A 45,010-nucleotide genomic window follows, 5' to 3' on the forward strand; every position below is an offset into this window, starting at 1 on the left:
CGGGTGGTTCTGACGAACAGTTTTGTCCCCAGTGCCGTCTCCAGCTTTTCAATTCTGCGACTCAACGCCGACTGGGAAAGGCAGATAGACTCCGCCGCAAGACGGAAATTGCCGTATTCCAGTAAAGCGCGGAAGGCGTAGAGATCGTTGAGGTCAAAATTGACGGGCATACTGACGGGATCCTTAAGCACGGTAGGGTAAGAAGAGATTTATCATAGCCGCGTACGACATACTTCACAAAATGAAGGGGATACCCCTAAAGCGCTATCAACCTTACGGCACATAGTGATAGTTTATGCGGGCTGGATTCCTCTTAAACAGGCTGCCAGTCTGCATGCCGCCGAAGAGGAGTGTCATACTGCTTAACAGAGTATGTTGGCATGCTAACAGCCCCTGACCTTTCCATTTTGTTCACGTGCGAGTAACGAGCAAAGCGATGATTAAGTGGCCCTGGAAAACGAACGAAGCTGGTCGAAATATGGCGCTGCCCTGGGATGAGGCTCTGGCGATCCCCGTGCTGGCTAATCTCTTGCCTGAAGAGCAATCAAAGCTGATTCAGCTGGCCGAGCGTTTCTTACAGCAAAAACGGCTGGTGCCGCTACAGGGCTTCGAACTGGATCCGCTTAAAAATTCGCGCATCGCCCTGCTCTTCTGCTTACCGGTACTGGAGCTGGGTATCGAATGGCTGGATGGCTTCCACGAAGTGCTGATCTACCCGGCGCCGTTTATCGTCGATGATGAGTGGGAGGATGACATCGGGCTGGTGCACAACCAGCGTATGGTGCAGTCCGGGCAGAGCTGGCAGCAAGGGCCGATCATCCTCAACTGGCTGGATATTCAGGACTCGTTCGATGCCTCGGGCTTCAACCTGATCATTCACGAAGTAGCGCATAAGCTGGATACCCGCAACGGCGATCGCGCCAGCGGCGTGCCGCTGATCCCGCTGCGTGAAGTCGCGGGATGGGAACACGACCTGCACGCGGCGATGGAAAACATTCAGGATGAGATAGACCTGGTGGGTGAAAGCGCGGCCAGCATTGATGCCTATGCCGCGACCGATCCCGCCGAGTGCTTTGCGGTGCTGTCCGAGTATTTCTTTAGCGCACCTGAGCTTTTCGCCCCACGCTTCCCGGCGCTGTGGCAGCGTTTCTGCCAGTTTTACCAGCAGGATCCGCTCCAGCGTCTGCGGCAAAGTGAGGACGCAGCCAGCACCTCCTCTCATCCGTTCCACTAATGTTCAGCAGGGGTACGATCGGTCGATCGTACCCACACGCTCACCGCGAGAAACAGCAGCGCCATTCCCCATGCGGCAGTAATCAAAAACTGCTCACCGTAAAAGCGCGTCACCACGGGTACCAGCAGCGCACTGGCCCCGTACCCCAGCGTATGGCTGGTGGCGATCACCCCTGCGCCTTTGCCCGTCGTCAGCCGATCGTTGAGCAAAAGCTGGTATCCCGGCGTGGCCATGGCGGCACCCAGCGAGGTGATGACAATGCCCACGTAGAACAGGGCTAAACTGGCGAGACACATCAGCCCAAGCCCCGCCACCATCAAGACCGCGGCAATCAAGAGTAAAACCCTTGGGCTAAAATGCTGCGGGCGTACCACCAGAAACTGCGCCGCCAGGGTCGCCAGCGCGGCCAGGCTCAGCAGCAGGGCGACATGATGGCTGATTTGCACGGCATCGCCATTAAATAACGGATGAAGATGCGGCGATAAACCAAGCTGCATCAGGCTGACCAACGCCGCCAGCAGCAGCGCCAGCAGCAGGAAAGGCATCATAGAGGCCTGTAACCGCGTCGACTGGTGCGCCACCGGCGGCAGCGGGGGATCGGCGGCTTCGCGCAGCACCAGAAGCAGCGCGATAAACGGCGCCAGCGCCATCAGCCAGAGCGGTGCGACCGGGCTGACGCTGAGCATCAGCGCGGCCAGAGGCGGTCCCAGCAGACGCCCGCAGCTAAGGCCAGAGCTTATCGTTGCCAGCGCTGCCATTCTTTTATCCAGCCCCGCGCGTTGAATGGCCCACGTCTGGGCCGCAGGCACCAGCCCCGATACCGTCAGGCCGTACAGCATGCGCGACAGAACCAGGCCCGCCATTCCCCAGAGGGCATTCAGCGCGCCGTTGGCCATCGCCCAGACCACCAGCGCCATCACGACGAAGCTCGCCAGATAGCCGCCTAACGAGGCCAGCATCACGACCTTACAGCCGTGCCGCTCGCTCTGGCGTCCCCACCAGGGCGATGCGGGTAAAAAGAGCATCGAGCCGAACATCAGCAGCCCGGCCCAGACGGAGAGCGACAGTCCGGTCAGGGAGACCAGCTGCGGCAGCATGACCAGCAAACCGTTTTGTCCGATACCCAATAAACCGGCGCCCAGTGCAAGGGGCCAGTTTGCCTTCGGGGCCATATTGTCTGTGATGTTCTCAGTACAGGTGCGCATAGAATTGTGAAGATAATGTCAATAAATGTGTGGAAATTATGAAGTTTATGAAAACAAATATTGCAAAAATAGTTGCGGCTGTAAACAGAATGAATATCATAACGAGAATTATTATCAGTCATGGAATGAGGTACATCTATGCGTGCTCTGCCCCGCTCCGCCGGTACAGATGTTGCGGCCCAGTGTTTTTTGAACGCGCTGCTGCGCGAAACGAAGGACTGGCACTATCTTCCCGCAACCCGTGCGGATGAGTTATCGCAGATACATATCCCGCTCTCCCCAACCCAGGCCATCCGGGTTCCGGTACGCTATTTCTCCCCCACGCAGCATCACCAGTATTGTTTCCCGGCCACGCTGATTCAGGCTGACAGCGACGGCGGTGACACGGTCACATTCCATCAACTGATTGATTTCATTCTTGAAAAAGAGACAGTAAAAGGCGCTCTGGACGCCGATACGCTGGCCCGCTTTAAGCAGCGCGTCCTGGAGAGCCATACGCACACCTGGCAGGCCATTGATTTACGCCACAACTGGGCAAACCTGCGCGATAAGCCGCTGACCTTTGCCGAAGCGGAACAGGCGCTGCTGGTCGGCCATGCTTTTCATCCTGCCCCAAAATCGCACGAGCCGTTTAACCAGGCCGAGGCGCGCCGCTATCTGCCGGATTTCGCCTCGCGCTTCCCGCTGCGCTGGTTTGCGGTTGAGCATGAACTGATTGCCGGGGACAGTCTGAACGTCTCCCTGCGTGAACGTCTGCTGCGCTTCGCGGCCCAGAGTGCGCCGGATCTTCTCGGCCACTTCACCGACACCCGCTGGCTGCTGCCGATGCATCCGTGGCAGGCTGCCTATTTGCTGGAGCAGCCGTGGTGCCAGCGTCTGGTTGAAAAAGGCGCCCTGCGGGATCTTGGCGAGGCGGGCGCACAGTGGCTGCCTACCAGCTCTTCCCGCTCGCTGTACAGCGAAACCAATAGCGACATGATTAAGTTTTCCCTCAGCGTGCGGCTGACCAACTCCGTGCGCACGCTGTCGGTCAAAGAAGTTAAGCGCGGCATGCGCCTGGCGCGGCTGGCGAAAACGGCACGCTGGCAGGAACTCCAGGCGCGCTACCCGACCATGCGCGTGATGCAGGAAGACGGCTGGGCCGGGCTGCGCGATGAAAGCGGCGTCATTCAGGAAGAGAGCCTGATGGCCCTGCGCGTCAACCTGCTGTTTGATACGCCAGATACCCAAACCAACGTGCTGGTGAGCCTGACCCAGGCGGCACCGGACGGCGGCGACAGCCTGCTGGCGGCAGCGGTGCGCCGTCTGAGCCAGCGTCTGGATCTCCCGCTCGCCCAGGCCGCCCGCTGCTGGCTGGACGCCTACTGCGACCGTGTATTGCTTCCGCTGTTCAGCGCCGAGGCGGACTACGGTCTGGTCCTGCTGGCCCACCAGCAAAATATCCTCGTTGAGATGCAGCAGGATTTCCCCGTTGGGCTGATCTACCGCGATTGTCAGGGCAGCGCCTGGACCGAAGGGGCCGACGCGTGGCTGAAAGAGGCAGGCGAAACCGAGGTGGAAAACCGCTTCGGTGAGAGCCAGCTGCTGCGCTACTTCCCTTATTACCTGCTGCTGAACTCTACCCTTGCCGTCACCGCCGCGCTCGCCGCTGCCGGCTTCGACAGCGAAGAGAACCTGATGCCCCGCGTGCGTGACGCGCTGGCCAAACTGCGCATGACGGCGAAGCAGACCCGCTGCCTTGATTATGTGCTCGACAGCCCGACCTGGAACTGCAAAGGCAACTTCTTCTGCTACCTGCACGATCGCAACGAAAACACCATCGTCGATCCGGCGGTGATCTATTTCGACTTTAGCAACCCGTTTTATAAGGAGAAGGCGTGATGGCAAACGCGAACATCGTCCATTCCGGCTACGGCTTTCGCTGTACGGCCATGGAACAAAACCTGCCGCTGACGCTGGGTCTTGACGGCAGCGCGGTCCTTGCGCGTCTGGCCGGGCTCCCGGACGGCTGGCTGGTGGACGCCCTCGACCAGCTGTTTGTAGCCTCCCCCGCCCTGACCGGCATTACCCTGCCGTGGGCCGCCTGGCAGGATGAACCTCAGGCGCAGGCGCTGTTTAGCCTCGCAAACGGGGATTATCTGGCGCGCGAAATATTCTGGCAGCTGCCGCTGTGGCTGAAAGGCGAACGTCCGCAGGCGAGCGGCGGAATGCAGTTTGATGAAAGCCGTCAGCTGTACTTCCCGCTGCGCCCTCATCGTCCGCAGGGCGAAGTGTATCGCCGTTACGATCCGCAGATTAAGCGCACCCTGAGCTTCCGCGTAGCGGACGTGGCGCTGGACGGCGAGCGTTTTACCCGCTGGATGAACACCCCACGCGTGAACGCCTTCTGGGAGATGGCGGGCCCGCAGGCCGAGCAGGAAAACTACCTGCGCCGTCAGCTCGACTCGACCTATTGTTACCCGGTGATCGGCTGCTTTGACGATCAGCCATTCGGCTATTTTGAACTCTACTGGGCGGCGGAAGACCGCATTGGCCGCCACTATCGCTGGCAGCCGTTTGACCGCGGGCTACATATGCTGGTGGGCGAAGAGAACTGGCGCGGGGCGCAGTATATCCGCAGCTGGCTGCGCGGCCTCAGCCACTATCTGTATCTCGATGAACCGCGTACGGCGCGCATTGTGGCGGAACCGCGCTTCGACAACCAGCGTCTCTTCCGCCATCTGGCGTCTGCCGGTTTTGACACGGTGAAAGAGTTCGACTTCCCGCACAAACGCTCCCGTCTCATCATGAGCGAGCGTCACCGCTTCTTCCATGAGGTGGAACTGTGAACGCGCTCTGGCAGAAAGTGAACCGCGAGATGGTGGCGAAGATCCTCGCTGAACTGGAATATGAACGCACCCTGCGCGCCGAGCCGGTTTCGGCGGACTACTGGCGCATCAGTATGGGCAACGCGACCTGGCAGTTTAGCGCCACGCGTGGGATCTGGGGCTGGCTGCATATTGCCCCTGATACCCTCACCACCGCCAGCGGCGCGGCGGTCGAAGCGGAAAACGCGCTGCTGCAACTGGCCACCGTACTGGAGATGAGCGACGCGCAAACGGCGGAGCACATGGAAGATCTCTACGCCACGCTGCGGGGCGACATGCAGCTGTTGCAGGCGCGTGACACGCTGGATGCCGATGCGCTGATCCACCTCGACCCGGACGAACTACAGTGCCTGATGCGCGGTCACCCGAAGTTTATTTTCAACAAGGGACGCCGCGGCTGGGGGCTGGATGCCCTGCGCCTGTACGCGCCGGAATATCGTGGGCGTTTCCGCCTCCACTGGGTCGCCGTGCAGCGGGAGCACCTTGTCTGGAGCAGTGACGTTGGTTGCGATATCAACACCCTGCTCGCCAGCGCCATGGACGATGCCGAGCGCAACCGATTCGACGCCCGCTGGCAGGAACTGGATCTGGACGACAGCTGGCTGCCGGTGCCGCTGCATCCGTGGCAGTGGCAGCAAAAAATTGCCATTCATTTCCTGGCACAGCTCGCGCGCGGTAAGATGGTGGAGCTGGGAGAGTTCGGCGATGAGTATCTGGCGCAGCAGTCCCTGCGCACGCTGACCAACGCCAGCCGTCGCGCGCCCTATGACATCAAGCTGCCGCTGACCATCTACAACACTTCCTGCTACCGCGGTATTCCGGGCAAGTATATTGCCGCCGGTCCGCTGGCCTCGCGCTGGCTACAGCAGCAGTTCGCCAGCGATGCCACGCTGATTCACTCCGGGGCGCAGGTGCTTGGCGAACCCGCAGCCGGATATCTGTCGCATCCGGGTTATGCCGCATTGCCTGAGGCGCCGTACCGCTATCAGGAGATGCTGGGGGTGATCTGGCGCGAGAACCCATCCTGCTATTTACAGGATGGCGAACAGGCGGTGCTGATGGCCGCGCTGATGGAAACCGATAACGACGGGCGCCCGCTGATTGACGCATGGATCAAACGCTCGGGGTTAACCGCAGACGCATGGCTGGAAAAGCTGTTTGAGGCGACGGTGATCCCCTTCTATCACCTGCTCTGCCGCTACGGGGTGGCGCTCATCGCCCACGGCCAGAACGTCACGCTGGTGATGAAAGATTACGTTCCACAGCGCATTCTGCTGAAGGATTTCCAGGGCGACATGCGCCTGGTGGACGAGGATTTCCCGCAGGCGCAGAGCCTGCCGGAGCAGGTAAAAGCCGTCACCGCACGCCTCAGTGCGGATTACATCATCCACGACCTGCAAACCGGCAACTTTGTCACGGTGCTGCGCTTTATTTCCCGTCTCACCCTGCAATGCGGCGTGAGCGAAACCCGCTTCAATCTGATCCTGGCGCAGGTGTTACGTCGCTATATGGCCGCCCATCCGGATCTTGCGGCGCGCTTCGCGAAGTTCGACCTGTTTAAGCCGCAGATTATTCGCGTGATCCTCAACCCGGTCAAACTGACCTTCTCTGAACACGACGGCGGCAGGCGCATGCTGCCGAACTACGTCTGCGATCTTGATAACCCTCTTTTTCTGGTCTCCCAGGAGTCAGCGCAATGAAAACCTATGATTTCATCGGCATTGGTATCGGTCCGTTCAACCTCAGTATTGCCGCGCTGGCAGAGGGGCTGGACGGTTTTAGCTCGCTGTTTCTTGAACGCAAGCCGCACTTCTCCTGGCACCCGGGAATGATGGTACCGGACTGCCATATGCAGACCAGCTTCCTGAAGGATCTGGTCAGCGCCGTGGAGCCAACCAACCGCCACAGCTTCCTGAACTACCTGGTACAGCGCAAAAAGTTCTACCGTTTCCTCACTACCGAGCAGCGCACCGTCTCGCGCGAGGAGTTTGCCGACTACCTGTGCTGGGCGGCGGATAACCTGACTAATCTGGCCTTCAGCCAGCAGGTGCAGCAGGTCAGCTTTGATGAGCAATACGGTCTGTTTGAGGTCGTGACCCAGCGGGATCGCTTCCTGGCGCGCCACGTCTGCGTGGGGATTGGGAAGCAGATCAATCTGCCTGACTGCGTTACCGCGCAGGACGACACCTGCTTCCATGCCAGCGAAATGATGCTGCGCACGCCGGATTTAGCAGGCAAGCGCGTCACCGTCGTCGGCGGCGGCCAGAGCGGTGCGGATCTGTTTTTGAATATCTTCCGTGGGGAATGGGGCCAGCCGCTGAGCCTCAACTGGATCTCGCGTCGCAACAACTACAACGCGCTGGATGAAGCCGCGTTTGCTAACGAATATTTCACGCCGGAGTATGTGGACAGCTTCTCCACCCTCGGTGACGACGCCCGTCGCCAGATGTTGCAGGAGCAGAAGATGACCTCCGACGGGATCACCACGGAGTCGCTGCTGGCCATCTATCGTGCTATGTATCACCGCTTCGAAGTGCTGCGCGAAAAACCCTGGGCGCACCTGATGCCGTCCCGCTCGGTGACGGCGCTGACGCGCCAGGAGAACGGGCAGCGCCTGAGCATCCAGCATCACCTGGACGGCGGTCGCGAACAGCTGGAGAGCGACGTGGTGATTTTCGCCACCGGCTACCGCGCCGTGCAGCCTGCTTTCCTCGCTCCGCTCTCTTCCCGACTGCGTCTGGATGAGGATGAAGCCTTCTGCATCAACAACGATTTTACCCTTGAATGGGACGGCCCGCAGAGCAACCGCCTGTTTGCCGTCAATGCAGGGATGCACCGTCTCGGTATTGCCGAACCCCAGCTCAGCCTGATGGCCTGGCGCGCGGCGCGAATTCTGAATCGCGCTCACGATGACGAGCCGTTTGAACTGGCAACCACCCCCGGCGTGATCCACTGGCGGAGCACCACCAGCCCGGAGAGCAGCCAGGTTTTTAAATCATTAATGAAGACCACCGAGTACTGACACACACATTCAGGATCAACATAACAATGAAACGTTCTCATCTTTGGGTTTTAAATCCGTGCTTGCTTGCCATGCTTTCTACCTCTGCGTGGGCGGAAGAACAAAAGGAAGAAGATATTGTGGTTTCTGCCAGCCGGGCACATCGCAGCGTGGCAGAGATGGCGCAAACCACCTGGGTTATAGAGCGGGCGGAAATTGAGCAGCAGGTTCAGGGCGGGAAAGAGATTAAAGAGGTGCTGGCCCAGCTGATCCCCGGCATGGACGTCAGCAGCCAGGGACGCACCAACTACGGCATGAACCTGCGCGGTCGCTCCATGATGGTAATGGTGGACGGCGTACGTCTGAACTCGTCCCGCAGCGACAGCCGCCAGCTCGACTCTATCGATCCGTTCAACATTGACCGTATCGAAGTCATTTCCGGCGCCACCTCGCTGTACGGCGGCGGCAGCACCGGCGGTCTGGTGAACATCGTCACCAAAAAAGGCCAGCCGGAGACCGAAGTGGAGTTCCAGACCGGGGCAAAAAGCGGGTTTAACAGCCATAACGACCATGATGAGAACGTCTCAGCAGCCGTGAGCGGCGGCAACGACAACGCCTCTGGACGTCTGTCGGTCTCCTATCAGCGCTACGGCGGCTGGTATGACGGCAACGGCGACGAGGTGATTATCGATAACACCCAGACCGGCTTGCAGTATTCCGACCGTATCGACGTGATGGGAACGGGCACCATTAACATCGACGATCATCAGCAGCTCCAGTTAACCACCCAGTACTACAAGAGCGAATCTGACGGCAAGCACGGGCTGTTCCTCGGAGAGAATTTCGCTGCGGTCACGGGCGATGCCAAAGCCTATAACAAAGACAACTTGGACTCTGACCGTATCCCGGGCACAGAGCGTCACCTGATCAACCTGCAGTACTCGAACACCGACTTCTGGGGGCAGGATCTGGTTGCGCAGATTTACTACCGTGATGAGAGCCTGACCTACTACCCGTTCCCGACGCTGAGCAAAGGCGCGGTGACCAGCATTGGCGCGTCCCAGCAGAAAACCGATTTTTACGGCGGCAAGCTGACGCTAAACAGCAAGCCGATGGACGACCTGACCCTCACCTGGGGTGTGGATGCCGATCACGAAACGTTCGACGCCAACCAGCAGTTCTTCGACTTAAGCAAAGCGGCGGCGAGCGGCGGCATGGAGCTGGACAACGCCTACAACGTGGGCCGTTACCCGGGATACAGCATTACCAACCTCGCGCCGTTCCTGCAAGCCAGCTATGACATTGACGCTATCACCCTGAGCGGTGGCGTGCGCTACCAGTACACCGAAAACAAGGTGGACGATTTTGTCGGTTACGCCCAGCAGCAGGCAATCGCCACGGGCAAAGCCACCTCCGCTGACGCGGTGCCGGGCGGGAAAACCGACTACAACAACTTCCTGTTTAACGCCGGGATCCTTGGACGTCTGACCGAACAGCAACAGCTGTGGTTTAACTTCTCCCAGGGCTTCGAAATTCCAGACCTGGCGAAGTACTACGGCTCCGGCACCTATCAGCTGGTCGATGGTCACTATCGCTTGCAAAACAGCGTGAACGTGAACGACTCAACGCTGGACGGTATTAAGGTCAATGCTTACGAGCTGGGCTGGCGCTTCACCGGCGATAACCTGCGTACCCAGGTGGCGGCCTACTACTCGCTCTCGGATAAAACCATCACCATCAACAAGAGCGACATGACCATCAACCTGGAAGACGACAAACGTCGTATCTATGGGATTGAAGGCCAGGTGGATTATTTCTTCACCGACAGCGACTGGAGCACCGGGGCGAACTTTAACGCCATCAAGTCCGAAACGCGTGAAAACGGGAAATGGCAGAAGCTGACGGTCGACAGCGCCAGCCCGTCGAAAGCCAGCGCATGGGTGAACTGGGCGCCGGGCGACTGGGCCCTGCGCGTGCAGAGCACACAAACCTTCGACGTATCTGACGCCGACGGTAAGAAGATCGATGGCTATAACACCGTTGATTTCCTGGGCAGCTACGCCCTGCCGGTGGGCAAAGTCAGCTTCAGCGTGGAGAACCTGCTGGACAAAGACTACACCACCGCCTGGGGCCAGCGCGCACCGGGGCTGTATAGTCCAACCTACGGTGCACCGGGTCTTTATACTTATAAAGGCCGTGGACGTACGTTTGGTCTGAACTACTCCGTTCTGTTCTGATCCTGCGCGCCGCCTGTCTGCGGGCGGCGCGATTTGCTGTGCAATTTGAAAGCAAATTTGCTATTAAATCATCGGTTTGCTGAAATTGTCGGCAAACGAACAAAAACGGTGTTTTCCCCTTTGACAAGGCGCACGCAGGTCGATAATATGCGCCTCGTTCACACGATTCCTCTGTAGTTCAGTCGGTAGAACGGCGGACTGTTAATCCGTATGTCACTGGTTCGAGTCCAGTCAGAGGAGCCAAATTTGAAAAGCCTGCTTTTATAGCAGGCTTTTTGCTTTTGTGGGTTCGGTAAATTTGCCGGGTGGCGGCTGCGCCTTACCCGGCCTACTGATTAGCGACTAAATCTGATAATCAATCGCCACCTCTTCCGGCTCCATCACCTGGCGTTTGATCTCATCCACCGACAGCCCCGCGTTGCATAGCTCAATAAAACGCCACACGTAGTTGCGCTGAAGCTGCCCGCGCTTTAGCCCCAGCCAGACGGTATTCGCGTCGAACAGGTGACGCGTATCCAGACGCACCAGATTTCCGGCCTCATATTCTCCGCCAGACTGCTCGGCCACCAGGCCAATCCCCAGCCCTAACTCGACGTAGGTTTTGATCACGTCGGAATCCTGCGCGCTCAGCACCACGTCCGGTGTGAGACCTTTACGCTTGAACGCTTCATCAATGCGCGAGCGTCCGGTAATGCCCTGCCGGTAGGTAATCAGCGGCCATTTGACGATCTCTTCCAGCGTCAACGGCGAAACCTGATTCAGGGGGTGATCGGCGGGTAACAGCAGGCTGTGATGCCAGCGGAACCACGGGAACGCCACCAGCAGCGGGTCGTTGCTCAGCCGTTCACTGGCGATACCAATATCTGCCCCACCGTTATGCAGCAGCACTTCGATTTCCTGCGGCGTGCCCTGGATCAGTTCCAGACGTACGTCCGGGAAGATCTCACGAAATGCTTTGATAACGGTCGGAAGACTGTAGCGCGCCTGCGTATGGGTGGTGGCGATTGTCAGCACACCTGACGCGTCGTTGGTAAAGAGATCTGCTAGCCGACGAACGTTGCTGGCCTCGTTGAGAATGCGCTCAGCGATGGTCAGCAATGCCTTGCCTGGCTCCGTCATGCCCAGCAGGCGCTTGCCGCGACGGATAAAAATCTCAATGCCTAACTCCTCCTCAAGCTCGCGGATATGTCGGCTGACGCCTGACTGGGAGGTGTAAAGCATGTTGGCGACCTCGGTCAGGTTGTAATCCCGCCTGGCCGCCTCACGAATAATTTTAAGTTGCTGGAAATTCACGATTCACTCCGGCGCATCTGACATAAGGTTATTGTTAGAGTCAGCCGGGCTGAAGAACAAATAATAAAAACCAGCATCTTATGCTTATTTGGAATATCAGCTGACCAGTTGCAGCTCGCGATTTTCCAGCGACGGCTTACTGACCAGAGACATCAGTATTTCTTTCACCGCCTGCGCCTGCGGTGACAGGGAGCCGCGCGCGGACATATTCAACGACAGCGGTAAGCTCATGGATGGCGTGGTGATGCGGGCCATCCAGCCATTCGCCGCGCTGCACAGTGAACGTGCGGCAGACTCGGGCAGTACCGTTACCCCCATGCCGCTGGCAATGGCGGCAGTCAGCGTGGAGATGGAATCAATCTCCCCGATAATCTTCGCCGTCAGACGGCGCAGCGAGAACGCTTCGTCAACGCGAACACGCACGGCGCTGTAGTCGCGCGGCAGGAACAGGTTCATCTCTGCCACGGCGGTTAAATCAATGCTCTGGCCGGGGCAATCACGGGTCCCGACCAGATAAAGATCTTCCTTAAGCAGCGGCTGGCTGGTGATCCCGGCAACCGGTGAGCGATCGTACAGCACCGCCATATCCAGCTGACCGTTGAGCAGTTTGTCATTGAGCACGGAACCACTGTTCTCATGCAGATAAACCAGCACTTCCGGTAGCTCCGCGCGCACCGCCTGAAGCAGCGGCATGGTTACCGACGATGCGGCCGTTCCCGGCGCCAGGCCGATGGAGACATTCCCGCTCAGGGTCTGACCTACGTTGTGCACGGCCAGTTGCGCCTGTTCGCACTGACGCAGGATCGTACGGGCATGGGTATATAAAATTTTTCCCGCTTCGGTAGGCGTTACGCCGCGCTTGGTGCGGATCAACAGTTGCTGGTCCATTTCGCCTTCCAGAGTCGCGACCTGCTGGCTCAGCGCAGGCTGCGCGATATGCAGCACTTCAGCCGCCTGGGTCAGGCTGCCGATATCGACGATTTTTACGAAGTATTTCAGTCGTCTTAAGTTCATGTTGCCCCCTGTTCGAAAATAGCGTGCCGGTAACGGCTGTGTTGTTAAACAGGTTTTGCAATATGGATGCCAGGTTTTGGCAGCGAATCAATATCTTTGCTAAGCGGCTGAAAATAAGGAAAGCCAATCGCTGGTGCCTGTTTTCAGACAGTGACAACGGATTCCGATCTGCCCCATTCGGGGTATATCTGCACAATAATGGTGCATTCCGTTGGCAAAAACGTCAGTTTGCTGATTTTGTCAGCAAACAGTCTAAAGTCGGCGATCCATCCTTTGACAAGGCGTACGCAGGTCGATAATATGCGCCCCGTTCACACGATTCCTCTGTAGTTCAGTCGGTAGAACGGCGGACTGTTAATCCGTATGTCACTGGTTCGAGTCCAGTCAGAGGAGCCAAATTTGAAAAGCCTGCTTTTAAAGCAGGCTTTTTGCTTTTCTGCGTTTGGTAAGTTTGTCGGGTGGCGCTCTGCTTACCCGACCTACGGTCCTGTAGGCCCGGTAAGCGCAACGCCACCGGGCATTGCAAGCCTCACCGGCATCCCCGACCGCCGTTCCAGCTCAGCGCCCGCCCCTTCACTTATCAGCTGCGTCCTTTGCGCGGCCGAAATGGGCAGCGGCACTTTTCGGGTTGATTCAAATTCCGCGCGATTGCGTGAAAGCGGCTCGTGAACCTCTACCCAGCGGCTACCATCCGGCTCGGTGGTCACTTTTACGGGCTGATCGATAAGCTGTACCCGCGTCCCCACCGAAACGTTATCGAACAGGTATTTGATATCGTTATTAAGCAGGCGAATGCAGCCCTGGCTGACGCGCAGGCCAATGCCGAAATTTGAGTTGGTACCGTGGATCGCGTACAGCCTGCCGATATAAAGGGCATACAGCCCCATCGGGTTATCCGGCCCGGCGGGCACGAACGCGGGCAACGTTTTCCCCTCTTTCGCGTAAGCGCGTCGCGTGTTTGGTGTGGGTGACCAGGTTGGGCCTTCCTGCTTGCGCTCAACGGCGGTTACCCAGTTACGCGGCGTTTCGCGCCCGGCCTGACCAATGCCAATAGGCAGCACCTCAACCGTGTTGCTGCCGGGTGGATAATAGTAAAGACGCATTTCCGCGACGTTCACCACAATCCCTTCACGCACGGTTGACGGCAGAATAAGCTGCTGCGGCACCACCAGCGGTGTACCGGCACGTGGTAAAAACGGATCTACCCCCGGGTTAGCTTCCAGCATATTGCTTAACCCTTGCCCGTGCTGCGCTGCAAACGCTTCGAGCGGCAGGGTATTGCCTTCAGGTACGGTGACAGTTATCGGCGCTCCCACCAGGCGGCTCCCCTCGGGTGGGAGTGGGTAGGTTACAGCAGATGCAGCGGGAACCAGTATACAAAGCGTAAAAACAAACGCGGCAAATCGAATCATAGTGTTCTGTACTCGGTCAAAGAGAAAGCCTGCCGGTGGGCAGGCTTAGCCTACTCATTCAGTTAACCTTTCGTCGTGCGCCATCTCCGGGTAAGGACTTTTTCCGCTTCCACAATCATGAACATAGCGAACCCGATCAGGAAGGTAATGATCCAGTAGCGGAACGGCAGCGCTTCGGTACCGAACAACATTTGCATGAACGGCGCATAGACGATCAGAAGCTGAAGGGCCAGAAGTACGCCGCTCACGATCCATATGCCCTTGTTAGCCAGCAGACCTTTACTCAGGGAGAAGCCGTCGGTGACGCGGCAGTTGAGCATGTAAAACCACTGGGCAGTGACCAGCGTTTGCAGCAACACGGTGCGGATGAACTCCGCCGAGTAACCGCGCGGTTGCAGCCAGGCCTCCAGCACAAAGGCGCTGATGGCAATCATCAGGCCGACAAACACCACGCGCCAGATGGCGTAACCGTCCATCACGTGCAGGTTAGACTTACGCGGCGGCCGGTTCATGATGTCCTTCTCACCCGCTTCAAACGCCAGACCAAACGACAGCGTTGCCGAGGTTGCCATGTTCATCCACAGGATCAGTACCGGTGTTAACGGGATCAGGTTCCCCGCCAGCAGGGCAATAATGATCAGCAGGGCCTGGGCGATGTTGCTCGGGATAACGAACAGAATGGTCTTTTTCAGGTTGTCGTAGACCCGACGCCCTTCATGGACCGCCCGGGCAATGGTGGCAAAGTTATCATCCGTTAACACCATATCGGCGGCTTCTTTGGTGACTTCAGTACCTTTGATCCCCATCGCGATGCCGACATCCGCCCGCTTCAGCGCAGGCGCATCGTTCACGCCGTCCCCGGTCATCCCGACCACTTCCTGCTTACTTTGCAGCGCCTGCACCAGACGGAATTTATCTTCCGGGCTAGTTCGGGCAAAGATATCGTATTTTTGCGCCGCCTCGCTCAGCTGGTGGTCGTCCATCGCCTCCAGTTCGCGCCCGGTAATGGCGCTCGCCGCGTTGCCAATACCCAGCATCTGACCAATGCTCATCGCCGTTTGTGGATGATCCCCGGTAATCATTTTCACGCGAATGCCCGCCTGCAAGCAGTCGGCAATGGCCGAAATGGCTTCCGGGCGCGGGGGATCCATCATGCCCGCAATGCCGAGCAGTATGACCCCCTCTTGCAGATCCGCATGCGTCAGCTCGCGCTGCCCGCTGGCGGCCGGTTTCCAGGCCGCAGCCACCATGCGCAATCCTTCGCGCGCATACTCTTCAATCTTCTCTTCCCAATAGTGCAGGTTGAACGGCTCCAGCCCGTTTTGAGTCTGCTGGTGCTGGCAAAGACGGAAAAGGACGTCCGGCGCACCGGTGATTAACATCACCTCTTCGTCGCCCAGGCGATAAAGGGTGGACATGTATTTATATTGCGAATCGAATGGGATTTTACTGCGCAATTCGGCGTCAATTGCCGGAAGCGGGATTTTTGCCGCCAGCACCTTCAGCGCGCCTTCGGTGGGACCGCCGGTGATTTTCCATAGCCCCTGCTCATCTTTGATCAGCTGGCTGTCATTACAGAGATCGACGGTGCGCAGATAGCGCTCCAGCACAGACCCCTGGGTCACGGTTACCGGTGTTGGATCGTCAACAGGGTGAATATTGCCCACCGGCTCGTAGCTGTCTCCCTCCACGCGGTAGGTGGTGTCCGCGGTAATCACCGCTTTTACCGTCATCTCATTCATGGTCAGGGTGCCGGTTTTATCCGAGCAGATCACCGTCATCGCCCCCAGCGTTTCCACGGTAGGCAGCTTGCGAATAATCGCCTTGCGACGCGCCATCGCCTGCACGCCCAGCGAGAGGATGATAGAGATAATGGCCGGTAAACCTTCCGGCACCGCCGCCACCGCAAGGCTAATCAGCGACAGCACCAGCTCTGATACGGGCATATCACGGAAGATAAGACTGAAAACGAACAGCGCCAGCATCATCACCAGAATGGTGATAAAAATGGTCTTGCCGAGCTTGTCCATTTGCACCATCAACGGGGTACGGTGTTTTTCAATGTCCGACATCATCTGGTTGATATGGCCGAGTTCGGTCTCCCCCCCGGTCGCCACCACCAGCCCTTTTCCCCCGCCGGAGCTGACGGTGGTGCCAGAATAAAGCAGGTTGTAACGGTCGCCTAACGGCAACTCCCCGTGGAGCGCATCGCTGCTTTTCTCCACTACCGTGGATTCGCCGGTAAGAATAGCTTCTTCCACCCGCAGGTTGTGCGCCTCTATTACGCGAAGGTCGGCAGGAATGCGATCCCCGGCGCGTATCACCACGATATCTCCCGGCACCAGCGCTGTCGTCGGGATAGTTTCATGGTTGCCCTGCCGGATGACCACAGCCTCGCTGGAGAGCATATTACGAATGCTTTGCAGCGATTTCTCCGCATTGCTCTCCTGAATATGTCCAATCAGGGCGTTGATGATGGCCACCCCAAGAATGACAAACATATCCACCCAGTGTCCCATTATCAGCTTCAGCAGCGCCGCCGCCAGTAGGACGTAAATAAGGACATCGTTGAAATGGGCCAGAAAGCGCAGCCAGCCAGGTTTACCCGGTTTTTGCGGTAAGGCATTTTCACCGTATTTTTCCAGTCTGGCGGTGGCTTCTGCACTGGTAAGTCCGTCCAGGCTGGATTGGATATTTGTCAGGGTTTCATCAACGGTCTGTTGATAATACGGATGGTGAGGCTTTTCTGTTATCATCGTTCCTTCCTCGGGTTCTTTTCAGAAATCACCTTGCTTTCATGTCATTAACGAATAACGAAAACAGGAACATGTGCATAACGAACGATACTCGCCGCCTCTGACCCTAATAAATGGGTTTGAATATTTGGATTGCGCGACCCCACAATAATCGCGCCGACGTTAAGTTCATCCGCCAGTTTGATTACCTCATCACGTATATTCCCGCTGCGAACATGTAGATGGACATTTGCTTCCGGCAGGCTGATTTTTTTTACCAGCGCGGCCAGTTTTTCTTTAGCATTATTAATCATATATTCATCCATCTTTCTCGCGTCTGCAATAAAACCGCGGGTCAGTTCCGCCGAGAACTTTGGCATAACGTACAGCAGATGGACATTACCCGATGCGCTTTGCGCCAGGAATTGGGCATGCTGTAGCGCTTTATCAGACAACGCTGTTTCGTATACATCCACCGGCACCAGAATCGTTTTATACATATCAAGCGTCCTTTTTATAACCAACACAACAGTGAGTGAATCAGGAGAGATCGCATCAAACCTATGGGTACAGGCGTGAATGCCTTTTACGGAAAAAAGGAATGGATGCTATTAAACGTAGCACAGGAATATCAGGATGTTATTCAAAGGGGATACGCTATCGTATCGCTTGTTTCGCCTGAGTATGTCACGCCACTAATAATGGTTATTTAACATTTATTTATTCACCGACTATGCTCATAGTCAGACATGCAACACGTTCATTCTCATTATCCCGCGCCACCTTCAACCTCATGGAGGAATGCATGTACGGTTTAAGCCTGATTCGCCTTGGTTTGTTTATTGCGCTTGCCATTATCGCCAGCACAGCAATCGGTTTATTTACCTATGTGGTCGTCTCGGCCCTGGCGGAATAGTGCCACCCCAGCATTGATGACGAAATAAATAAAACAATTATTATCAGGGGAATACTGTGAAGCGCTACCTCTCTCTTCTGCCTGCTGTTTTATTGCTGCTGACGGCGTGCGACCCCAAACCCGACCGCGCCGCGCCCCTGCCAAAAATGGTAAAAGTCGCAGAGGTGGTGAAGGCCGGCAACGCGCAGCAGCGCGTATTTCCCGCGCGTATCGAATCCGGCGACGCCACCGATCTCGCGTTCAAACGTGCCGGGCAGATTGAGACCCTGGACATTCGCCAGGGTGCCGTTGTCAAACAGGGACAACGGCTCGCCAGTCTTAACGATCGCGAAGCCCGGCAGCGTCTGAACGACAGGCAAACGGCGGCGACCCTGGCTCAGCGGCAATTCGACCGCTTCCAGACCCTGGCAGGACGCCAGGCCGTGTCGAAGGCCGAGATGGATGTCCAGCGCGCAAACCGCGATTCTGCAAACGCCGCGCTACAGATTGCTCGCGAGGAATTAAGCCAGATGACGCTCGTCGCCCCCTTTAGCGGGACAGCGGCCAGCGTACATGTGCGAAATCATCAGGTCGTCTCAGCCGGCCAGCCCGTCGTCACCCTGACCCGTACCGACCTGCTGGACGTGGTGTTCAGCCTTCCAGAGAACCTGTTTAACACCTTCGATATCCGCAATGCGCAGTACAGACCGGTAGTGAGGATCAACGCCCTGCCCGGTCGCGAGTTTACCGCTGTGTACAAAGAGCACTCAGGCAGTAGCGACAGCAACACATTGACCTGGCAGGTGATTTTAACCATGCCCCGCCCGGATGATTTTCCCGTCGTGGGCGGCGTAAGCGGAACGGTCACCATCAATTTAACCAACCTACCGGCGGGCGTGGGCAATGAGGCGCTGGTGGTGCCAGTTGAAGCGGTCTTTAACCCGGATAACCGCCCGCGCAATGAGCCACACGTCTGGGTGGTGACGGGCGAAGGCGATACGTTGCACCTGGAAGATCGTAAGGTCAGCGTCGGGCAAGTCAGCGCTGAGGGGGTCGTCATCGTCGGTGGGCTTAAGGCCGGTGAACGCGTGGTGGCCGCAGGCGTTGGGGAGTTACATCCCAACCAGCCGGTACGTATCTGGACGCGTGAACGGGGACTGTAATGGATATCTCTCGTCAGTTTATCAGCAACCCGGTTCGCGTCTGGCTGACTATTCTGCTGCTGGGCGTAGGTGGCATTATTGCCCTGTTGAACATCGGCAGACTGGAAGATCCGGCGTTTACCATCAAAACGGCGGTGGTAATCACTCATTATCCGGGCGCGTCGGCGCAGCAGGTTGAGGAAGAGGTCACCCTGCCGCTGGAAAACGCGCTTCAGCAGTTACCTTACCTGGATAACGTCAGCTCCATCTCCTCCAGCGGCCTGTCGCAGATCACGGTCAATATAGCCTCGCGCTACCACTCAAATGCGCTGCCGCAAATCTGGGATGAACTGCGTCGCCGGGTGGGAGATGCCGCCCGACAGTTTCCACCGGGGGTAGTGACCCCGTTTGTGAATGACGATTTTGGCGATGTGTTCGGCTTTTTCTTTGCCATTTCCGGCGATGAATTCAGCAATCCGGAACTGGTCCGGTATGCCGAGCAGCTGCGCCGGGAGTTGGTCCTCGTGCCGGGCGTGGGCAAAGTGGCCATCGGCGGAGCCCTCACCCAGCAGATTAACGTGGACATTTCTCTGAGCAAAATGGCCGCGCGCGGGATTACGCTTAACCAGCTTTCTGCCCAGCTCAGCAGGCTGAACGTGGTTTCCAGCGCGGGAGAGATCCCCTCCGGTACTGAGTCAATTCGTCTGCATCCTACCGGTGAATTCGAAAGTATTGACGAGCTGGCCGATCTCATAGTGACCCCGCCCGGCGTTGGGGCGGCTACCCGCTTACGGGATATTGCCACCCTGTCACGTGGGCTGGATGCGTCCCCTGCCAGCATCTACCATGCCAACGGCAGAAAAGCCGTCACCATGGGCGTCTCCTTTATCCCCGGCGTTAACGTGATCGACGTGGGACATGCCCTGGAGGCGAAGCTTGAGCAGATGTCAGCCGAGAAACCGGCAGGTATCCACATCGACCTGTTTTACGATCAGGCGGCGGAGGTCGGGCATTCCGTCAACGGATTTATCATTAATTTCCTGATGGCGCTGGCGATTGTCGTCGGTGTGTTGCTGATCTTTATGGGCTTACGCAGCGGGCTCATTATCGCCTTTTCCCTCGCGCTCAACGTGCTGGGCACGCTGCTGATCATGTATCTCTGGGGCATAGAACTACAGCGTATTTCACTGGGGGCGCTGATCATCGCCCTCAGTATGCTGGTCGATAACGCCATCGTGGTTGTCGAAGGGGTACTGATAGCCCGGCAGCAGGGCTCGCCCCTGCTTAACGCCATTAACGCTATAATTCGCCGCTCTGCGCTGCCGCTGCTGGGTGCGACGGTCATCGCCATCCTGGCTTTTGCGCCCGTCGGGCTGTCACAGGATTCCACCGGCGAATACTGTAAGTCGCTGTTTCAGGTGCTGTTGATTTCGCTGATGCTGAGCTGGTTCTCAGCCCTCACCATTACGCCGGTGCTGATTAAATGGTGGCTGTTTAAACATGACGCTGCACCGCCAGACGCCGACGAAACGGATCCCTACGACAAACGCATCTATCGGATCTACCGGGGTTTGCTCAATGCACTGTTACGGCGTAAAGCGCCAACGCTGATGGTGATGGCCGCACTGCTGGCTGCCGCCATCTGGGGCTTTGGCTCGGTGCGGCAGAACTTCTTCCCCTCATCCAGTACGCCAATTTTCTTTGTCGACCTCTGGCTCCCTTACGGGACCGACATTAACTGGACCGAGAAGATGACCGGTGATATCGAGAAAACCATTAACGGCCAGCCTGGCGTGGAAACTACGGTCTCGACGATTGGTCAGGGAAGTATGCGATTTATTTTGACCTACAGCGGACAGCGGCAGTACAGCAACTATGCACAAATCATGGTGAGAATGGACGACCAGCGTAACATCCCCGCCCTGACCCGCCACGTTGATGAGTACATTGCACGGAACTACCCGCAGGTTAACGCCAGCACGAAACGGGTGATGTTTGGCCCCTCCGGTGACAGCGCCATTGAAATACGTATTAAGGGCCCCGATCCGGACAGGCTGCGTCTGATCGCCAGCCATGTAGACAGTATTCTTACGCGCGATCCGGCGACGGACAGCGTCAGGAACGACTGGCAAAACCGCAGCAAAGTGATCCGCCCGCAGTACGTCACCGCGCTGGGACGTGAGCTTGGCGTGGATAAGCAAGACGTCGATAACGCCCTGGAGATGAATTTCTCCGGCAGCCGGGCGGGACTGTACAGAGAAGGAAGCGACCTGTTACCCGTGGTGGTGCGCCCGCCGGAAAGTGAACGGCTGGACGCCAATCACCTGAATAACGTCCTGGTCTGGAGCCAGACCCGGCAGCAGTATATTCCGCTGAGCAACGTCGTCAGCGGCTTCGCGCTGGAGTGGGAAGATCCGCTGATCCTGCGTCGCGACCGCTCGCGCGTGCTGACCGTGCAGACCGACCCTGACCCGCTAAGCCAGCAAACGTCCGGCGATATTCTCGCCCGCGTGAAGCCGCAAATAGATGCCCTGCCTCTGCCCCACGGCTACAGCATCGAATGGGGCGGGGACGCGGAGAACTCCAGCGAAGCGCAGCAGGGGCTATTTACCACGCTGCCGCTCGGGTATCTGGTGATGTTTGTGATCACGGTGCTGATGTTCAGTTCGGTGAAAAACGCCGTCGCTATCTGGCTGACCGTGCCGCTGGCGCTGATCGGCGTTACGCCCGGTTTTTTACTTACCGGGATCCCCTTTGGCTTTATGGCACTGATTGGCCTGCTGAGCCTGAGCGGGATGCTGATCCGCAACGGCATTGTGCTGGTGGAAGAGATAGAGCAGCAGAAAGCGCAGCAGGATCAGCACAGTGCGATCGTTTACGCCGCCACGTCGCGCCTGCGTCCCATCCTGCTCACCGCCTTTACGACCGTGCTTGGCCTCGCCCCCCTGCTGCTGGATGTGTTCTTCCAGAGCATGGCCGTTGTGATTATGTTTGGGCTTGGGTTTGCTACAATCCTGACGCTGCTGGTACTCCCCGTAATTTACGCGTGTTTTCATCGTAAGGACGAAGCTGAACAACAATGAATGCGACAGGGCTGAACATCATCAAGACGCTGGGCTGTATGACGGCGGTCACCTTCTTCACCATCTACAACACCTGGGACCATTACGATTATGACTATCACTGGATCCTCGGTTTTTTAACCTTCATTTCGACCATCGCCACGCCGTTGTTTTTTGTGGTTGCAGGGTATCTGGATGGGCATTCCCGACACGGCACGCGCTGGCAGCTTGATAAGATCAAAAGCCTGGTGATCGTCTTTCTGTTCTGGGTAACCATTTACTACCTGTGGGAGCCCTATCAGCGCGGATATCTTATCCAGCCCTGGTTCGTGTTCGCATTTGTCGTGATTTACACTTTTCATCCGGCGGTAGAGTGGCTCAGCCAGCGGCGAACGCTGTTTTGCTGGGTGATTGTCACCCTGCTGCTTTTCTCATACGGGTACGATTTGCTGTCAGCCCTCTATCCTGATGTCCACGTGCTTTCATTGTCGCCGCAGTATCGCCTGTGGACGTGGCTGCTGTTTTATCTGACGGGGCAGCTCTTTTGCGATCCGCAGATTGCGGCGTGGATCGGCCGCAAAAATGTGGTCAGGGCAGCGGTGATTGCCATACCGTTTATCTATCTCTTCACGTGGTTTTACGAACGGCATTTCTTTTTTGCGCTATTTAAAGCGGACAGAAACGCCTTTATCCTCACCGGATCGCAAATCTACATCCTGATTATTGCCCTGGTGATTGCGGCCAACGGCGTACGTTTTCGCCGCAATGCGGAGTTTAAAGAGTCCGTGCTGGCCGCCATTAGCAAAACGATGACCGGGGTCTATATCATGCACTACTCGGTGTTTCACCTGCTGACGGCGCTCATTCCGGTAACGTCCCTGAGCACCAAACTTGCTCTGATTGTGCTCACCTTTGTTACGTCGGTCCTGTTTTCGCTGCTGATTCTGTCCAACGCAGTGGCCAAAAAAGTGATCACACTTTAAAAGCCCAGGCGCAGCCAGGCAAACAGCACGTTGCCGTTGTTGTAGGTTCCGGGAATATAGGTGAACTGGACGGTGACGCGCTTATATCCGGCAGAGAAAAGCGGGAAAATAAATGGCAGCGGGACATAGTTGGCAAAGTCGTCGCGCGCGGTGATCCCCGCGGCGGCCCCCAGCCCCAGACGGAAATCTTTTGCGTTATCCAGATACCAGCCCTTTTCCCAGCCGTAGCCCATCGCGGGCTGCCACTCGTTATGTGAATCTTTAAACATCATGGCAAAGAGTGCGCTCCAGTTGCCCTCGTCGTTGTAGCGAGAAACGCCCAGTCCGCCGCCCCACGGCATTTCGTTGTAGTTATCCGTTTTCTCTTTGTCATACATAAAGCGGGCATGCCAGCTCAGAAACGGCAGGTAGAGATCGTAACGATCTGGCTGCTCCCAGGTCTGGGAAATATCGTCTGTTACCGCATCCCACCAGCGGTGGATGCGCTGTTCGCCGTAGACTTTTGGCTCCGCATGCAGCGGCGAAGCCACCAAAAACAGGACTACCCAGAGTGCAGGAAAGAGGCGTTGCATCGTTATTCCCTCAGCTTACGTCACACAGCGATCATTATTACTGTAAACCATTCAGCCCTAACCGGAGCCAAACAGGCTGATTTATATTGGGACCCGATAAGATGAAATTTATTGATTCTGCGCTTTCAGGAAAGATAAAAACGTTTTCTCAGGCCGTCTGTCGCGGTAGTCTCATACGTTCCGTCAATATGACGGCTGCAACGTGAGTGACCTTTTCTTATACCAATAATTAAAAATCAGTACAGACAGGACAACTATGGACTCCACCCTCATCTCCGCTCGCCGCAACGAGGAGACACCTTCGCTTAACCGCGCCCGCCGCGCCGCTTTAGGTAGCTTCGCAGGCGCCGTCGTCGACTGGTATGACTTTCTGCTCTACGGTATTACCGCTGCGCTGGTCTTTAACCGTGAATTCTTTCCTCAGATCAGCCCCGCCATGGGCACGCTTGCTGCGTTTGCCACCTTCGGCGTCGGTTTTCTGTTTCGTCCGCTGGGCGGGATAATTTTCGGCCACTTCGGCGATCGCCTTGGCCGTAAGCGCATGCTGATGCTCACCGTCTGGATGATGGGCATTGCCACCGCGCTGATCGGTATTTTGCCCTCCTTTGCATCGATTGGCTGGTGGGCCCCGGTGTTGCTGGTGACGCTGCGCGCCATTCAGGGCTTTGCCGTTGGCGGCGAATGGGGCGGCGCGGCACTGCTGTCCGTGGAAAGCGCGCCGAAGAATAAGAAAGCGTTCTACAGCAGCGGCGTGCAGGTAGGTTATGGCGTGGGTCTGCTGCTCTCCACGGGCCTGGTGTCGCTCATAAGCCAGCTCACGACAGACGAGCAGTTTCTGAGGTGGGGCTGGCGTATTCCGTTTATCTTCAGCATTGTGCTGGTCGTGGTGGCCCTGTGGATCCGTAACGGCATGGAAGAGTCGGCTGAGTTTGAGCGGCAGCAACGCGAAAAACCGGTCGCGAAAAAACGGCTGCCGGTGATGGAAGCGCTGGTGCAGCACCCTGGCGCTTTTCTGAAAATTATCGCCCTGCGCCTGTGCGAACTGCTGACGATGTATATCGTCACCGCCTTCGCCCTCAACTACTCCACGCAAAACCTCGGCCTGCCGCGGGAATTGTTCCTGAATATTGGCCTGGTGGTGGGCGGGATCAGTTGCCTGACCATCCCCTGCTTCGCCTGGCTGGCGGATCGCTTTGGCCGTCGACGGGTGTATATCACCGGGGCGCTTATCGGCACACTCAGCGCCTGGCCGTTCTTTATGGCGCTGGAGGCCCAGTCGGTCTTCTGGATTGTCTTCTTCGCGATCATGCTCGCGAACATCGCTCACGATATGGTGGTCTGCGTGCAGCAGCCGATGTTTACCGAGCTGTTTGGCGCAAGCTACCGCTACAGCGGCGCGGGCGTGGGATATCAGGTGGCGAGCGTGGTCGGCGGCGGGTTTACGCCGTTTATCGCCGCCGCGCTGGTGACGTTCTCCGGCGGGAACTGGCATAGCGTGGCGATTTATCTGCTGGCAGGTTGCCTGCTTTCTGCTGCCACCGCCCTGTTGATGAAGGAAACCGCGCACAGCTGATCTCCTCACTTTTGTTTCACAGGCGTGTGACATACTATCGGGTATAGCCGCACACCTGTGGAACAAGGAGACAGACATGAATAATAAGGGCTCCAGCCTGACCCCGGCTCAGGCGCTGGAAAAACTCGACGCGCTGTATGAACAGTCCGTCAATGCACTGCGCAGCGCCATCAGTGACTATATCGAAACAGGGAAACTTCCCGATGAAAAGGCCAGAACCCAGGGCCTTTTTGTTTATCCATCGCTCTCTGTCACCTGGGACGGCAGCGCCAGCAGCAATCCGAAAACCCGCGCCTATGCGCGTTTCACCCACTCCGGCTGTTACAGCACGACCATCACGCGTCCTGCGCTGTTCCGCCCCTACCTGGAAGAGCAGCTTACCCTGCTGTATCAGGATTACGGCGCGCATATCAGCGTTGAACCGTCCCTGCACGAGATCCCTTACCCGTACGTGATAGACGGCTCAGCGCTGACGCTGGATCGCTCCATGAGCGCGGGGCTGACCCGCCATTTCCCGACCACTGAGCTGTCGCAGATTGGCGATGAGACGGCGGACGGGATCTATCACCCGGCAGAGTTTTCACCGCTGTCGCACTTTGATGCCCGCCGTGTCGATTTTTCGCTGGCACGCCTGCGCCACTACACCGGCACCCCAGCCGAACATTTCCAGCCGTTCGTACTGTTTACCAACTACACCCGCTATGTAGACGAATTTGTCCGCTGGGGCTGTAGCCAGATCCTTGACCCGGACAGCCCTTACATCGCTCTCTCCTGCGCGGGCGGGATCTGGATCACCGCCGAAACCGAAGCACCGGAAGAGGCCATCTCAGACCTGGCGTGGAAAAAGCACCAGATGCCCGCCTGGCACCTGGTCACCGCCGACGGTCAGGGCATTACGTTGATTAACATCGGCGTTGGCCCGTCGAATGCGAAAACCATCTGCGACCATCTGGCGGTACTGCGCCCGGACGTCTGGCTGATGATCGGCCACTGCGGCGGCCTGCGTGAAAGCCAGCTGATTGGTGATTATGTCCTCGCCCACGCTTATCTGCGTGACGACCATGTCCTTGACGCGGTTCTGCCGCCGGACATTCCTATCCCGAGTATCGCTGAAGTACAGCGCGCCCTGTACGACGCCACCAAAGAGGTGAGCGGCATGCCGGGTGAAGAGGTGAAGCAGCGCCTGCGTACCGGTACGGTCGTCACCACCGACGATCGTAACTGGGAGCTTCGCTATTCCGCCTCCGCCCTGCGTTTCAATCTCAGCCGTGCGGTCGCGATCGATATGGAAAGCGCCACCATTGCCGCGCAGGGCTACCGCTTCCGCGTCCCGTACGGCACGCTGCTGTGCGTGTCCGATAAACCGCTGCACGGCGAGATCAAACTGCCGGGTCAGGCGAACCGTTTCTACGAAGGGGCGATCTCAGAGCACCTTCAGATTGGAATTCGCGCCATCGATTTACTGCGTGCAGAGGGCGACAAACTGCATTCCCGTAAGCTGCGCACCTTCAATGAGCCACCGTTTAGGTGATACTAAGGACATTTCACGCACACCGCTTACCCGGCCTGAGATTCTGTAGGTCGGGTAAGCGGAGCGCCACCCGACAATTTACTGAACGCAGAAAAGCAAAAAGCCTGCTTTAAAAGCAGGCTTTTCAAATTTGGCTCCTCTGACTGGACTCGAACCAGTGACATACGGATTAACAGTCCGCCGTTCTACCGACTGAACTACAGAGGAATCGTGTGAACGGGGCGAATATTATCGATGCGCCCTGAGGATGTCAAAGGGTGAATGCAGATTTTCAATCGTTTGCCGATTTATTCTCCACTTCGCACATTTGTCAGGCACTTGCCGTTTCCGAAACCTCCTGCTCCGGTTTTTTTCGCGGATATTTCCACAGCCAGCGTCCGCTCACCATGCGCCAGTAGAACAGCGCCCCGCGCACGGCCCAGTCAAGGAACATCCCCAGCCAGACGCCGACAACGCCCATACCTAACATTACCCCCAGCGTGTAGCCCGCCACGACGCGGCAGCCCCACATGCCGAGCATGGAGACCCACATCGCAAACCGGGCATCGCGCGCGCCTTTCAGCCCGGCAGGAAGTACCCAGGACGCGGCCCAAATTGGCATAAACGCCGCGTTGAGCCAAATCAGCACCTTCACGACCTCTTTCACGTCATTTTCATGCGTATAGAACGAGGCCATCAGCCCGGCAAAAGGCGCAGTTCCCCACGCAATCGCCGTCAGTCCAATGGTTGAAAGCCAGAAGACATGCCGAAGCTGCCGTTCCGCCTGCCCTATCTGCCCCTTTCCGAGGCGTCTGCCGGTGATGATCGTCGACGCCGATCCCAGTGCGTTTCCGGGCAGGTTAATGAGCGAGGCGATGGAGAAAGCAATAAAGTTGCCGGCGATGACGTCTGTTCCCATCCCGGCAACAAACATCTGCGTCAGCAGTTTCCCACCGTTAAACAACACGGATTCGATGCTGGCCGGAATACCGATCCCCATCACTTCCCAGATAATGGCGAAGTTAAGCGGACGGAAATAGCTTTTAAGCGTCAGGCGCAGCGATGGCGTAATTCCCGCCATCAGCACGCCGATTATCGCCGCCGCACCAATATAACGGGAAATGGTCAGCCCTAATCCCGCGCCGACAAAGCCCAGCCCCTCCCAGGAAAAGACACCGTAAATCAAAACACTGCTGATAATGATGTTCAGGATGTTCATGCCGCCGTTTATTAACAGCGGAATTTTGGTATTCCCTGCGCCACGAAGCGCACCGCTACCAATCAGCGCGATGGCAGCCGCCGGATAGCTCAGCACCGTCATTTCCAGATAGGTGAGCGCCAGATCCTTCACTTCACTTGTCGCTTCACCCGCGACGATGTCGATAATTTCTTTGCCGTAATAATGGATAACCGCCGCCAGGATGATCGAAAAGAGGGTCATGATCATCAGCGACTGTCTGGCCGCCTCCCGGGCGCGTTTTGGATCAAGTTTCCCAAGACTAAACGCCACCACTACCGTTGTACCGAGATCGATAGCGGCAAAGAAGGACATCACAACCATGTTGAAACTGTCTGCCAGCCCTACCCCGGCCATGGCTTCTTTACCGAGCCAGCTCACCAGGAAGGTGCTTAACACCCCCATCAACAGGACGCAGGTATTCTCCAGGAAAATAGGCACAGCAAGGGGGGTGATTTCACGCCAGAACAGAACTCGATAACTCTTACGTTTTGCATACCAGGGCGTGCGCATAATCGCCTGGCGCAGGGGTGCGGTGACGTTCAAAATGGGCCTTAACGAGAAAGCTGAAACTCCATTTCAAATGATGGGGCAGAAATGCGTATCCTGCAAAGTATTTTCCATAAAATTATGTTTGGATTTACAACAAAATGACGACAGAATCATCAAACAATCACTTTTGCCTGAGATCAGGTTTGACAAAAGTTTTTTCGCCGCTAAGATAAGCCTCCACAACGATTCCTCTGTAGTTCAGTCGGTAGAACGGCGGACTGTTAATCCGTATGTCACTGGTTCGAGTCCAGTCAGAGGAGCCAAATTAAAAAAGCCTGCTTTTAAGCAGGCTTTTTGCTTTTCTGCACCACGTAAATTGTCGGGTGGCGCTACGCTTACCCGACCTAGGGTCCTGTAGGCCCGGTAAGCGCAGCGCCACCGGGCAACAGAGTGTGCGATTACTCGCCTTTAGCGTCGACGTTTTTGATTTCGCCCATCACTTTCAGCTTTTTGGAAATGTCGCGACGCTCTTTGGACAGCTCAGCGTTTTTGATGATGTAGTCATCAACGCGATCTTCATAATCGCTCTTCATGCTGGCGATGATGCCCTGAATGGCTTCAACGCTCATACCTGGCTTGATGTAGTCGCTCAGGTTGTCCAGCAGCAGGACACGTTTCTGGTTGTCACGGATCTTCTTCTCTACGTCCTGGATTTCGCGCTGTAGCTTGTTTTTGCGGCGGAACAGGCGGACGAACTCCAGAACATCCTGGAACGAAGGCTTGGTAGTTTCCATTTTTACACCCCTGATAATGTGAGATTCGGATTCGTTAAAGCAACCGTTTTAACAGACAGCGGCTGCGAATGACAATGAGTATATCGTTTAAAACCATCATAACCCTAATTGTTGCTGAATCGAAGCAGCAGGCATCACATACGCTTTTTATTTGCGCAGTGCCCGGCAAATCAGCTGCGATAACAACTCCAGCTGTCGCGCCAGCTCCATACTCAGCCAGACATAGCCGTGGATGGGCGTTTCCGACACATTGTCGCCCTGATGCTCATTCATCAGCTGTTTGAGCTCGATGACGATGTCATTCAGCCGCTCGCTGTTCGCCCGTATCGGCTGTGGGTTACCTTCGTAAAGTGCATGAGCGATGGTCAGCAGGGTCTGTTGCGTCATCTGCTGCGTCTCTTTCAGCGTATGCGCGTTGAGCATCAGAAGATGGCTGGGGCGTGAGGCCCAGTGGGCATTGATTTGCAGTTCAAGCATACAGACCAGATTACGGCTGACCGTTTGAATGGCTTCAAAAATGGCTTTCTGGATATGCGTCTCTTTGCTTGCCGGGGTAATTAACCCGCGCATTTTGACCACATCATTAAGGATTTTTTGCAGGTGCTTTTCCAGCCGCGGACGCTCAATCAGATTCGGCGAAAACCCGGCCTGGTAAACCCGGTTAAATGCCGTGACGTAGTTTGCCATCTGAATGCGCCAGTGCAGGAAGGCGCGCTGCGGCCAGATGCCGGTAAACAGCATGGCGAGCAACGAGCCGAGGATCACGTCCCCGCTTCGCCACAATGCGGTGGTCATATCGCCCGCCGGTGCGCCGACCACAACGGCGAGCGTAATGCCAATCAGCAGCGCCTGATACGGTTTCTTGCCGAGGGCCAGCCATCCGCAAAGAAACATCGCCACCGCGCACCACAGCAACATGAACGGAAATGAAATTAGCTCCAGCTTCAGGGCGATAAGCCCAAGCGCCGAGCCTAAAACGGTACCGCCTATGCGTTCGAAAGCGCGAGGGACCACGTTCCCCCAGAATGAGATCGGCCCCATCACCACCACCAGCGTGATCAGCGGCCACGTTCCTTCCGGGATATCCAGCAAACGAACCAGTACGAAGGTCAGCACAAACGCCAGCGCAATGCGGCAACCGTGCACCACGCGATAATGTTTGTATAACCGAATTTCAAAAGGGGTTAATGACTTGTCGGGGCGCACACCCGTCTCCAGCTCTACGGCAAACCACAATTGTACTGTGTTTTCAGCCGGGTGGATCGCGCCCGGCTGAAAAACCCTGCGTTTCGCAGGATTATCCCACTTTGTGCTCTACCGGTACAAACATCTCAATATCCCAGTAGCCGTCAGCATTGCCATCGTTCAGATAGCGTTCGAAGCAGGGTTTTGGCGCAATCTGGAATTTGCTGTCTTCCAGCAGGGAGTTGAAGAACTGATACCACGGGGTAGCGAAATCATGATTTTCGACGCGCGCGGCGGCAATAGCATACTCTCCGGCAGCAATTTCGGTCAGCATTACCCCTTCGCTGTTATCAGGGATAGTGAAATCGTCCGCTACCGTTACGGCGGTAACGCAGCGAAGCTTTTCTGCCGGCACGTCATCCGGATTGTCATAATAAACGGCCACCCACTCCTGCGGCTGAATATGTCGTCCATCTACCCACATAACCAGCTGTTCAAATCCCTGCTTGACCGTCTTTTCCCACGGCCCCACGAGATGAAAGCCAGCGATCGTACGTTTCTGTTGCTGCCTGATGCTGTAGTCCATGCTGCCTCCGTTTATTACTGTATATATATACACTATAAAGCAGAATCGAGATTATCGGCAAACCAGGAGTGTTTATTATGTGAGCAGACTCGCAACACTGCCAGTCTGCCCGAAAAGGTTAGAGTTTATGATGCAGATAATCGCCGAGGCGGGAGAAAAGGCCGCCCTTTTCAACGCGCTCCAGCGTAACCAATGGCCAGTGCGCTACCACCTTGTCACGATCGTACAGCTGGATCTCCCCTACCCGCTGATGCGCGGCGATCGGCGCTTCCAGCTCTTTTTTATCCATTACATATTTCGCCTTGATGTTCGGCACTTCTGTTTTGGGTAATGCCAGCCAGAAATCCTGATCCGTGCCCAGCGCGATCTGCTCTTTATCGCCATACCAGATGCGTTCGGTTCCCACTTTTTTGCCGTTATGCAGGATCTGCACCGTATCGAAATTTTGCTGTCCCCAGTGGAGCAGCTTGCGCGCCTGATCTTCACGTCCTTTCGGGCTGTCTGCCCCCATCACCACCGCAATCAGTCGACGCTGACCATCCACTGCGGAGGCGATCAGGTTAAAGCCCGCGCCCGAGGTGTGTCCCGTTTTCAGACCATCCACGTTCATGGTCTTATCCCACAGCAGGCCGTTGCGGTTCTGCTGAGTGATGCCGTTCCAGGTCAGACTCTTCTCGCTGTACATGTGGTAGAACTCAGGCTCGCCGTGGATGATGGCCCGGGAAAGCACGGCGAGATCGTAAGCGGAGCTGTGCTGACCCGGTGCATCCAGCCCGTGTACGGTTTCGAAGTGGGTATCGCGCAGATTCAGCTTTTCAACGTAGTCATTCATCATCCTGACGAACTGCGGCTGACCGCCCGCCACGTGATCTGCCAGCGCCACGCAGGCGTCATTGCCGGAATCAACAATCAGGCCGCGGCTGAGATCGCGCACAGAAACCCGATCGCCCTGCTTCAGAAACATCAGAGACGAACCGTCAAAGACCGGATTGCCTTTTGCCCAGGCGTCACGTCCGACCGTCACAATGTCATCGGGGCTGATGCGGTGGCTATCAATGGCACGATCGACAACGTACCCCGTCATCAGTTTGGTCAGGCTCGCCGGATTACGCTGCTGATGTTCGTTGCCCGCCGTTAAGATTTGACCCGTGGTGTAATCCATCAATACCCAGGATCCTGCCTGGATGGCAGGCGGCTGAGGTGAAAAATCCAGCGGCTCGGCAGCCAGCGCGGATGAAATACTCGAAGCGAGTAAAGAAACAGCAATAAACAGACGGCGTTTCAACGGTATATCCTCAGGTCAGTAAAAATCGATGACCTTTTTACGGGAGTTCTGATGTCGTTACCTGCCTTAATTGCAAAAAAATGTGACAGCACGCAGATTTTTTCGGAACAAATCTCGCAAATTTCTTGCCTGAAGGTGCTTTTTATTCGGACTGCTCACCCCAATCGTTTACCATAGAGACGTCAATTTTTAACAGGATGAGATTACTGGTGTCTGACTCTGCCGCGCGCCCGACTTTTTTGTTCCACGATTACGAAACCTTTGGCACCCATCCGGCGCTGGACCGACCGGCGCAGTTTGCGGCTATCCGAACCGATGACGAATTTAACGTTATCGGCGAACCCGAGGTGTTTTACTGCAAGCCCGCCGATGACTATCTGCCGCAGCCAGGCGCGGTGATGGTGACGGGCATCACGCCTCAGGAAGCGCGGGATAAAGGCGTTAGCGAAGCAGAATTTGCCCGTCGCATCCACGACCTGTTCACGGTGCCCAATACCTGCGTGGTGGGTTACAACAACATCCGTTTTGACGATGAAGTGACGCGCAATATCTTCTACCGCAACTTCTACGATCCGTATGCCTGGAGCTGGCAGAACCGCAATTCGCGCTGGGATTTGCTGGATATTATGCGCGCCTGCTATGCGCTGCGCCCGGAGGGAATTAACTGGCCGGAGAACGACGACGGCTTGCCGAGCTTCAGGCTCGAGCACCTGACGCGGGCCAACGGCATCGAGCACAGCAACGCCCACGACGCGATGGCAGACGTCTACGCGACCATCGCTATGGCGAAGCTCGTAAAAACCGCGCAGCCTCGCCTGTTTGAGTATCTGCTGAGCCATCGCAGCAAGCAAAAGCTGATGACGCTGATTGACGTGCCGCAGATGAAACCGCTGGTGCATATTTCAGGGATGTTCGGTGCGTGGCGCGGGAACACAAGCTGGGTGGCGCCGCTTGCCTGGCATCCAGACAACCGTAACGCCGTCATCATGGTGGATCTTGCCGGGGATATCTCGCCGCTGCTTGAGCTCGACAGCGACACCTTACGTGAACGGCTTTATACGCCGAAAGAGGCGCTGGGTGACCTGCCAGCCGTACCCGTAAAACTGGTGCACATCAATAAATGCCCGGTGCTTGCGCAGGCCAACACGCTGCGCCCGGAAGACGCCGACCGGCTGGGGATTAACCGTCAGCACTGCCTCGATAACCTGAAAGTGCTGCGCGACAACCCGCAGGTGCGCGAGAAAGTCGTCGCCATTTTTGCCGAAGCAGAGCCGTTCGTGCCGTCTGAGAATGTGGATGCGCAGCTTTATAACGGCTTCTTTAGCGATGCCGATCGCGCGGCGATGAACATCGTGCTGCAAACCGACCCGCGTAATTTGCCCGCGCTGGATATCACCTTTGCGGACACGCGTATTGAGAAGCTGATGTTTAACTACCGTGCGCGCAACTATCCAGGCTCGCTGGATGAAGCAGAGCAGGAGCGCTGGTTACAGCATCGGCGCAACGTGTTTACGCCTGAGTTTCTTAATAGCTATGCCCAGGAGCTGGAGATGCTTTACGGCCAGTATGAAGGGAATGCTGAGAAACAGGCGCTGCTGAAAGCGCTGTTCCAGTACGCGCAAGAAATTGTCTGAGTAGCGGGTACAAAAAAGCCGGAGGCGATGTCTCCGGCTTTTTTTTTTGCCGGTTGGCGCTAACGCTTACCCGGCCTACAAAACTGTAGGTCGGGTTGAGCATAGCCGCCACCCGACACAGTCTTACGCGACGTCTTCGTACTGAGGAACCGGGTTGCGGAAGCTCTTCGTTACGCAAGCCAGGTAAATCAGACCGATTGCACCCCAGATCAGACCCAGAACCATTGAGCTCTCTTCCAGGTTGATCCACAGGGCGCCCACCGTCAGGGCACCACACACTGGCAGCACCAGATAGTTGATGTGGTCCTTCAGCGTCTTGTTGCGCTTCTCACGGATCCAGAACTGCGAAATCACGGAGAGGTTAACGAAGGTGAACGCCACCAGCGCACCAAAGTTAATCAGCGCAGTGGCCGTTACCAGGTCGAACTTGATTGCCAGCAGGGCAATCGCGCCCACCAGCAGTACGTTCCACGCCGGGGTACGCCATTTCGGATGCACGTAACCAAAGAAGCGAGTTGGGAACACACCGTCACGGCCCATCACGTACATCAGACGAGAAACGCCCGCGTGCGCTGCCATACCGGATGCCAGTACGGTGACGCTGGAGAAGATCAGCACGCCCCACTGGAAGGTTTTACCCGCCACGTACAGCATGATTTCAGGCTGCGATGCATCCGGATCTTTAAAGCGAGAGATATCCGGGAAGTACAGCTGTAAGAAATAAGACGCACCGATGAAGATCAGGCCGCCAATCAGCGCGGTCAGGAAAATCGCTTTCGGGATCACGCGCTCAGCGTCTTTGGTCTCTTCAGACAGAGAAGAGATACCGTCGAAGCCCAGGAACGAGAAGCACAGGATAGTCGCCCCGGTGATCATCGGCACAACGTGCGCACCTTCAGACCAGAACGGACGGGTGCTGGTCAGCGTACCTGCGCCTTCACCGTGGGAAACGCCGTAGATGATCAGCCCAACGATAACCGCAACAATCCCCATCTGAAGGATCACGATCAGGGTGTTGAAGTTAGCCACGGTCTTGATGCTGCGCAGGTTAGAGATGGTCATAAAGGCCACCAGCGCCACAACGAAGATCCACGACGGTACGGAAGGTACCAGCGCTTCGAAGTAAATTTTTGCCAGCAGAATGTTGATCATCGGCATGAACAGGTAGTCCAGCAGTGATGACCAGCCCACCATAAAGCCAACAGCCGGGCTAATGGATTTCTGAGCATAGGTGTACGCAGAGCCTGCGGACGGGAAACGGCGAACCAGTTTACCGTAGCTCAGCGCTGTAAAGAGAATGGCGACCAGTGCAAAGGCGTACGCCGTTGCAACGTGACCGTCAGTGAGGCCTGATACGATACCGAATGTATCGAACAGCGTCATCGGTTGCATATAGGCAAGGCCCATCATAACAACCGGAATCAACGTAAGCGTTTTACGTAATTCCACGCGAGAGGTGTTTGGAGTTGCGTTATGCGACATAGTTATTCTCCTTTACGGTGATAACCGCCACGTAAGCGAAAAATTGCCCCATTTCTTTCTTCCTCAGCGACAACAACTGTCGGATTTTAGTAAATATCTATCCGGTACGAAGCCCGGCCTCTTGGTTTTTAGTTTCGTTTCGTACATGCAAAAAAAAATAACCGACGCCTTTTATATCGTCGATTATTCATTTGTTTGCAGCGGCGGCATTTTGCCCTATTCCAGATACAAAAGGCAATACATTGAGAAACCTGCCCATAAATTAATTTTACTAACTGGTTGATTTCCCATCATCTGCCTGAGTGTAAACTGTCGCGATAGCACTATTTGCTAAAATTTCGTCTCGCCACCAGGCGCTGGCAAGCCCGGCGGTCTGTTCATTCCAGCCCACCCATACCGATTCGTTACTGCTCTGCGCTAAAACCTGTTTTTCCACCAGCGCGCCGCTTTCAATAAAGCGCTGTGCTAAATAACGGGGAAGGTAGCCGCACCCCAGGCCGCTTATTTGCAGTTCCAGCTTGGTTTTAAAATCAAAAACGGTGATGGCCTCCTGCTCATCCAGAAGCTGCGATGAAATGCCGCACTCGGGGCGGGAGCTGTCTCCCACCACAATGGCGCGATGGTTTTTAATGACGCGTCTTGAAACAGGCTCCGGTTCATTCGCCAGCGGGTGGTGAGGCGCAACGGCAAAGATCTGCTCCAGAACGCCCAGACGGGCGAAACCAAATTCACTCAGCTGAGGAGGCTCATGCAGCGCTCCAACGATGATATCCGCCCTGCCCTGCGTTAAGGCGTCCCACGAGCCGCCCAGCACGCCGTTGATAAAAACCAGCCGCGTGACGCTATGGCGCTGATAGAACGCCTCAATAAGCGGGGTAAGCAGCGAAAAAGGGAAAGTATCATCAACCCCAATCACCAGCTCATTTTCCCAGCCCTGATGAAGTTTGACGGCCTGTTTTTCCAGCTCGCGAACCGTATGCAGCACGTCACGCCCTTTTTCCAGCAGCATCTGCCCAGTACGGGTGAAACGCGCGCGATGGCCAGTGCGGTCAAGAATTTGAATATTAAGATCGCTCTCGAGCTTTTGCACGGTGTAGCTCAGAGCCGAAGGGGTTTTATAGAGCTTCGCCGAGGCGGCGGCAAAGCTCCCCTCTTTTTCCAGCGCATCCAGAATAACAAGAACATCCAGCAGCGGTTTCATCTTCGCCCCCTTGCGGTGTGCGATGGCCTCCGCCGGCGCAATTATTCCATAGGCATAACCAGCGGATCGGGATACTGATATTCAAATCCCAGTTCATGGCAAATACGATTGCCATCAATAATTTTGCCTTTGCGCTCCCCCTGCGCCTCACTGAACACCGGCGGCGCCAGACCCAGCTGGCGCGCCATCAGCGGATAAAAGGTGCTGCGTGGCGGATGCGAAGGCGCACATATATTATAGATGTGCCCCCCTTTCGGAGCCTGTAAAAGCAGCTCTATCGCACCGATAACATCTTCAAGGTGTACAAGGTTAACGCCGTGCTGACCATCCGGCGCGGATTTACCGGCAAAGAAGCGTCCCGGATGACGCCCCGGCCCCACCAGCCCGGCGAGGCGTAAAATATCCACCTGCGTGCCAGGCAGATTGTGCAGCCAGTCTTCCAGCTCTTTCAGTACCCGTCCGCTGGCGGTTACGGGACGGCGCTCGGTGTTTTCTTTCGCCGTACCGTCGATATCGCCATAGACGGAGGTCGAGCTGGTGAAAATGATACGCGGAATATGGTGCGCCAGGGCGCTGTCGACAATCTCCTGCACCGCCTGCAGGTAAAACGTCTCGCCCGGCCCGCTGCGCCGCGCTGGTAAGGTAATGACCAGCGCGTCCACATTCATCAGTTCATCCAGCTCGTCGGTATCGCAGATAAGCTCGGGTTCGAGACGCAGCTCGACACCATCAATGCCGCACATGCGCGCCGCCTCAACCCCGTCCCGCGTAGTCTTACTCCCTGTCACCTGCCAGCCTTTCGCGGCTAATGACATCGCCAGTGGCATTCCTAACCACCCTAATCCGACAATCGCGACCTTTTTCATGACATTCTCCGCTTAACGACGCCTGTTATAAGGCTACGCCAGCCTTATGGAACGCACAATTCATACCATCAATATGAAATGAATTAATGATCAAAAAAAGCCCTTGCTTTATGGCGTACAACTGGTTTAGGTTAAAAGACATCAAATGCATAAGCATTCAACGAGAATTTATATGACACGCGTTCCTTTTAAAAACCACCATCATCACCATCATCCTGACTAGTCTTTCAGGCGATGTGTGCTGGAAGACGTTTGGATCTTCCAGTGGTGCATGAACGCATGAAAAAGCCCCCGGAAGATCTTCTTCCGGGGGCTTTTTTTTGGACCGCATTCAGACAGATTAAAACAGGTTAACGAGGAACACAGAATGTTAGATAACTCACGTTTACGCATAGCTATTCAAAAATCAGGCCGTTTAAGCGATGATTCACGCGAACTGCTGGCCCGCTGCGGGATTAAAATCAACCTGCACACCCAGCGCCTGATCGCCCTGGCTGAAAATATGCCGATCGACATTCTGCGCGTACGTGATGACGATATTCCGGGCCTGGTCATGGATGGCGTCGTTGACCTCGGCATCATCGGCGAAAACGTACTGGAAGAAGAGTTATTAACCCGCCGCGCGCAGGGCGAAGATCCACGCTACTTTACCCTGCGTCGTCTGGACTTCGGCGGCTGCCGCCTGTCGCTGGCCACGCCGGTTGATGAAGCCTGGGATGGCCCGGCCGCGCTGAACGGCAAACGTATCGCCACCTCTTACCCTCACCTGCTGAAGCGTTACCTCGATCAAAAAGGCGTGCAGTTTAAATCTTGTCTGCTGAACGGCTCTGTTGAAGTGGCGCCGCGTGCGGGCCTGGCCGATGCCATCTGTGACCTCGTCTCCACCGGCGCCACGCTGGAAGCCAACGGCCTGCGCGAAGTGGAGGTGATCTACCGCTCAAAAGCGTGCCTTATCCAGCGCGACGGCGAGATGGCGGAGGCTAAACAGCAGCTCATCGACAAGCTGCTGACCCGTATTCAGGGCGTGATTCAGGCGCGTGAATCCAAATACATCATGATGCACGCGCCGACCGAGCGCCTGGACGAAGTGATAGCCCTGCTGCCGGGTGCTGAGCGCCCAACCATTCTGCCGCTGGCGGGCGACCAGCAGCGCGTGGCGATGCACATGGTCAGCAGCGAAACCCTGTTCTGGGAAACGATGGAAAAACTGAAGGCGCTGGGCGCGAGTTCTATTCTGGTGCTGCCAATTGAGAAGATGATGGAGTAACGACCATGAGCTTTAACACAATCATCGACTGGAATACCTGTAGCGACGCGCAACAGCGCGAGCTGCTGATGCGCCCTGCAATTTCCGCCTCAGAGAGCATCACCCGCACCGTGGCGGAGATCCTCGATAACGTCAAAGCCCGCGGAGACGACGCGCTGCGTGAGTACAGCGCGAAGTTTGATAAAACTGAGGTCGACGCGTTACAGGTCACCGCGCAGGAGATCGCCGGGGCGGAAAGCCGCCTTGGGGATGAGATCAAACAGGCTATGGCCGTCGCGGTGAAAAATATTGATACCTTCCACACCGCGCAGAAATTGCAGGCGGTGGATGTGGAAACCCTGCCCGGCGTGCGCTGCCAGCAGGTGACGCGCCCGGTGGCGTCCGTTGGCCTCTATATTCCTGGCGGCTCTGCCCCGCTGTTTTCGACCGTCCTGATGCTGGCCACCCCGGCTCGTATCGCCGGTTGTCAAAAGGTGGTGCTCTGCTCTCCGCCACCGATCGCCGATGAGATCCTGTATGCGGCGAAGCTGTGCGGCGTGCAGGCGATCTATAAAGTGGGCGGCGCGCAGGCGATTTCCGCCCTGGCGTTCGGGACGGAGTCTGTTCCCAAAGTCGACAAAATCTTTGGCCCGGGTAACGCATACGTTACCGAAGCGAAGCGCCAGGTCAGTCAGCGTCTGGACGGCGCGGCGATTGATATGCCTGCCGGTCCGTCTGAAGTGCTGGTGATTGCCGACAGCGGCGCTACACCGGATTTCGTGGCCTCTGACCTGCTCTCGCAGGCCGAGCACGGCCCTGACTCGCAGGTGATTTTACTGACGCCAGATGCCGATATGGCAAAACGCGTGGGCGAGGCCGTTGAGCGTCAGCTGGCCGACCTGCCGCGTGCGGAAACGGCGCGTCAGGCGCTATCGGCCAGCCGACTGATTGTGGCTCGCGATATCGACCAGTGCATCGCCATCTCCAATCAGTACGGGCCGGAGCACCTGATTATTCAGACCCGTAACGCGCGCGATCTGGTCGACAGCATAACCAGCGCAGGCTCGGTGTTCCTCGGGGACTGGTCACCGGAATCCGCCGGGGATTACGCCTCCGGCACCAACCACGTGCTGCCCACGTATGGCTATACCTCAACCTGCTCCAGCCTGGGGCTGGCGGATTTCCAGAAGCGCATGACCGTGCAGGAACTCTCCCGCGAGGGATTTGCCTCGCTGGCGTCGACCATCGAAACCCTGGCCGCCGCCGAGCGCCTGACTGCCCACAAAAATGCCGTGACGCTGCGCGTTGCCGCCCTGAAGGAGCAAGCATGAACATCGAAGAATTAGCCCGCGAAAATGTCCGTCGCCTGACGCCCTATCAGTCTGCGCGTCGTCTCGGCGGGAACGGCGACGTCTGGCTGAATGCCAACGAATACCCCACGGCGGTGGCCTTTGAGCTCTCGCAGCAGACGCTGAACCGCTACCCGGAGTGTCAGCCGAAAGCGGTGATCGAGAACTATGCGCAGTATGCAGGCGTGAAGCCTGAGCAGGTGCTGGTCAGCCGTGGGGCTGATGAAGGGATTGAGCTGCTGATCCGCGCCTTCTGCGAACCGGGTAAAGACGCGGTGATGTACTGCCAGCCCACCTACGGGATGTACAGCGTCAGCGCCGAAACCTTTGGCGTGGCCTGCCGCAACGTACAGGCCCTCGACAACTGGCAGCTGGATTTGCAGGGCATCGCCGATAACCTTGACGGCGTGAAGGTGGTGTTTGTCTGTAGCCCAAACAACCCCACCGGGCAGATTATCAATCCGCAGGATATCCGTTCCCTGCTGGAAATGACGCGCGGCAAAGCGCTGGTTGTGGCCGACGAAGCCTACATTGAGTTCTGCCCGCAGGCGACACTGGCAGGCTGGCTTGAAGAGTATCCGCATCTCGTTGTGCTGCGCACTCTGTCCAAAGCGTTCGCTCTCGCCGGTCTTCGCTGCGGTTTTACGCTGGCAAATAAAGCGGTTATCGACCTGCTGCTGAAAGTGATCGCCCCGTATCCGCTCTCAACGCCGGTTGCCGATATTGCGGCACAGGCACTGGCCCCGCAGGGCATCAGCGCGATGCGCGAGCGTGTGGCGCAGATACTGGAAGAGCGTCAGTATCTAGTCGATGCCCTGAAAACGATTCCGTGCGTGGAGCAGGTGTTCGACTCGGAAACCAACTACATCCTGGTGCGCTTCACCGCATCAAGCGCGATATTTAAATCGTTGTGGGATCAGGGCATTATCTTACGAGACCAGAATAAACAACCTACCCTGAGCGGCTGCCTGCGTATTACCGTCGGCACCCGCGCGGAGAGCCAGCGCGTGATTGACGCCCTTAAAGCGGAGAAAGTATGAGTCAGAAGTATCTCTTTATCGATCGTGACGGCACCATCATCTCGGAGCCACCCAGCGATTTTCAGGTCGATCGTTTCGACAAGCTGGCCTTTGAACCCGACGTGATCCCGGTGCTGCTGAAGCTTCAGAAAGCAGGCTATAAGCTGGTGATGATCACCAACCAGGACGGTCTGGGCACAGACAGCTTCCCGCAGGTGGACTTTGACGGCCCGCACAACCTGATGATGCAGGTGCTGACCTCGCAGGGCATCGCCTTCGACGAGGTGCTGATCTGCCCGCACATGCCTGCCGACGAGTGCGACTGCCGCAAGCCAAAAGTGAAGCTTGTTGAGCGTTATCTGGCGGAAGAGGCGCTGGATAAAGCGAACAGCTATGTGATTGGCGATCGCGTCACGGACATCACGCTGGCCGAAAATATGGGCATTGCAGGCCTGCGCTATAACCGCGACACGCTAAACTGGGCGATGATTAGCGAGCAGCTCACCAGACGCGACCGCTATTCTCACGTAGAACGCAACACCAAAGAGACGCAGATCGACGCGAAGGTCTGGCTCGATCGTGAAGGCGGCAGCAAGATCCACACCGGCGTCGGTTTCTTCGACCACATGCTGGATCAAATCGCCACTCACGGCGGCTTCCGCATGGAGATCGCCGTTAAGGGCGACCTGTATATCGACGATCACCACACCGTGGAAGATACCGGCCTGGCGTTGGGCGAAGCCCTGAAGCTGGCGCTCGGCGACAAGCGCGGCATCAACCGCTTCGGCTTTGTTCTGCCGATGGACGAGTGCCTGGCGCGCTGCGCGATGGATATCTCCGGGCGTCCGCACCTGGAATATAAAGCCGACTTCACCTACCAGCGCGTGGGCGATCTCAGCACCGAGATGGTGGAGCACTTCTTCCGCTCACTTTCTTACACCATGGGCCTGACGCTGCACCTGAAAACCAAAGGCAAAAACGATCACCACCGCGTCGAGAGCCTGTTCAAAGCCTTTGGCCGTACCCTGCGCCAGGCGATCCGCGTGGAAGGTGACGCCCTTCCCTCGTCGAAAGGAGTGCTGTAATGAACGTGGTGATTCTGGACACCGGATGCGCCAACCTGAACTCCGTACAGTCGGCGATTATGCGCCACAGCTACGAGCCGGTGGTGAGCCGCGATCCGGACGTGGTGCTGCGCGCGGATAAACTCTTTCTGCCGGGCGTAGGCACCGCCCAGGCGGCGATGGATCAGATCCACGAGCGCGAGCTGGTGGATCTCATCAAAGCCTGTACTCAACCGGTGCTGGGCATTTGCCTCGGCATGCAGCTGCTTGGCCGCCGCAGCGAAGAGAGCAACGGCGTCGATCTGCTGGGCATTATAGAAGAAGACGTGCCGAAAATGACCGACCACGGCCTGCCGCTGCCGCACATGGGCTGGAACCGCGTTTATCCGAAGGCGGGCAACAGGCTGTTCCAGGGAATCGAAGACGGCGCGTACTTCTACTTCGTCCACAGCTACGCCATGCCCGTGAATACCTACACCATCGCCCAGTGCAATTACGGCGAGGCGTTCACCGCCGCCGTGCAGAAAGATAACTTTTACGGCGTGCAGTTTCACCCGGAACGCTCCGGTGCCGCCGGCGCGCAGCTGCTGAAAAATTTCCTGGAGATGTGATGATAATTCCCGCTTTAGATTTGATTGACGGCACGGTTGTTCGTCTCCACCAGGGTGATTACGGGCAGCAGCGCGACTACGGCAACGACCCGCTGCCGCGGTTACAGGCTTACGCCGCGGAGGGCGCTGAGGTGTTGCACCTGGTCGATCTGACCGGCGCGAAAGATCCGGCGAAGCGCCAGATCCCGCTGCTTAAAACACTGGTGGCTGGCGTGGACGTCCCGGTGCAGGTGGGCGGCGGCGTGCGTACGGAAGCCGATGTTGCCGCCTTACTGGACGCAGGCGTGGCGCGCGTGGTAGTCGGTTCGACCGCTGTGAAAGATCCTGAGACGGTCAAGGGCTGGTTCCGCCGCTTCGGCGCGGATGCGCTGGTGCTGGCGCTGGATGTGCGCATCGACGAACAGGGTAACAAGCAGGTCGCGGTCAGCGGCTGGCAGGAAAACTCCGGCGTGACGCTGGAAGAGCTGGTTGAGATGTATCTCCCCGTGGGGCTAAAGCATGTGCTATGCACGGATATTTCACGCGATGGTACGCTCGCAGGCTCTAACGTCTCGCTGTATGAAGAGGTTTGCGCGCCTTATCCGCAGGTAGCGTTCCAGTCTTCTGGCGGTATCGGCGGCCTGGCGGATATCGCCGCTCTGCGCGGAACCGGTGTAGGCGGCGTGATCGTGGGTCGCGCGCTGCTGGAAGGCAAATTTACGGTGAAGGAGGCGATTCAATGCTGGCAAAACGGATAATTCCCTGCCTGGACGTGCGTGATGGTCAGGTTGTAAAAGGCGTGCAGTTCCGCAACCACGAGATCATTGGCGACATCGTTCCCCTGGCTAAGCGCTATGCTGAAGAAGGCGCAGACGAACTAGTATTTTACGATATCACTGCCTCCAGCGATGGCCGTGTGGTGGACAAAAGCTGGGTGGCGCGCGTGGCAGAGGTGATTGATATACCCTTCTGCGTGGCGGGCGGGATTAAATCTGCTGACGATGCGGCGAAGATTCTCTCTTTCGGTGCGGACAAAATTTCCATTAACTCCCCTGCCCTGGCCGACCCGGAGCTGATTACGCGTCTGGCGGATCGCTTTGGCGTGCAGTGCATTGTCGTGGGGATCGACACCTGGTTTGATGCCGCAACGGGAAAATATCACGTTAACCAGTACACCGGCGATGAAAGCCGCACGCGCGTCACCCAATGGGAGACGCTGGACTGGGTGCAGGAAGTGCAAAAACGCGGTGCGGGTGAAATCGTTCTGAACATGATGAACCAGGACGGCGTTCGTAACGGTTACGACCTGGAGCAGCTGAAAAAAGTGCGCGCGGTCTGCCAGGTTCCGCTGATTGCCTCCGGCGGCGCGGGAACCATGGAACACTTCCTTGAAGCCTTCCGCGATGCGAACGTAGACGGCGCGCTGGCCGCTTCCGTGTTCCACAAACAGATTATCAATATTGGTGAGTTAAAAACGTACCTGGCCGACCAGGGCGTGGAGATCAGGGTATGTTAACAGAGCAACAACAGGCGCAGCTGGACTGGGAAAAAACTGACGGATTACTGCCGGTGGTTGTACAGCATGCCGTTTCAGGCGAAGTGCTGATGCTGGGATACATGAACCAGGAGGCACTGGCAAAAACGATCGACAGCGGCAAGGTGACGTTTTTCTCGCGCACCAAACAGCGCCTGTGGACGAAAGGGGAAACCTCGGGTCACTTCCTGAATGTGGTCAGCATTACGCCAGACTGCGACAACGACACCCTGCTGGTGCTGGTCAACCCGATTGGGCCGACCTGCCACAAAGGCACCAGCAGCTGCTTTGGCGAGGCGAGCCACCAGTGGCTGTTCCTCTATCAGCTGGAACAGCTGCTGGCAGAGCGTAAATCAGCGGATCCCGAGAGCTCGTACACGGCGAAGCTGTACGCCAGCGGCACCAAACGTATTGCGCAGAAAGTGGGTGAGGAAGGCGTTGAAACGGCGCTGGCGGCCACTGTGCGTGACCGGGAGGAGCTGACGAACGAAGCGTCGGATTTAATGTATCACCTGCTGGTGCTGCTTCAGGATCAGGAGCTGGATTTAACGACGGTGATCGAGAATTTGCGGAAACGGCATAAATAAAAAAGACCGGGGAAACCCTAATGCTGGTCACTTAAGGTGACCAGCATTGTTTTTAAAGGGATATTTTGATTTTTTCTGCCTGATTTCCCTTTCATATTCCCGCTCCCTCCTCAGTGGCAGTTTC

38 protein-coding genes, 4 tRNA genes and 1 other annotated feature (1 of these 43 running past the window's edge) are annotated in these 45,010 nt (G+C 56.8%); of the genes, 24 read left to right on the top strand and 18 right to left on the bottom strand.

Features of this window, described 5'->3' with window-relative positions; genetic code table 11:
* A protein-coding gene (locus ACOTZP_RS15615; protein ID WP_271074842.1) for a LysR family transcriptional regulator crosses the window boundary here: on the bottom strand, positions 1-170 show its start. 733 nt of this gene lie to the left of the window's left edge; only the first 170 of its 903 coding nucleotides appear in the window; its start codon is at positions 168-170; its stop codon lies beyond the left edge, outside the window.
* A 266-nt stretch (positions 171-436) separates the two neighbouring features.
* On the opposite strand from ACOTZP_RS15615, the gene mtfA reads away from it, so the two are divergent.
* On the top strand, positions 437-1,234 hold the full coding sequence (mtfA, locus tag ACOTZP_RS15620) for a DgsA anti-repressor MtfA (RefSeq protein ID WP_022648578.1): 798 nt from the start codon (positions 437-439) through the stop codon (positions 1,232-1,234).
* On the opposite strand, the gene ACOTZP_RS15625 is transcribed toward mtfA, so the two are convergent.
* The gene (locus ACOTZP_RS15625) at positions 1,231-2,439 is read right to left on the bottom strand and encodes an MFS transporter (RefSeq protein ID WP_038416336.1); all 1,209 of its coding nucleotides are present in this window, start codon (positions 2,437-2,439) and stop codon (positions 1,231-1,233) included. The two genes, mtfA and ACOTZP_RS15625, sit on opposite strands and share 4 nt — an antisense overlap.
* Positions 2,440-2,577: 138 nt before the next feature.
* Between ACOTZP_RS15625 and ACOTZP_RS15630 the strand changes: the two genes are divergently transcribed.
* The 6 genes from ACOTZP_RS15630 to ACOTZP_RS15655 all read left to right on the top strand — a co-directional run bounded on the left by ACOTZP_RS15630 (position 2,578) and on the right by ACOTZP_RS15655 (position 10,787).
* Positions 2,578-4,320 carry an IucA/IucC family protein gene (locus tag ACOTZP_RS15630; RefSeq protein ID WP_271074841.1) on the top strand — a complete coding sequence of 581 codons (1,743 nt, stop codon included), beginning with the start codon at positions 2,578-2,580 and terminating at the stop codon, positions 4,318-4,320.
* Positions 4,320-5,267 (top strand): GNAT family N-acetyltransferase, encoded by a 948-nt coding sequence (locus ACOTZP_RS15635; protein ID WP_171932829.1) that lies wholly within the window; start codon positions 4,320-4,322, stop codon positions 5,265-5,267. Before ACOTZP_RS15630 ends, ACOTZP_RS15635 begins: the two co-directional genes overlap by 1 nt.
* Positions 5,264-7,006, top strand: coding sequence for an aerobactin synthase IucC (gene iucC / locus ACOTZP_RS15640; protein WP_271074840.1), 1,743 nt, complete (start codon positions 5,264-5,266; stop codon positions 7,004-7,006). The genes ACOTZP_RS15635 and iucC overlap by 4 nt, the downstream gene beginning before the upstream one ends.
* Positions 7,003-8,328, top strand: a complete 1,326-nt coding sequence (locus ACOTZP_RS15645) for a lysine N(6)-hydroxylase/L-ornithine N(5)-oxygenase family protein (RefSeq protein WP_271074839.1) — start codon at positions 7,003-7,005, stop codon at positions 8,326-8,328. The genes iucC and ACOTZP_RS15645 overlap by 4 nt, the downstream gene beginning before the upstream one ends.
* A gap of 26 nt (positions 8,329-8,354) precedes the next feature.
* Complete coding sequence (locus tag ACOTZP_RS15650) at positions 8,355-10,544, top strand: TonB-dependent siderophore receptor (RefSeq protein WP_023300511.1); 2,190 nt, start codon at positions 8,355-8,357, stop codon at positions 10,542-10,544.
* 167 nt (positions 10,545-10,711) lie between these two features.
* Positions 10,712-10,787 (top strand) — tRNA-Asn (locus ACOTZP_RS15655).
* 99 nt (positions 10,788-10,886) lie between these two features.
* Here ACOTZP_RS15655 and cbl read toward each other — a convergent pair.
* Together cbl and nac are read right to left on the bottom strand one after the other, a co-directional pair.
* Positions 10,887-11,837: an HTH-type transcriptional regulator Cbl gene (cbl, locus tag ACOTZP_RS15660; RefSeq protein WP_003859532.1), complete on the bottom strand. Its 951-nt coding sequence runs from the start codon at positions 11,835-11,837 to the stop codon at positions 10,887-10,889.
* A 96-nt stretch (positions 11,838-11,933) separates the two neighbouring features.
* Positions 11,934-12,851 (bottom strand): nitrogen assimilation transcriptional regulator NAC, encoded by a 918-nt coding sequence (gene nac / locus ACOTZP_RS15665; protein ID WP_022648585.1) that lies wholly within the window; start codon positions 12,849-12,851, stop codon positions 11,934-11,936.
* Between the two features lie 320 nt (positions 12,852-13,171).
* Here nac and ACOTZP_RS15670 point away from each other — a divergent pair.
* Positions 13,172-13,247: transfer RNA gene (locus ACOTZP_RS15670), tRNA-Asn, on the top strand.
* Between the two features lie 83 nt (positions 13,248-13,330).
* Here the strand turns inward: ACOTZP_RS15670 and ldtA are convergent.
* The 3 genes from ldtA to ACOTZP_RS15685 form a co-directional block, all read right to left on the bottom strand.
* Positions 13,331-14,263 carry a L,D-transpeptidase gene (gene ldtA, locus ACOTZP_RS15675; protein WP_421633752.1) on the bottom strand — a complete coding sequence of 311 codons (933 nt, stop codon included), beginning with the start codon at positions 14,261-14,263 and terminating at the stop codon, positions 13,331-13,333.
* 62 nt (positions 14,264-14,325) lie between these two features.
* Entirely contained in the window at positions 14,326-17,019 is a 2,694-nt protein-coding gene (locus tag ACOTZP_RS15680; protein WP_023300513.1) for a cation-transporting P-type ATPase, read from the bottom strand.
* 47 nt (positions 17,020-17,066) lie between these two features.
* Entirely contained in the window at positions 17,067-17,498 is a 432-nt protein-coding gene (locus ACOTZP_RS15685) for a universal stress protein (RefSeq protein WP_023300514.1), read from the bottom strand.
* Positions 17,499-17,970: 472 nt separating this feature from the next.
* Between ACOTZP_RS15685 and ACOTZP_RS15690 the strand changes: the two genes are divergently transcribed.
* Genes ACOTZP_RS15690 through ACOTZP_RS15700 form a run of 3 tightly spaced genes read left to right on the top strand, consistent with a single transcriptional unit; the run spans position 17,971 to position 23,080 of the window.
* Positions 17,971-19,056 (top strand): efflux RND transporter periplasmic adaptor subunit, encoded by a 1,086-nt coding sequence (locus tag ACOTZP_RS15690; protein ID WP_063150046.1) that lies wholly within the window; start codon positions 17,971-17,973, stop codon positions 19,054-19,056.
* The gene (locus ACOTZP_RS15695; protein ID WP_032676173.1) at positions 19,056-22,118 is read left to right on the top strand and encodes an efflux RND transporter permease subunit; all 3,063 of its coding nucleotides are present in this window, start codon (positions 19,056-19,058) and stop codon (positions 22,116-22,118) included. The genes ACOTZP_RS15690 and ACOTZP_RS15695 overlap by 1 nt, the downstream gene beginning before the upstream one ends.
* Positions 22,115-23,080, top strand: coding sequence for an acyltransferase (locus ACOTZP_RS15700; protein ID WP_063150045.1), 966 nt, complete (start codon positions 22,115-22,117; stop codon positions 23,078-23,080). Before ACOTZP_RS15695 ends, ACOTZP_RS15700 begins: the two co-directional genes overlap by 4 nt.
* Here the strand turns inward: ACOTZP_RS15700 and pagP are convergent.
* Entirely contained in the window at positions 23,077-23,652 is a 576-nt protein-coding gene (pagP, locus tag ACOTZP_RS15705) for a lipid IV(A) palmitoyltransferase PagP (protein ID WP_023300518.1), read from the bottom strand. The genes ACOTZP_RS15700 and pagP overlap by 4 nt on opposite strands.
* A gap of 256 nt (positions 23,653-23,908) precedes the next feature.
* On the opposite strand from pagP, the gene shiA reads away from it, so the two are divergent.
* Both shiA and ACOTZP_RS15715 read left to right on the top strand, forming a co-directional pair.
* Positions 23,909-25,225, top strand: coding sequence for a shikimate transporter (gene shiA / locus ACOTZP_RS15710; protein ID WP_271074837.1), 1,317 nt, complete (start codon positions 23,909-23,911; stop codon positions 25,223-25,225).
* Positions 25,226-25,301: 76 nt separating this feature from the next.
* A complete protein-coding gene (locus ACOTZP_RS15715; protein ID WP_022648595.1) occupies positions 25,302-26,756 on the top strand; it encodes an AMP nucleosidase in 1,455 nt (484 codons plus the stop codon).
* 131 nt (positions 26,757-26,887) lie between these two features.
* Here ACOTZP_RS15715 and ACOTZP_RS15720 read toward each other — a convergent pair.
* Positions 26,888-26,963: transfer RNA gene (locus ACOTZP_RS15720), tRNA-Asn, on the bottom strand.
* A gap of 103 nt (positions 26,964-27,066) precedes the next feature.
* Positions 27,067-28,485, bottom strand: a complete 1,419-nt coding sequence (emmdR, locus tag ACOTZP_RS15725) for a multidrug efflux MATE transporter EmmdR (RefSeq protein WP_023294986.1) — start codon at positions 28,483-28,485, stop codon at positions 27,067-27,069.
* 226 nt (positions 28,486-28,711) lie between these two features.
* Here emmdR and ACOTZP_RS15730 point away from each other — a divergent pair.
* Positions 28,712-28,787, top strand: a tRNA-Asn gene (locus tag ACOTZP_RS15730).
* 135 nt (positions 28,788-28,922) lie between these two features.
* Here the strand turns inward: ACOTZP_RS15730 and ACOTZP_RS15735 are convergent.
* The 4 genes from ACOTZP_RS15735 to dacD all read right to left on the bottom strand — a co-directional run bounded on the left by ACOTZP_RS15735 (position 28,923) and on the right by dacD (position 32,320).
* On the bottom strand, positions 28,923-29,258 hold the full coding sequence (locus tag ACOTZP_RS15735; RefSeq protein WP_000450410.1) for a DUF496 family protein: 336 nt from the start codon (positions 29,256-29,258) through the stop codon (positions 28,923-28,925).
* 147 nt (positions 29,259-29,405) lie between these two features.
* The gene (locus ACOTZP_RS15740; protein ID WP_421633753.1) at positions 29,406-30,464 is read right to left on the bottom strand and encodes an FUSC family protein; all 1,059 of its coding nucleotides are present in this window, start codon (positions 30,462-30,464) and stop codon (positions 29,406-29,408) included.
* 91 nt (positions 30,465-30,555) lie between these two features.
* On the bottom strand, positions 30,556-31,029 hold the full coding sequence (sbmC, locus tag ACOTZP_RS15745) for a DNA gyrase inhibitor SbmC (RefSeq protein WP_022648599.1): 474 nt from the start codon (positions 31,027-31,029) through the stop codon (positions 30,556-30,558).
* A gap of 118 nt (positions 31,030-31,147) precedes the next feature.
* Positions 31,148-32,320: a serine-type D-Ala-D-Ala carboxypeptidase DacD gene (dacD, locus tag ACOTZP_RS15750; RefSeq protein ID WP_139153368.1), complete on the bottom strand. Its 1,173-nt coding sequence runs from the start codon at positions 32,318-32,320 to the stop codon at positions 31,148-31,150.
* A gap of 191 nt (positions 32,321-32,511) precedes the next feature.
* Between dacD and sbcB the strand changes: the two genes are divergently transcribed.
* Positions 32,512-33,948: an exodeoxyribonuclease I gene (gene sbcB, locus ACOTZP_RS15755; RefSeq protein WP_400182190.1), complete on the top strand. Its 1,437-nt coding sequence runs from the start codon at positions 32,512-32,514 to the stop codon at positions 33,946-33,948.
* 123 nt (positions 33,949-34,071) lie between these two features.
* Here sbcB and ACOTZP_RS15760 read toward each other — a convergent pair whose 3' ends face one another.
* From ACOTZP_RS15760 to ACOTZP_RS15775, 4 genes are all read right to left on the bottom strand, one after another.
* Positions 34,072-35,430: an APC family permease gene (locus ACOTZP_RS15760; RefSeq protein WP_022648602.1), complete on the bottom strand. Its 1,359-nt coding sequence runs from the start codon at positions 35,428-35,430 to the stop codon at positions 34,072-34,074.
* Complete coding sequence (gene yoeI / locus ACOTZP_RS15765; RefSeq protein ID WP_099458931.1) at positions 35,420-35,482, bottom strand: membrane protein YoeI; 63 nt, start codon at positions 35,480-35,482, stop codon at positions 35,420-35,422. The genes ACOTZP_RS15760 and yoeI overlap by 11 nt, the downstream gene beginning before the upstream one ends.
* A gap of 219 nt (positions 35,483-35,701) precedes the next feature.
* Positions 35,702-36,631 (bottom strand): LysR substrate-binding domain-containing protein, encoded by a 930-nt coding sequence (locus tag ACOTZP_RS15770; RefSeq protein ID WP_022648603.1) that lies wholly within the window; start codon positions 36,629-36,631, stop codon positions 35,702-35,704.
* A 41-nt stretch (positions 36,632-36,672) separates the two neighbouring features.
* Positions 36,673-37,497, bottom strand: coding sequence for an SDR family oxidoreductase (locus ACOTZP_RS15775; RefSeq protein WP_006811206.1), 825 nt, complete (start codon positions 37,495-37,497; stop codon positions 36,673-36,675).
* Positions 37,498-37,669: 172 nt separating this feature from the next.
* Between ACOTZP_RS15775 and hisL the strand changes: the two genes are divergently transcribed.
* The 9 genes from hisL to hisIE all read left to right on the top strand — a co-directional run bounded on the left by hisL (position 37,670) and on the right by hisIE (position 44,886).
* Entirely contained in the window at positions 37,670-37,720 is a 51-nt protein-coding gene (hisL, locus tag ACOTZP_RS15780; protein WP_099516347.1) for a his operon leader peptide, read from the top strand.
* Positions 37,696-37,819 (top strand) — a sequence feature (His leader region). It overlaps the preceding gene by 25 nt.
* A 45-nt stretch (positions 37,820-37,864) precedes the next feature.
* Positions 37,865-38,764, top strand: coding sequence for an ATP phosphoribosyltransferase (hisG, locus tag ACOTZP_RS15785; RefSeq protein WP_032623983.1), 900 nt, complete (start codon positions 37,865-37,867; stop codon positions 38,762-38,764).
* Between the two features lie 5 nt (positions 38,765-38,769).
* Positions 38,770-40,074, top strand: a complete 1,305-nt coding sequence (gene hisD / locus ACOTZP_RS15790; RefSeq protein WP_023300525.1) for a histidinol dehydrogenase — start codon at positions 38,770-38,772, stop codon at positions 40,072-40,074.
* Entirely contained in the window at positions 40,071-41,132 is a 1,062-nt protein-coding gene (gene hisC / locus ACOTZP_RS15795) for a histidinol-phosphate transaminase (protein ID WP_022648605.1), read from the top strand. The genes hisD and hisC overlap by 4 nt, the downstream gene beginning before the upstream one ends.
* Positions 41,129-42,196: a bifunctional histidinol-phosphatase/imidazoleglycerol-phosphate dehydratase HisB gene (hisB, locus tag ACOTZP_RS15800; RefSeq protein ID WP_271074836.1), complete on the top strand. Its 1,068-nt coding sequence runs from the start codon at positions 41,129-41,131 to the stop codon at positions 42,194-42,196. The genes hisC and hisB overlap by 4 nt, the downstream gene beginning before the upstream one ends.
* Positions 42,196-42,786, top strand: a complete 591-nt coding sequence (gene hisH / locus ACOTZP_RS15805) for an imidazole glycerol phosphate synthase subunit HisH (protein ID WP_271074835.1) — start codon at positions 42,196-42,198, stop codon at positions 42,784-42,786. Before hisB ends, hisH begins: the two co-directional genes overlap by 1 nt.
* Complete coding sequence (gene hisA / locus ACOTZP_RS15810; RefSeq protein WP_271074834.1) at positions 42,786-43,523, top strand: 1-(5-phosphoribosyl)-5-[(5-phosphoribosylamino)methylideneamino]imidazole-4-carboxamide isomerase; 738 nt, start codon at positions 42,786-42,788, stop codon at positions 43,521-43,523. The genes hisH and hisA overlap by 1 nt, the downstream gene beginning before the upstream one ends.
* Entirely contained in the window at positions 43,505-44,281 is a 777-nt protein-coding gene (gene hisF, locus ACOTZP_RS15815; protein WP_017383296.1) for an imidazole glycerol phosphate synthase subunit HisF, read from the top strand. Before hisA ends, hisF begins: the two co-directional genes overlap by 19 nt.
* The gene (gene hisIE / locus ACOTZP_RS15820; RefSeq protein ID WP_271074833.1) at positions 44,275-44,886 is read left to right on the top strand and encodes a bifunctional phosphoribosyl-AMP cyclohydrolase/phosphoribosyl-ATP diphosphatase HisIE; all 612 of its coding nucleotides are present in this window, start codon (positions 44,275-44,277) and stop codon (positions 44,884-44,886) included. The genes hisF and hisIE overlap by 7 nt, the downstream gene beginning before the upstream one ends.
* Positions 44,887-45,010 lie beyond the last annotated feature (124 nt).

The organism is Enterobacter cloacae complex sp. SYL001 (assembly GCF_049237025.1).
Classification (GTDB): domain Bacteria; phylum Pseudomonadota; class Gammaproteobacteria; order Enterobacterales; family Enterobacteriaceae; genus Enterobacter; species Enterobacter intestinihominis.

Coding starts and splice junctions, on each gene's coding strand:
- shiA (WP_271074837.1), top strand. CDS start 23,909: ATGGACTCCACCCTCATCTCCGCTCGCCGCAACGAGGAGACACCTTCG.
- nac (WP_022648585.1), bottom strand. CDS start 12,851: ATGAACTTAAGACGACTGAAATACTTCGTAAAAATCGTCGATATCGGC.
- ACOTZP_RS15685 (WP_023300514.1), bottom strand. CDS start 17,498: ATGTATAAAACGATTCTGGTGCCGGTGGATGTATACGAAACAGCGTTG.
- hisF (WP_017383296.1), top strand. CDS start 43,505: ATGCTGGCAAAACGGATAATTCCCTGCCTGGACGTGCGTGATGGTCAG.
- hisC (WP_022648605.1), top strand. CDS start 40,071: ATGAACATCGAAGAATTAGCCCGCGAAAATGTCCGTCGCCTGACGCCC.
- ACOTZP_RS15760 (WP_022648602.1), bottom strand. CDS start 35,430: ATGTCGCATAACGCAACTCCAAACACCTCTCGCGTGGAATTACGTAAA.
- ACOTZP_RS15680 (WP_023300513.1), bottom strand. CDS start 17,019: ATGATAACAGAAAAGCCTCACCATCCGTATTATCAACAGACCGTTGAT.
- ACOTZP_RS15645 (WP_271074839.1), top strand. CDS start 7,003: ATGAAAACCTATGATTTCATCGGCATTGGTATCGGTCCGTTCAACCTC.
- sbmC (WP_022648599.1), bottom strand. CDS start 31,029: ATGGACTACAGCATCAGGCAGCAACAGAAACGTACGATCGCTGGCTTT.
- ACOTZP_RS15735 (WP_000450410.1), bottom strand. CDS start 29,258: ATGGAAACTACCAAGCCTTCGTTCCAGGATGTTCTGGAGTTCGTCCGC.
- pagP (WP_023300518.1), bottom strand. CDS start 23,652: ATGCAACGCCTCTTTCCTGCACTCTGGGTAGTCCTGTTTTTGGTGGCT.
- ACOTZP_RS15770 (WP_022648603.1), bottom strand. CDS start 36,631: ATGAAACCGCTGCTGGATGTTCTTGTTATTCTGGATGCGCTGGAAAAA.
- hisIE (WP_271074833.1), top strand. CDS start 44,275: ATGTTAACAGAGCAACAACAGGCGCAGCTGGACTGGGAAAAAACTGAC.
- ACOTZP_RS15635 (WP_171932829.1), top strand. CDS start 4,320: ATGGCAAACGCGAACATCGTCCATTCCGGCTACGGCTTTCGCTGTACG.
- hisB (WP_271074836.1), top strand. CDS start 41,129: ATGAGTCAGAAGTATCTCTTTATCGATCGTGACGGCACCATCATCTCG.
- ACOTZP_RS15625 (WP_038416336.1), bottom strand. CDS start 2,439: ATGCGCACCTGTACTGAGAACATCACAGACAATATGGCCCCGAAGGCA.
- hisG (WP_032623983.1), top strand. CDS start 37,865: ATGTTAGATAACTCACGTTTACGCATAGCTATTCAAAAATCAGGCCGT.
- ldtA (WP_421633752.1), bottom strand. CDS start 14,263: ATGATTCGATTTGCCGCGTTTGTTTTTACGCTTTGTATACTGGTTCCC.
- ACOTZP_RS15700 (WP_063150045.1), top strand. CDS start 22,115: ATGAATGCGACAGGGCTGAACATCATCAAGACGCTGGGCTGTATGACG.
- ACOTZP_RS15775 (WP_006811206.1), bottom strand. CDS start 37,497: ATGAAAAAGGTCGCGATTGTCGGATTAGGGTGGTTAGGAATGCCACTG.
- ACOTZP_RS15695 (WP_032676173.1), top strand. CDS start 19,056: ATGGATATCTCTCGTCAGTTTATCAGCAACCCGGTTCGCGTCTGGCTG.
- hisA (WP_271074834.1), top strand. CDS start 42,786: ATGATAATTCCCGCTTTAGATTTGATTGACGGCACGGTTGTTCGTCTC.
- ACOTZP_RS15715 (WP_022648595.1), top strand. CDS start 25,302: ATGAATAATAAGGGCTCCAGCCTGACCCCGGCTCAGGCGCTGGAAAAA.
- sbcB (WP_400182190.1), top strand. CDS start 32,512: ATGAGATTACTGGTGTCTGACTCTGCCGCGCGCCCGACTTTTTTGTTC.
- hisH (WP_271074835.1), top strand. CDS start 42,196: ATGAACGTGGTGATTCTGGACACCGGATGCGCCAACCTGAACTCCGTA.
- hisD (WP_023300525.1), top strand. CDS start 38,770: ATGAGCTTTAACACAATCATCGACTGGAATACCTGTAGCGACGCGCAA.
- ACOTZP_RS15630 (WP_271074841.1), top strand. CDS start 2,578: ATGCGTGCTCTGCCCCGCTCCGCCGGTACAGATGTTGCGGCCCAGTGT.
- ACOTZP_RS15650 (WP_023300511.1), top strand. CDS start 8,355: ATGAAACGTTCTCATCTTTGGGTTTTAAATCCGTGCTTGCTTGCCATG.
- emmdR (WP_023294986.1), bottom strand. CDS start 28,485: ATGCGCACGCCCTGGTATGCAAAACGTAAGAGTTATCGAGTTCTGTTC.
- mtfA (WP_022648578.1), top strand. CDS start 437: ATGATTAAGTGGCCCTGGAAAACGAACGAAGCTGGTCGAAATATGGCG.